Origin of the sequence: Ensifer sp. Root558 (genome assembly GCF_001427045.1) — a bacterium.
GTDB classification, from domain to species: Bacteria; Pseudomonadota; Alphaproteobacteria; order Rhizobiales; family Rhizobiaceae; genus Ensifer; species Ensifer adhaerens.
The window spans coordinates 561,230-617,644 of sequence record NZ_LMGC01000012.1 but is presented as its reverse complement, the minus strand read 5'-3'; the positions used below and the strand labels follow the sequence as shown (position 1 = coordinate 617,644).

At 62.2% G+C, this 56,415-nt stretch carries 55 protein-coding genes and 5 pseudogenes (2 of these 60 only partly in view); 12 read left to right on the top strand and 48 right to left on the bottom strand.

Annotation, left to right across the window (positions count from 1 at the left end; translation table 11 throughout):
• The 14 genes and pseudogenes from flgK to ASD63_RS35885 all read right to left on the bottom strand — a co-directional run.
• Positions 1-1,225 carry the 5' portion of a flagellar hook-associated protein FlgK gene (gene flgK, locus ASD63_RS16325; protein ID WP_034800740.1) on the bottom strand. It extends 233 nt beyond the left edge of the window, so only the first 1,225 of its 1,458 coding nucleotides appear in the window; its start codon is at positions 1,223-1,225; its stop codon lies off the left edge, out of view.
• A gap of 23 nt (positions 1,226-1,248) precedes the next feature.
• On the bottom strand, positions 1,249-2,460 hold the full coding sequence (locus ASD63_RS16320; protein ID WP_034800738.1) for a flagellar hook protein FlgE: 1,212 nt from the start codon (positions 2,458-2,460) through the stop codon (positions 1,249-1,251).
• A gap of 91 nt (positions 2,461-2,551) precedes the next feature.
• Positions 2,552-3,223, bottom strand: coding sequence for a response regulator transcription factor (locus tag ASD63_RS16315; protein ID WP_034800735.1), 672 nt, complete (start codon positions 3,221-3,223; stop codon positions 2,552-2,554).
• Positions 3,224-3,492: 269 nt separating this feature from the next.
• Entirely contained in the window at positions 3,493-4,050 is a 558-nt protein-coding gene (locus tag ASD63_RS16310; protein ID WP_034800733.1) for a lytic transglycosylase domain-containing protein, read from the bottom strand.
• Positions 4,001-5,416 carry a flagellar hook-length control protein FliK gene (locus tag ASD63_RS16305; protein ID WP_034800731.1) on the bottom strand — a complete coding sequence of 472 codons (1,416 nt, stop codon included), beginning with the start codon at positions 5,414-5,416 and terminating at the stop codon, positions 4,001-4,003. The genes ASD63_RS16310 and ASD63_RS16305 overlap by 50 nt, the downstream gene beginning before the upstream one ends.
• Entirely contained in the window at positions 5,413-6,714 is a 1,302-nt protein-coding gene (gene motC, locus ASD63_RS16300; protein WP_034800729.1) for a chemotaxis protein MotC, read from the bottom strand. The genes ASD63_RS16305 and motC overlap by 4 nt, the downstream gene beginning before the upstream one ends.
• Before the next feature lie 5 nt (positions 6,715-6,719).
• A complete protein-coding gene (locus tag ASD63_RS16295) occupies positions 6,720-7,991 on the bottom strand; it encodes a MotB family protein (protein WP_034800725.1) in 1,272 nt (423 codons plus the stop codon).
• Positions 7,988-8,641 (bottom strand): hypothetical protein, encoded by a 654-nt coding sequence (locus ASD63_RS16290; protein ID WP_034801362.1) that lies wholly within the window; start codon positions 8,639-8,641, stop codon positions 7,988-7,990. Before ASD63_RS16290 ends, ASD63_RS16295 begins: the two co-directional genes overlap by 4 nt.
• A gap of 451 nt (positions 8,642-9,092) precedes the next feature.
• Positions 9,093-10,067: a flagellin gene (locus ASD63_RS16285; RefSeq protein WP_034800723.1), complete on the bottom strand. Its 975-nt coding sequence runs from the start codon at positions 10,065-10,067 to the stop codon at positions 9,093-9,095.
• A 377-nt stretch (positions 10,068-10,444) separates the two neighbouring features.
• Positions 10,445-10,690, bottom strand: a pseudogene (locus ASD63_RS34235) (flagellin); the annotation flags it as partial.
• 371 nt (positions 10,691-11,061) lie between these two features.
• A pseudogene (locus ASD63_RS35480) lies at positions 11,062-11,454 on the bottom strand (flagellin); the annotation flags it as partial.
• 1 nt (position 11,455) lies between these two features.
• A pseudogene (locus tag ASD63_RS36170) lies at positions 11,456-11,740 on the bottom strand (flagellin); the annotation flags it as partial.
• 289 nt (positions 11,741-12,029) lie between these two features.
• Positions 12,030-12,246, bottom strand: a pseudogene (locus ASD63_RS35115) (flagellin); the annotation flags it as partial.
• A 371-nt stretch (positions 12,247-12,617) separates the two neighbouring features.
• Positions 12,618-13,120: pseudogene (locus ASD63_RS35885) on the bottom strand (flagellin); the annotation flags it as partial.
• A 369-nt stretch (positions 13,121-13,489) separates the two neighbouring features.
• Here ASD63_RS35885 and ASD63_RS16260 point away from each other — a divergent pair.
• Entirely contained in the window at positions 13,490-15,403 is a 1,914-nt protein-coding gene (locus tag ASD63_RS16260; protein WP_034796892.1) for a glycosyltransferase family 41 protein, read from the top strand.
• 212 nt (positions 15,404-15,615) lie between these two features.
• Here the strand turns inward: ASD63_RS16260 and fliP are convergent, their stop codons facing one another.
• The 14 genes from fliP to ASD63_RS16190 all read right to left on the bottom strand — a co-directional run bounded on the left by fliP (position 15,616) and on the right by ASD63_RS16190 (position 25,357).
• The gene (fliP, locus tag ASD63_RS16255) at positions 15,616-16,353 is read right to left on the bottom strand and encodes a flagellar type III secretion system pore protein FliP (RefSeq protein WP_034796894.1); all 738 of its coding nucleotides are present in this window, start codon (positions 16,351-16,353) and stop codon (positions 15,616-15,618) included.
• Between the two features lie 8 nt (positions 16,354-16,361).
• Positions 16,362-16,856 (bottom strand): flagellar basal body-associated FliL family protein, encoded by a 495-nt coding sequence (locus ASD63_RS16250; RefSeq protein ID WP_034796896.1) that lies wholly within the window; start codon positions 16,854-16,856, stop codon positions 16,362-16,364.
• A gap of 18 nt (positions 16,857-16,874) precedes the next feature.
• Positions 16,875-17,588, bottom strand: coding sequence for a flagellar basal body L-ring protein FlgH (flgH, locus tag ASD63_RS16245; RefSeq protein ID WP_034796898.1), 714 nt, complete (start codon positions 17,586-17,588; stop codon positions 16,875-16,877).
• Positions 17,585-18,124 (bottom strand): MotE family protein, encoded by a 540-nt coding sequence (locus tag ASD63_RS16240; RefSeq protein ID WP_034796899.1) that lies wholly within the window; start codon positions 18,122-18,124, stop codon positions 17,585-17,587. The genes flgH and ASD63_RS16240 overlap by 4 nt, the downstream gene beginning before the upstream one ends.
• Positions 18,121-19,236 carry a flagellar basal body P-ring protein FlgI gene (locus tag ASD63_RS16235; RefSeq protein WP_043613025.1) on the bottom strand — a complete coding sequence of 372 codons (1,116 nt, stop codon included), beginning with the start codon at positions 19,234-19,236 and terminating at the stop codon, positions 18,121-18,123. Before ASD63_RS16235 ends, ASD63_RS16240 begins: the two co-directional genes overlap by 4 nt.
• Positions 19,233-19,742, bottom strand: coding sequence for a flagellar basal body P-ring formation chaperone FlgA (gene flgA, locus ASD63_RS16230; protein WP_051659364.1), 510 nt, complete (start codon positions 19,740-19,742; stop codon positions 19,233-19,235). The genes ASD63_RS16235 and flgA overlap by 4 nt, the downstream gene beginning before the upstream one ends.
• A 17-nt stretch (positions 19,743-19,759) precedes the next feature.
• On the bottom strand, positions 19,760-20,548 hold the full coding sequence (gene flgG / locus ASD63_RS16225) for a flagellar basal-body rod protein FlgG (protein WP_034796905.1): 789 nt from the start codon (positions 20,546-20,548) through the stop codon (positions 19,760-19,762).
• 11 nt (positions 20,549-20,559) lie between these two features.
• Complete coding sequence (locus ASD63_RS16220) at positions 20,560-20,901, bottom strand: flagellar hook-basal body complex protein FliE (protein WP_034796908.1); 342 nt, start codon at positions 20,899-20,901, stop codon at positions 20,560-20,562.
• Positions 20,901-21,320 (bottom strand): flagellar basal body rod protein FlgC, encoded by a 420-nt coding sequence (gene flgC / locus ASD63_RS16215; protein WP_034796910.1) that lies wholly within the window; start codon positions 21,318-21,320, stop codon positions 20,901-20,903. Before flgC ends, ASD63_RS16220 begins: the two co-directional genes overlap by 1 nt.
• A 5-nt stretch (positions 21,321-21,325) precedes the next feature.
• Positions 21,326-21,706, bottom strand: a complete 381-nt coding sequence (gene flgB, locus ASD63_RS16210; protein ID WP_034797574.1) for a flagellar basal body rod protein FlgB — start codon at positions 21,704-21,706, stop codon at positions 21,326-21,328.
• A gap of 179 nt (positions 21,707-21,885) precedes the next feature.
• Complete coding sequence (locus tag ASD63_RS16205; RefSeq protein ID WP_034796913.1) at positions 21,886-22,440, bottom strand: hypothetical protein; 555 nt, start codon at positions 22,438-22,440, stop codon at positions 21,886-21,888.
• Positions 22,440-23,831 (bottom strand): flagellar protein export ATPase FliI, encoded by a 1,392-nt coding sequence (fliI, locus tag ASD63_RS16200; protein ID WP_034797576.1) that lies wholly within the window; start codon positions 23,829-23,831, stop codon positions 22,440-22,442. Before fliI ends, ASD63_RS16205 begins: the two co-directional genes overlap by 1 nt.
• A gap of 18 nt (positions 23,832-23,849) precedes the next feature.
• Positions 23,850-24,575 carry a flagellar basal-body rod protein FlgF gene (gene flgF / locus ASD63_RS16195; protein ID WP_034796916.1) on the bottom strand — a complete coding sequence of 242 codons (726 nt, stop codon included), beginning with the start codon at positions 24,573-24,575 and terminating at the stop codon, positions 23,850-23,852.
• A gap of 2 nt (positions 24,576-24,577) precedes the next feature.
• The gene (locus ASD63_RS16190; protein WP_034796919.1) at positions 24,578-25,357 is read right to left on the bottom strand and encodes a DUF1217 domain-containing protein; all 780 of its coding nucleotides are present in this window, start codon (positions 25,355-25,357) and stop codon (positions 24,578-24,580) included.
• Between the two features lie 182 nt (positions 25,358-25,539).
• On the opposite strand from ASD63_RS16190, the gene motA reads away from it, so the two are divergent.
• From motA to ASD63_RS16160, 6 genes are all read left to right on the top strand, one after another.
• A complete protein-coding gene (gene motA / locus ASD63_RS16185) occupies positions 25,540-26,418 on the top strand; it encodes a flagellar motor stator protein MotA (RefSeq protein ID WP_034796921.1) in 879 nt (292 codons plus the stop codon).
• Between the two features lie 4 nt (positions 26,419-26,422).
• Positions 26,423-27,358 carry a FliM/FliN family flagellar motor switch protein gene (locus ASD63_RS16180; protein ID WP_034797578.1) on the top strand — a complete coding sequence of 312 codons (936 nt, stop codon included), beginning with the start codon at positions 26,423-26,425 and terminating at the stop codon, positions 27,356-27,358.
• Between the two features lie 60 nt (positions 27,359-27,418).
• Positions 27,419-28,027, top strand: a complete 609-nt coding sequence (gene fliN / locus ASD63_RS16175; protein ID WP_060529516.1) for a flagellar motor switch protein FliN — start codon at positions 27,419-27,421, stop codon at positions 28,025-28,027.
• Positions 28,028-28,056: 29 nt separating this feature from the next.
• Positions 28,057-29,088: a flagellar motor switch protein FliG gene (gene fliG, locus ASD63_RS16170; RefSeq protein WP_034796925.1), complete on the top strand. Its 1,032-nt coding sequence runs from the start codon at positions 28,057-28,059 to the stop codon at positions 29,086-29,088.
• Between the two features lie 198 nt (positions 29,089-29,286).
• A complete protein-coding gene (gene flhB / locus ASD63_RS16165) occupies positions 29,287-30,363 on the top strand; it encodes a flagellar biosynthesis protein FlhB (RefSeq protein ID WP_034796927.1) in 1,077 nt (358 codons plus the stop codon).
• Between the two features lie 5 nt (positions 30,364-30,368).
• Complete coding sequence (locus ASD63_RS16160; protein ID WP_034796929.1) at positions 30,369-30,809, top strand: hypothetical protein; 441 nt, start codon at positions 30,369-30,371, stop codon at positions 30,807-30,809.
• Between the two features lie 106 nt (positions 30,810-30,915).
• Here the strand turns inward: ASD63_RS16160 and ASD63_RS16155 are convergent, their stop codons facing one another.
• From ASD63_RS16155 to ASD63_RS16060, 20 genes are all read right to left on the bottom strand, one after another.
• Positions 30,916-31,662: a helix-turn-helix transcriptional regulator gene (locus ASD63_RS16155; protein ID WP_051659365.1), complete on the bottom strand. Its 747-nt coding sequence runs from the start codon at positions 31,660-31,662 to the stop codon at positions 30,916-30,918.
• A gap of 12 nt (positions 31,663-31,674) precedes the next feature.
• Positions 31,675-32,415: a helix-turn-helix domain-containing protein gene (locus tag ASD63_RS16150; RefSeq protein WP_034796931.1), complete on the bottom strand. Its 741-nt coding sequence runs from the start codon at positions 32,413-32,415 to the stop codon at positions 31,675-31,677.
• A gap of 842 nt (positions 32,416-33,257) precedes the next feature.
• On the bottom strand, positions 33,258-34,934 hold the full coding sequence (fliF, locus tag ASD63_RS16145; protein ID WP_034796933.1) for a flagellar basal-body MS-ring/collar protein FliF: 1,677 nt from the start codon (positions 34,932-34,934) through the stop codon (positions 33,258-33,260).
• 359 nt (positions 34,935-35,293) lie between these two features.
• On the bottom strand, positions 35,294-35,686 hold the full coding sequence (locus tag ASD63_RS16140) for a hypothetical protein (protein ID WP_034796935.1): 393 nt from the start codon (positions 35,684-35,686) through the stop codon (positions 35,294-35,296).
• Positions 35,687-35,759: 73 nt separating this feature from the next.
• Entirely contained in the window at positions 35,760-36,314 is a 555-nt protein-coding gene (cheD, locus tag ASD63_RS16135) for a chemoreceptor glutamine deamidase CheD (RefSeq protein WP_034796938.1), read from the bottom strand.
• Complete coding sequence (locus ASD63_RS16130) at positions 36,311-36,700, bottom strand: response regulator (protein WP_025425902.1); 390 nt, start codon at positions 36,698-36,700, stop codon at positions 36,311-36,313. The genes cheD and ASD63_RS16130 overlap by 4 nt, the downstream gene beginning before the upstream one ends.
• Positions 36,700-37,758 carry a chemotaxis response regulator protein-glutamate methylesterase gene (locus ASD63_RS16125; protein WP_034796943.1) on the bottom strand — a complete coding sequence of 353 codons (1,059 nt, stop codon included), beginning with the start codon at positions 37,756-37,758 and terminating at the stop codon, positions 36,700-36,702. Before ASD63_RS16125 ends, ASD63_RS16130 begins: the two co-directional genes overlap by 1 nt.
• Positions 37,755-38,663, bottom strand: a complete 909-nt coding sequence (locus ASD63_RS16120) for a protein-glutamate O-methyltransferase (protein WP_034796945.1) — start codon at positions 38,661-38,663, stop codon at positions 37,755-37,757. Before ASD63_RS16120 ends, ASD63_RS16125 begins: the two co-directional genes overlap by 4 nt.
• Entirely contained in the window at positions 38,660-39,130 is a 471-nt protein-coding gene (locus ASD63_RS16115; protein ID WP_034796948.1) for a chemotaxis protein CheW, read from the bottom strand. Before ASD63_RS16115 ends, ASD63_RS16120 begins: the two co-directional genes overlap by 4 nt.
• Before the next feature lie 5 nt (positions 39,131-39,135).
• Entirely contained in the window at positions 39,136-41,427 is a 2,292-nt protein-coding gene (locus tag ASD63_RS16110) for a chemotaxis protein CheA (protein ID WP_034796950.1), read from the bottom strand.
• A gap of 19 nt (positions 41,428-41,446) precedes the next feature.
• Entirely contained in the window at positions 41,447-41,812 is a 366-nt protein-coding gene (locus ASD63_RS16105) for a response regulator (protein ID WP_025425897.1), read from the bottom strand.
• Between the two features lie 4 nt (positions 41,813-41,816).
• Positions 41,817-42,110, bottom strand: coding sequence for an STAS domain-containing protein (locus ASD63_RS16100; protein ID WP_034796954.1), 294 nt, complete (start codon positions 42,108-42,110; stop codon positions 41,817-41,819).
• A 41-nt stretch (positions 42,111-42,151) separates the two neighbouring features.
• Positions 42,152-43,768, bottom strand: coding sequence for a globin-coupled sensor protein (locus ASD63_RS16095; RefSeq protein WP_034796956.1), 1,617 nt, complete (start codon positions 43,766-43,768; stop codon positions 42,152-42,154).
• Between the two features lie 689 nt (positions 43,769-44,457).
• On the bottom strand, positions 44,458-45,846 hold the full coding sequence (locus tag ASD63_RS16090; RefSeq protein WP_034796958.1) for an FGGY-family carbohydrate kinase: 1,389 nt from the start codon (positions 45,844-45,846) through the stop codon (positions 44,458-44,460).
• Between the two features lie 4 nt (positions 45,847-45,850).
• Positions 45,851-46,165, bottom strand: a complete 315-nt coding sequence (rhaM, locus tag ASD63_RS16085) for an L-rhamnose mutarotase (RefSeq protein WP_034796960.1) — start codon at positions 46,163-46,165, stop codon at positions 45,851-45,853.
• A 7-nt stretch (positions 46,166-46,172) separates the two neighbouring features.
• Positions 46,173-47,177: an ABC transporter permease gene (locus ASD63_RS16080; protein WP_034796962.1), complete on the bottom strand. Its 1,005-nt coding sequence runs from the start codon at positions 47,175-47,177 to the stop codon at positions 46,173-46,175.
• Positions 47,177-48,157: an ABC transporter permease gene (locus ASD63_RS16075; protein WP_034796963.1), complete on the bottom strand. Its 981-nt coding sequence runs from the start codon at positions 48,155-48,157 to the stop codon at positions 47,177-47,179. The genes ASD63_RS16080 and ASD63_RS16075 overlap by 1 nt, the downstream gene beginning before the upstream one ends.
• Entirely contained in the window at positions 48,154-49,650 is a 1,497-nt protein-coding gene (locus ASD63_RS16070; protein ID WP_034797583.1) for a sugar ABC transporter ATP-binding protein, read from the bottom strand. The genes ASD63_RS16075 and ASD63_RS16070 overlap by 4 nt, the downstream gene beginning before the upstream one ends.
• Before the next feature lie 268 nt (positions 49,651-49,918).
• The gene (rhaS, locus tag ASD63_RS16065; RefSeq protein WP_034796964.1) at positions 49,919-50,908 is read right to left on the bottom strand and encodes a rhamnose ABC transporter substrate-binding protein; all 990 of its coding nucleotides are present in this window, start codon (positions 50,906-50,908) and stop codon (positions 49,919-49,921) included.
• 117 nt (positions 50,909-51,025) lie between these two features.
• Positions 51,026-51,838 carry a DeoR/GlpR family DNA-binding transcription regulator gene (locus ASD63_RS16060; RefSeq protein WP_034796966.1) on the bottom strand — a complete coding sequence of 271 codons (813 nt, stop codon included), beginning with the start codon at positions 51,836-51,838 and terminating at the stop codon, positions 51,026-51,028.
• 203 nt (positions 51,839-52,041) lie between these two features.
• Between ASD63_RS16060 and ASD63_RS16055 the strand changes: the two genes are divergently transcribed.
• The 5 genes from ASD63_RS16055 to ASD63_RS16035 all read left to right on the top strand — a co-directional run.
• The gene (locus ASD63_RS16055) at positions 52,042-54,141 is read left to right on the top strand and encodes a bifunctional rhamnulose-1-phosphate aldolase/short-chain dehydrogenase (protein ID WP_034796967.1); all 2,100 of its coding nucleotides are present in this window, start codon (positions 52,042-52,044) and stop codon (positions 54,139-54,141) included.
• A 14-nt stretch (positions 54,142-54,155) separates the two neighbouring features.
• On the top strand, positions 54,156-55,451 hold the full coding sequence (gene rhaI / locus ASD63_RS16050; protein WP_034796968.1) for an L-rhamnose catabolism isomerase: 1,296 nt from the start codon (positions 54,156-54,158) through the stop codon (positions 55,449-55,451).
• 156 nt (positions 55,452-55,607) lie between these two features.
• Positions 55,608-55,862, top strand: a complete 255-nt coding sequence (locus ASD63_RS16045) for a GlsB/YeaQ/YmgE family stress response membrane protein (RefSeq protein WP_034796969.1) — start codon at positions 55,608-55,610, stop codon at positions 55,860-55,862.
• A 127-nt stretch (positions 55,863-55,989) separates the two neighbouring features.
• A complete protein-coding gene (locus ASD63_RS16040; RefSeq protein WP_034796970.1) occupies positions 55,990-56,178 on the top strand; it encodes a hypothetical protein in 189 nt (62 codons plus the stop codon).
• Positions 56,179-56,267: 89 nt separating this feature from the next.
• On the top strand, positions 56,268-56,415 hold the beginning of the coding sequence (locus ASD63_RS16035; protein ID WP_034796972.1) for a YbaK/EbsC family protein. The gene runs 314 nt beyond the window's last position; the window shows 148 of its 462 coding nt (coding positions 1-148); the start codon lies at positions 56,268-56,270; the stop codon falls past the right edge of the window.

Below are 56,415 nucleotides of genomic sequence, written 5' to 3'. Positions count from 1 at the left end.
CGAAGTTCAGCAGGCTGCTGGTTCCGTCGAGACCGGTCGACGGGTCGAACGTCATGTTCTCGCCCATCTTGTTGATGAAGCCGTCGAGAAGGCCCGTGTAGCCGGGGCTCGGATTTGCCGCACCGCCAGGGTTCGACACAACGCCGTTGAAGCCGCCGTCACGCAAAAGAAGCGGGTTGGCCTTGGCCAGAGCGTTGACAGTGATCTTCGATGCCAGTCCGGGAACGACGGTGCCGGCAGCCGGCACACCCGCGCTTCCCCAGGTAAAGAGGCCCGGCTGGTAGGGAACCGGCGGCACCCCGCTGGGGTTGCCTTCCTTGAAAAGCTCGACGAGACCACGGGCGATCTCGTCCAGCTGCGACTGGAACTTCGGCCCAATGTCGTCGCGCAGCTGCACGAGGCTCGCAAGCTTGCCCTTGGCGGTCGTATCTGCGCCACTTCCGGGGGCGATCGGTACGCCGTCGACGAAGATCTTGTTGCCTGTGACGGTCGCATCATAGGTCGTTGTCGGCGCGAACGTCACCTGGCGCGGAATGTTCTCGAAAAGCACCGTGCCGTCGGTGGTGAAGATCACCGTATCGTTGTTGCCGCGCGTAACGGTGGAGATGCCGACGATCTCCGAAATCTGCTTCAGGATCTTGTCGCGCTGGTCAAGCGCATCGTTCGCATCGCCACCGGATGCAGTCGCCGACTTGACCTCGTTGTTCACCCGCTCGAAGTCCGCAAGCAGGCTGTTCAGCTTGTCGACCTCAAGGGCGATTTCCTTGTCGGCATCTTCGCGCATGTTCTGCACGGCGGCAGAGGTCTTGTTCAGGGAATCGGCAAGGTCCTGGGCGCTGGTGACCGCTGCCGCCGCAATCGTCTTGTTGCCCGGGGTCGAGGCCAGCGTCTGCAGGCTGTTGCGAAACTCCGACAGCAGCTTTGACGGCGCAGTCTCGTAGTTGTTACCGCCGAGAGCCGATTTCAGGAGTTCCAGGCCATCGCGAAGCCGCGCCTGGCCGGAGGCTTCGCCGATGCTGGCGATGCTCTGCTTGAGCAGCGCCTCGTTCTGTGCCCGGTAGATGGATACGACCTGCGCGCCGTTGCCGGTGCTGCCCAAGAGGGCAAGGCGACGCGAATAATCCGCATTGCCCGCATTCGCGATGTTCTTCGACACGATCGCGGTCTGTTGCGCCGTGTTGCTGAAGGCCTGCTGTGCGATGGATATTGCGGAGGACAGCGACATGACGCGGACCGTATCTCTTTCAATTACCGTTTCAGGTTGACAAGCACGTCAAGCAGGTCCGAGGCGGTCTGGAACACCTTGGAGTTTGCCGTGTAGTTGCGCTGCGCCTCGATCATCGAGGTCAGCTCGTTGGCGATGTCGACGTTGGAGTTTTCGAGTGCCTTGGACTGGATGTTGCCGAAAGCGCCAGAGCCGGCAAAACCGGTGACAATAACGCCTGAATCCGCCCCTTGCGAGTAGACGTTGCCGGACTGCGGCTGCAGCTTGTCCGGGCTCTGGACGGTCGCAAGGGCGATCCGGAACTTGGGGATGAGGTTGCCGTCGCCATACTTGACGTAAACGATGCCTTCCTTGTCGATCTCGAAGCCCGACATTTTGCTCGGCTTGCTGCCGTCGATGCCACCGCCGGTGCTGCTGAAGTCTCCACCGAGCTGTGTGGTCTTGGAGGTGTCGATCGTGATCGCACCAAGGTTGGCGCCGGTACCGGGCAGGTTGTTGATGGCCGTCGTCGTCAGCGTCGCGGGGACGGCGCCGATGCGCTTGCCGGCCGCGTCGAACGTCATGGTCTGGGTACCGACTGTAGTGCCCGATGTGCGATCGACGACGCTCAGGCCCCAGGCGTTCGGACCTGTCTTGGTGTAGGTGAAATCGAGGATGCGGGTGTTGCCCTGGCTGTCGTAAACAACCATCGAGGTCTTCGATTGATCGTTGACGGCCGCGCCCGACGGCAGGTTTGCTTCCATCGTACCCTTGGTCGAGCCAGCGGCGACCAGGCCCTCGTCCTTGAGCTGGACCGGTACCAGGCCGTCAAAACCGTTGACGACGACGGTCGGATCGACGCCGGCCTTGTACTCGTAGCCCATCAGCGTGAAGCCGGCGGTGTTGACGAGGTTGCCGTTCTTGTCCGGAACGAAGGAGCCGGCACGCGTCAGGAAGTTCTCACCGCCATTGCCCGAAACGATGAAGAAGCCGCCGCCGTTGATGGCAAGGTCGCTCGCCGACGTCGTATAGCTGGTGCCGCCTTGCTGGGAGATGCTGTAGCGCACCTGCGTTTCGACACCGCCGGAATTGTAGTTGCCGCCGCCCGAAGGCAGGATCATCGACGAGAACTCAGTGGAGGCGCGCTTGTAGCCGGTCGTGTTGGCGTTCGCGATGTTTTCGGCGACCGTGCCCAGACGGTTCGACTGGGCGTTCATACCGGACACACCCGTTCTCATGCTGCCATAGAGACTCATATCGGATCCTCATTTCCTTGTTACGGCGACACTAGGAAGCGGGCCTTGCGTGAACCTGTCTTGGTTCAGTGCCCGCCCATCGGCGTGGCGCTCAGTTCCAGTCGATGCAGTAGCCAAGGAAACGCTTCGAATCGATCGGGTCGAAACCGAGCTTCTTGCGCAGTTTCTTGCGCAGTTTGCTGATGTGGCTTTCGACGACGTTTTCCTCGACGTCCTCGTCGAAGATCCCGTAGATCGCGTTGAAGATCTGCGACTTGGAGACGCGACGGCCGCGGTTTGCGACCAAATACTCGAGAATGCGGCGCTCGCGGCGCGGCAGGGCGAAGACATCGCCGTTGATTTCCGGATCGCGGCCGTCGGCAAAAACGCGGATCGGACCAATGTCGGTAAAGTTGGCGATCGCCTTCAGGCGCCGGCGGATCGCAGCGACGCGGGCAAGGATTTCGCGGGGGTGGATAGGCTTGCGCACAACGTCGTCGACGCCGCAATCAAAGAGTGCAAGCGTGTTTTCGAGGGACGGCGTGTCGCTCATCGCGATGACCGGTGCCATCGAGCGATCGCGGATGGCCCGCGGCAGCGTGAAGGTGGTGTCGCCCTGCCCGATCAGGAAGGCTTCCACGGCATCGATATCCGAATCGGCAGCCGCGTTTACCCACTCTCCAAACTCCCTGGGATCGAAACCCGTCGAGGGAATACCTTCACGTCCGAAGAGGGACGTATACCCGTCCTTCACCAGCTCTCTTTCATCAACCACTACGATCATTCGCCCGCCTCCGAATCAGTATGGCTCCGCACTGATTGAGAGGTACGAATCGAGGGATTCATGAACAACTAGAGGAAGTTACTGGGTGGAATTAATAATTGATTAACCATGTTTCGCCGATTTGATCTATATCTAGTAGCACCCGCCTCAAGGCGGCACTAAAATAATGTGGAAAAGTTAACGGACTACGACAAATCGCTTGCGGTCACATTGTCCGCGCATTGTCGCCACAATGCGGCAAATGGGATGCTAATACAATTGATGGTTGCTTATTGGCAAAACTGCGTGGCGTTCGGCGTCCACTTGCCGTAGCCGGTCGCGACGAGATTCGCGATCACCCGGCAGACATATTTCTTCTGCGCCGGGTCGTTGTTCGGGCCTGCGTGATAGCGCGCAACGGCCATTGTCCAGGTCTCGTGCCTCGCATGGAGATTGGCCAGGAAGCGCGCGGCATATTCGACATTCTTGCGCGGGTCAAGCATCTCCTGCGGCGAGCTGAAATGCTCGCCATGGAAGTAATAGTTGATCTGCATGCAGCCGAGATCGATGAGCTTGGCACCCTGTGCCCGCGCGTTGCCGAACTGGGTCAGAACGTCCTGCTCGCTGCTACCGAAATAGGCCTTGCCTTCGATGTTCATCGCGTAGGGTTGAAGCGATCCCTTGCGGCCGGTTTCGGTCAGCCCGACCGAATAGAGGATCCCGGCCGGGATATCGTACTTCGCCGCTGCGCTGATGATCTCGCGCTCGCAGACGCCTGCGTCCGCGCTGGCAAAAGCGCTACATGTAGACGTGACCAGTACGAGAGCGCTCAGTGCCGGCAGCCGCATCGTCCGTCCCGCCATTGCCAACCCACCTTTCCGCCGCCGAAGACTGGCTGTCGTCCTGTCGCTGCTGTCGTCCCTGGCCGTTGCCATCGGCGCGTTCTCGGCCCTGCTGCCCGGCCTGGGCTTGGGCCTGCGCCTGCGACCCGCCGCCGGACGACGTGTCGCCGCCGGAGTTGAATACGATGTTCACCTGATCGACCGCAAAGCCCTGAGCGCGCAGCGCCTTGACCAAGTCGTTCTGGTCGTCGCGCAACTGCCGGAAGGCGTCGCCGTTCTCGACCTTCAGCTCGACCTGCAGTTCGTCATCCTTCAGGCGCAGCGTGGCCGTGACAAGGCCAAGCTCGATCGGGTGAAGCTGGATCTTCAGGGTGTTGAGCGTTTTGCCGGCCTGCGTCCACGCGCCCGGCTGACCGAGTGCAGCACTTGGCTGCAGGGAAGTGGTGGCCTCACCGGCGATGGCGTCTGCCACGGCGCTGGTGTTCGGGCTCATCGAGATGCCGAGATAACGCCGGGCCTCGAGCACGGTGACATTCTCGACCTTGGCGGAGCCTTGCGAGCGGGCAGCGTCGAACGCCGCATCACCGTCCTTCGAGAGACTCATGGAAACGGCCTGTCCCTTGCCGTCAGCCCGGGCGAAGCGGAAGAGCCGGTCGGGGTCGTTCTCGCCCGCCTGTGCCTCGGCTTTCGCGCCATGCTCGCTGCCACCGGCAACGGGCGCCGCGCCTTCAATCTGGCCATCCGCTGCCTGGCGCGCGGCCGCCGCCTGTCCCTGAGGCTGCGTCGCCTGGGCACCGCCCAGCAGCGTCAGCAGATCGTCCATCGCTGTAGCTGTCTGCTTGGCTTCAGCGCCCTCGCCGCCGGCGTTGACGTCGCCATCGACCGAGGCGCCATCTGCCGGCGCTTTGCCAATGCCTTTCGTCAAGGTGGCAATGCGCTTGGCGAGTTCTTCATCGACCTCCACTTGAGCCAGATCATCGGACACGGCAGCCGATTTGGCCGGATCGGTCTTGTCGACGGCACGTTTGCCGCCAACGCCGCGCTCGGCCGCCTGGAAATGGTCGCGCAGCGCGTGTTCGTCGAACTGGTCGTTGCGACCAAGGCTGATGCTGCGTGTCAGAGCCCTGCCCGCGGCCTTGGCAATATTGTCCTTGTCGATCAAGGCTCCCGCCTCCGCGTCGCTGCCGGCAGCGGCGTCGTTGCCGCCTTTGCCTGAACCCGGCTGGTCGTTGTTTCTTTGCCGCCCGGCATTGGCCACGGCATCTTCAAACGCGCCGGCCGATGCACCACCGGCCTGCTCCTTGCCGCCCGCTCGTCCGCTTCCCGTGCCGACAGGTGTCGGAGGCATGCGCAGGGTGTCCTCAGCCCTCATTTGTCTTCTCCCTTCAGGAGAGCGTCGATCTCTTCGATCTTCGATCGTCCTTTCGCCACGAAGCCATCGTGCTTCGGGTCCGCCACCTCGTCAGCGCCGGATGCGGCCACGGTCTCCGGCGCAACCGCCGGGGTCTGCCCGCTTCCAAAGGGGCTCATGCCGCTGCCAGTTTCCTCGCTTGCGGCCGACGCGTTCGCCTCAACCGGTCTATCGGGTTTAGACGCAAACGCTTGCGTGAGGCTTTCACCGACAGGTGGCCGGACGACGGCGTCCGCAACCGCCTTTGCAGCGTCGCGCAAGGCGCGGTCGCGCGGCGAAAGCTCCGCATCCGATATCGCCGCCAGGCTCGCCGTCGCGGCAAACACGTCATTGGAAGGCACCGAGGCCAATCCGGCATAGAAGCTGGCAAGCAGTTTCGGCTGCGGCGCGCCGTCTGCGCCGAGCGCCTCGGCGCGTTCAGACGCGAGCTTTGCGAGTTCTTGCTTGCCGGCGATCGCCGCGCGGCGGGCGACGCGAAGGAAGACTTCGCGCTGGCGCGGCGCGTCCATGAAACCCAGGATCTCCGAAATTCGCCCCTGCGCCCCGCCATCGAAATGGGCGACGGCGAGTTCGACGAAGACATCCGCGAACTGGCTGGCATAGGGGGAGGTCAGGTAGCGGCGGGCATAGGTCAGCGCATAGCGGAAGCCCTTGTCCGCGTCGCCCGCCTGCACCGCGAGGAAAACCGAGCGACGCAGGGCAGCCTCTTCGATGATCGTACCCGGGGCCGCGAGACGGGCCCAGTCGTAGTACTTCATCGCGCCCACAGGATCCTGCTGCGATGTCGCGTTGCCGAGGATGAGGTAGAGATAGGGGCCGATGCGGGCGCTGCGGTACTCAGGCGCGGCCTTGGACAGGCTCTCGACGATCAGGCCGCCCTTGCCATTCAGATATTGCGTCAGCGCCTCGGTGACGCGGGAATCGAAGTTCCCGGCCACATCGTGATCCGCAAGGTACTTCAGCGTCTCCGGATTGCCGCCGCTCATGGCATAGACCAGCGCCGCATCGACGTTGCGCGGATCACGGAAGACCGCCGCGTCGGCCGCACGCAGGCGCTTGTCGATGGCGCCCAGCATGAAGCGCTGCATTTCGATCGCCGAATGGTCGCCAAGGACGACCGAGTCCTGCACATATTGCAGCGACCGGATCATCTTGAAGGGTGCGAGCTCCTCGATATCGTTCGCCCTGGCACCTCCGGTTAAAACGGGGGTCGCCAGCACACAGCAGGCCATCAGAGCGGTTCGCAGGCGTCTCAGCATGGCGCTTAACCCGGAGCCGATTGCAAGAGGATCTCGATGCGGCGGTTACCCGGGGCGTAGGGATCGCCGGGGATCTGCAGCCGCCGGTCGGCGAAGCCGCTGATCTGGCTGACGCGATCTTCCTTCAGGCCACCGCGGACGAGCATGTAATAGGCGCTCTGGGCGCGGGCGGCGGAGAGGCGCCAGTTATCATAAGTGCCATCCTTGAAGGGACGGCCGTCGGTATGGCCGCGGATTGCAACCACACCCTGACGCTCAGCCAGCAGACGGCCGATCTTTTCCATCGCCAGTACCAGTTCCTTCTGCGGCACGGCCGAGCCGATGGCAAACATCTGCGCATCGGTCCGCTCGCTGATCGTCACCATCAGGCCACCTTCAGCGGGTGTCACGACAAGTCCCTCGGCCAGTTGACCCGCCTCGCCGGCAAGCTGCTTCTTCAACTCGGCCTGAAGTTCGGCCGCCTGCTCCTTGGCGTCGGCCTCGGCGACCTCGGTCTTCGGCTTTTCGCCAGCTGCGGCGTCCGCCGGGTCCTTGCCAGCTCCCGTATCGGTGTCCTTGCCGTCACCGGCCTGCTTGTCGGCCGCTTCATGCGGCTCCTGCGACGCGTCCGCCTCAGACTTCTTGACGGCCGGCGTCGCGCCTGCGGGCTCCGTCGACTTGTCGGCAAGGGCAGCAACGGTTTCGGCAGTGTTGCCGGCGTCCTTCACTTCGACCTGCTTGGTCCAGAAGTCCGGATCGAACGGGTCACGATAGGCTTCGCCGCCATCGGCGCCGGTGGCCGGGCCGGACTGGGCCGCACCGCCCTCGCCCTTGACGCTGATGTTGGCCTGCTGGCCGACCTCGCGCGCAATCTCGGAAAGAACGGAATAGGGGTTTTCGAAGAAGTCGGCGTCGGAGTACTTCGTCTCTTCGCCCGACGTCGCCGTCAGCTGATCGCCGGTTTTGGCCGAGCCACCGGACTTTTCCTGCTCGCCGTCAACCTTCGAACGTTGCTGCGTTTCTTCGCCCTGCGCATCCTTGGCCGGGTCCTTCAGGCCACGTTCGGCAGGCTTCTGGTCGGTCAATTGCACCGGGTTGAAATAGGAAGCGATCGCCGCCTTCGTCTCTTCGTTGGCGGCATTGATCAGCCACATCACGAGGAAGAAGGCCATCATCGCCGTCATGAAGTCGGCATAGGCGATCTTCCAGGAGCCGCCGTGGTGACCATCATGGCTGCCGCTGTGGCGCTTGACGATGATGATCTCGTGCTTGCCGTTGTGGTGGTTTTCGTCGCTCATGCGAGAACTTTCCGAACTGTATCGGCCCAAGCGGCCATGCGCGTCACGAGGATGGTGCCATCCATCTCGACGGCGAGATCGACATCGTCGGATTCGACGTGCCGCAAGGACGGCATGTCTTCTCCGAGCTGGCGCTTCAGCGCCTCGAAGAGAGACGCCGGGCCTTTGACGACGATGGTGCAGCCTTCGCCGGCCACAAGTCCCTGGCGCAGCATCTGCGCCATATCGGCAACGGCGCGCTGCATGAGGGCATCGCCCATGACGGGCGCGAGCACGCGGGCGGCCTGATCGCCGAGTGCGACGGCAAGCCCCTCGGTCATTTCGTCGATGCGCAGCGCGAGACGGATCGCGGTTTCCTCTTCGAAGCGCCGCGTCAGCGCCTCGAGTTCGGCCGCGTGCGCCGCCTGAAGTTCGGCTATCTGCTTTTCCTGTTCGAAGACGAGTTCGGCGGTCGCCTCGGCCCGCCCTTCGGCGAAGGCGCGCCGGCGTTCGGCGTCGATATCGATTTCCGGCATGGCTGGTCTCGCGCCGAGGCGCTCGCCATCGGCATAGTCGGTATCCAGATCGGGGAAATATTTCGGAGGCATCAACGACAGCTCGACTTTCGGTGCGCTGAAGTCCTTGAGATAACGGGAGAGCATTGCACTCATGGCCGGCCCCCTGCAGCGGACCTGCGGCAATGCGGCGATCCCCATCTGCTTGAGAGGTGGCGCTCCCTGGCGCGGACTTCCATTGCTCCTGGCACTGCTGACATGTCTCCCTCGGGCCCGACCGTCGGATACGGCAGACCCAGCATTCTTGACGTACATCAGCGTGATCCGGGGTCGGTTGTTCCCGGAGCGATCTGATGCAGGCGGCGGCGCAAAGGTCATTTTGGCCGGCAGTCATCCGACAGGACTGCGAGGGAAGGCTATTCGGTCAAACTTGTGCGAAAATGAATGTGTTGGACCGCGCCAGGGCAATTAGCGCGGTCCAACCGTTTCCACCGGGTGCCGTGACCGACGACGTGGCAGAACTCAAAGTGCCGTTACCCGCATGCGGGGTGATGGGCTCAGTTTGGCGGATCGGCGGCCGCTTCCGGCCGCTGTCCTCCGCTGCGCCTTACTGCTGGAACAGGCGCAGGATGTTTTCGGAATTGGTGTTGGCGATCGAGAGCGCCTGGATGCCCAGTTGCTGCTGCGTCTGCAGCGCCTTCAGCCGTGTCGATTCCTCGTTCATGTCGGCATCGACGAGACGACCGACGCCCTTGTCGATCGTATCCATCAGGTTGGCGATGAAGCCCTCCTGCAACTCGATGCGCTTGGTGATGGCGCCGAGCGTGGAGCCGGCGTCCGTCAGCTGGTTGAGGATACGTTCGACGACGCTGATCATATCGGCCATTTCGGCAGGCGTCGTCGATGCGGTCAGCTTGACTTCCGCCGTCGTACCGATCGGCGTCGTCGCCGGTGCGCCGATCAGGTGGTACAGGCGCGCGCCCGCCGTGCCGGGCGGAGAGGTGAGCTGGGAGGCGTCGTAGTTCCTGGTCAGGATGCCTCGGCTCGCGTTCTGCTTGTCGATCAGCATCGACTGCGAGGTGTCGAAGTCGAGCGTCGTGACCGACACATTGCCGTTGGCGTCACGGTTGAACGAGGCCACGACGGACTTCGTGCCGACCGGAGCTGTGGCGGCGTTGTAGAGCCAGTTTTCGCTGGAGAAGGATGCGGACTGGGCGGCCGAGATAAGCTGGTTCTTGAGCTCGGTGATTTCCTTGTCGATCTTCAGCTTGTCGACGCCCGGCTCACTCGCCGCGACGAGCTTGCTCTTGATCGCGCTGACGACCTCGATCGACGAATTCATCGCCGCATAGGCCGTGTCGATCTTGGCGGCGCCGAGGCCGAGGGCGTCCTGAACGGTGGAGAGCGCGGCATTGTCGGAGCGCATGGTGGTCGCGATCGACCAATAGGCGGCGTTGTCGGCAGCCGTCTGCACGCGGTAGCCCGAGGAGATGCGGTCCTGGACTTCCGCCATGTCGGAGTTGATCGAACGCAATGTCTGGAGAGCCGCCATGGCGGCGGTGTTGGTCATGATGCTTGTCATTGGTCACCTGTCCCGAATGAATTCCTAAGGACATTCCGGAGTGTTACCGGCAGCGATGGGACTGGCATCATGCGAATCGCCCCTGTTTTGCCCTGGAGGCGACCCTTCGCTCTTAACCAATATGTAACGATCTCATAGTTAACAAATGGTTAATGCCGTTAGGAAGTCGGTAACAAAGGTGAACAAAAATAAGGGAAGATGGACGAAGCGTTAAGATGCGTACCGTCACCCATGGAACGAATGCCGGCGGCATACGGTACGCCTGGCGGGCATGGAATACCGGAGCGCAAAACGAAAAAGCCGCACGATCCACGGGGGATGTGCGGCTTCTTTTCGAAGTGACGGGCGAGGATCGCCCGTCATGTTCGGTCGATCGATTAACGGAACAGCGACAGGATGTTCTGCGAGTTGGTGTTAGCGATCGTGAGTGCCTGGATGCCGAGCTGCTGCTGCGTCTGCAGAGCCTTCAGGCGGGTCGATTCCTCGTTCATGTCAGCGTCGACGAGACGGCCAACGCCCTTCTCGATCGAGTCCGAGAGGTTTTCGACGAAGCCCTTCTGCAGATCGATACGGCTGTTGAGCGCACCGAGGTCAGCGGCAGCGTCGGTCATCTGGGTCAGGATNGATCGAGTCCGAGAGGTTTTCGACGAAGCCCTTCTGCAGATCGATACGGCTGTTGAGCGCACCGAGGTCAGCGGCAGCGTCGGTCATCTGGGTCAGGATGGAGTCAACACCCGACAGAGCCTGCGACAGAGCGCCGCCCGTCATGTTGGTGATGTCGAGCGTCATGACGCTGAAGGTCAACGCTACGGTCGCGCCGGTCGTGTCGGTGTAGGAGATATTGCTGGAGAGCAGGCCCGTGCCGGTCGTGACGAACGCGCCGGAAGCGTTCATTTCGATCAGCGAGCTCTTGTTGGTGTCGTACTGCAGCGTCGTCAGGCTGACATTGCCCTTGGCGTCGCGGTTGAACGAACCAACGACCGACTTCGTGCCNATTGCTGGAGAGCAGGCCCGTGCCGGTCGTGACGAACGCGCCGGAAGCGTTCATTTCGATCAGCGAGCTCTTGTTGGTGTCGTACTGCAGCGTCGTCAGGCTGACATTGCCCTTGGCGTCGCGGTTGAACGAACCAACGACCGACTTCGTGCCGGCAGCGTTGTTCGGGTCGGTGAAGACCCAGTTTTCGCCGGAGAACGAGGCCGACTTGGCAATGCTCAGAAGCTGGTTCTGCAGCTCCTTGATTTCCTTCTGGATCTTGCTCTTGTCAACGCCCGGCTCGCTGGCGGTTACCAGCTTCTTCTTGATTTCGTCGACGACGTCCTTGGAGTTTTCCATGGCCGACGAAGCAACGTCGGTCTTGGCAGCGCCGAGGCCGAGGGCGTCCTGAACNCAGCTTCTTCTTGATTTCGTCGACGACGTCCTTGGAGTTTTCCATGGCCGACGAAGCAACGTCGGTCTTGGCAGCGCCGAGGCCGAGGGCGTCCTGAACGGCCGAGAGGGCCTTGTTGTCCGAACGCATGGTGGTCGCGATCGACCAGTAAGCGGCGTTGTCAGCCGCGGTGGCGACGCGCAGACCCGAGGAGATGCGCTCCTGGGTGGTTTCCATCGAGGAGTTGATCGAACGCAGGGTGGCGAGTGCGCCCATGGCGGAAGAGTTGGTCAGAATGCTCGTCATTGGCTGAGTGCCCCTTGTTGGCAAAGATGAAATGGAAAGGGACATTCCGGGATTACCGGGAAACGACGGTCAGCCTCATGCCTGCTGACGCTTTAATCTGTTCGGGTCAACCCGTCGTTTCGATGGTTACAACAAACACCATCGTGGTTAACGAACCCTAAAACCCAGAGAAACTTTTCGAAGTTTTATCAGTGCATTGGCGACAAAGAAAAACCGCGCCTCTTGCGAAGCGCGGTTTCGTATTTTGCATCGGGTGCGGACCGTGGCCCGCCCCCTTTCAACCCGTCGATTAACGGAACAGCGACAGGATGTTCTGCGAGTTCGAGTTGGCGATCGACAGTGCCTGGATGCCGAGCTGCTGCTGCGTCTGCAGAGCCTTCAGGCGGGTCGATTCCTCGTTCATGTCGGCGTCGACGAGACGGCCAACGCCCTTCTCGATCGAGTCCGAGAGGTTTTCGACGAAGCCCTTCTGCAGATCGATACGGCTGTTGAGCGCACCGAGGTCANGATCGAGTCCGAGAGGTTTTCGACGAAGCCCTTCTGCAGATCGATACGGCTGTTGAGCGCACCGAGGTCAGCGGCAGCGTCGGTCATCTGGGTCAGGACCGAGTCAACACCCGACAGAGCCTGCGACAGAGCGCCGTTCGTCATGCTGGTGATGTCGAGCGACAGAACGCTGAAGGTCAGCGATACGGTCGCACCGGTCGTGTCGGTGTAGGAGATGTTGCTGGAGAGCAGGCCCGTGCCGTTGGTGACGTTGGCACCCGAAGCGTTCACTTCGATCAGCGAGCTCTTGTTGGTGTCGTACTGCAGCGTCGTCAGGCTGACATTGCCCTTGGCGTCGCGGTTGAACGAACCAACGACCGACTTCGTGCCNGTGTCGTACTGCAGCGTCGTCAGGCTGACATTGCCCTTGGCGTCGCGGTTGAACGAACCAACGACCGACTTCGTGCCGGCAGCGTTGTTCGGGTCGGTGTAAACCCAGTTTTCGCCGGAGAACGAGGCCGACTTGGCAATGCTCACGAGCTGGTTCTGCAGCTCCTTGATTTCCTTCTGGATCTTGCTCTTGTCAACGCCCGGCTCGCTGGCGGTTACCAGCTTCTTCTTGATTTCGTCGACGACGTCCTTGGAGTTTTCCATGGCCGACGAAGCAACGTCGGTCTTGGCAGCGCCGAGGCCGAGGGCGTCCTGAACAGCCGAGAGGGCCTTGTTGTCCGAACGCATGGTGGTCGCGATCGACCAGTAAGCAGCGTTGTCAGCCGCGGTGCCGACGCGCAGACCCGACGAAATACGCTCCTGGGTGGTTTCCATCGAGGAGTTGATCGAACGCAGGGTGGCGAGTGCGCCCATGGCGGAAGAATTGGTGATGATGCTCGTCATTAGAGTGTCCCTTGATTACTTTAGACGATTTAGGGGACATACCGGACTTCCCGGTGATGGCGGATCGGCTTCATGCCACTCGGTTCCAACTATCTCGGAAGAAACCAAACCCGTCATGTGAAAGGGACTATCGCGTGCAAAGCTTGCGAATTGATTAAATGCCCAAGGCAGCTTGGGCCGAGATAACTTATACTTAACAAGACTTTAATGCTGCCACGGATGCTGAGATCACAGCCCCGCTGCCGCCAGCAAAGATGTGTCGGACGGTGGTTCGCTCCTGCCTGAGGCAAGCTCCCCCGGGTAAACTCGGCTTCGAACAAGGACTAGCAAGCCGGCGCCGGTCGCCGCGCCTCTTCGACGGAGCTCTTAGTGAACGCCCAAGCCATCTTTTCGACCGCCTCCCGGCAATACCAGAAGGGGCAGTACACGGACGCGCTCAACCAGCTGAATGTGCTGATGGAGATCAACCGCGACACCAAGACCTATGTGCTTCTGGCGAAGGTCCTCGTGAAACTCGGTTTCAAGGCTGAGGCGGCCCGTGCCTACCAGCTCGCCGGTGAAGCCGGCGGCTCGCGGGCGGAAGATTACCTCACCGACGCCATGAAACTCTACTTCGCGAACGGGCAGGAGGACGAGGCACTGAGCATCGGACTGCCGCTTCTGGAGAAGGCCAAGACAGATGCCGAGATCGCCTTCATCATCGCCTCGATCTTCCTCAAGCGCGGCGAAAAGGAAATCCTGGGGCTTTTCAAGGCGCCGCTGACCCTGAGCACCAACCGTCTGCACAATGCGCTTGCCTTCAAGCTGTTGACCGCCGAAATCAACGATCTGCAAGATCGTGACGCGCTCGCCAATCTCTTCCGCAACAACCCGAAGAACACCACGCTGCGGTCGGCCCATCTCGTCTATGCGCGTGAGGCCAACGACTATGCCGAGGTCGAGAAGCACGAACGCGACATCCAACGGGCACTGAAAGCCGGGCAGACCGAAATTCTTGCAGCTGAAGCGCCCTACTATCATGCGACCTGGTGTGGCGACGAAAGCTTCAACCGGGTTGCCGGCGCACAGCTCAACCCGTTCCCGAGCAGCCTGACGGAAGTACGCCGCGCCGCGCCGCACCGCTGGGGCGAGCGCATTCGCATCGGTTATGTTTCCGCCGACTTCTGGGACGACCATGCGACGATGAAGCTGCTGAAGGCGGTGTTGATGGCGCACGACAAGACGCGCTTCGACGTCACCCTCTTCTGCCATACCAAGAGCGCGCTTGCGGCGCGCGACCAGGACATACGCGCAAGATGGGGCAGGATCGTCGAGATCGGCGACCTCTCCGACGACGAGGCTGCGCATGTCATTCGCCAGGAAAATATCGACATTCTCGTCGACCTGAAGGGGCATACGCTCGAAAGCCGAGTCTCCATCTTCAACCGGGCTGCAGCGCCCGTGCAGGTGGGCTGGCTGGGCTTCCCTGGGACCACCGTCAACGTCGATCTCGACTACATCATCGGCGACCCTTGTGTGCTTCCGGACAGCAGCAAGGCGCATTATTATGAAAAATACTGCCGCCTGCCGGAGACCTACCAGCCCAACGATCCCTACGAGCGCGCCCGGCCCCGGGCGATGTCGCGCAAGGATGTCGGCCTTCCCGAGGATGCATTCGTATTTGCCTCCTTCAACGCAAATCGCAAGATTTCGCTTCAGACGGTCAATCTCTGGATCGACATCCTTCGCCAGACGCCCGGAAGCCTGCTGTGGGTGCTGTGCGACAGGGCGGATGCACGCACAAATCTGCTGGCCAAGTTCAAAAGCGCCGGCATCGATACCAAGCGCATCGTCATCTGCGGCAAGTTCGCCTACCAGAACCACGTCGACCGCGTTCCGCTCGCCGATCTCGGCCTCGACACCTATCCCTATAACGGCCACACGACCACATCCGAACAGCTCTGGGCAGGCCTGCCGGTGCTGTCCTTCAAGGGCACGAACTTCGCTTCACGCGTGAGCGAGAGCCTGCTGAACGCCATCGGCGTGCCGGAACTCGTGGCCACGGGGCCGGAGGACTACGTCAAGGAAGCTGTCGCGCTCTACAACAACCGTGACAAGATCGCCGACTATCGAAAGAGGCTGGACGAGAACCGGTTCCGGATGCCGCTATTCGATGCGGAGCGTTTCTGCCAGCACCTGGAAACGGGCTACGAAATGATGGCCGACCGCGCCAAGCGCGGACTGGCACCTGATCACATCGACGTTCCGGCATTGCCGCCGCGCATCGGGTCGTTCGAACGCTGAACGGCGATCATCCCTGAAAGACAAAAGGCAGCGCCGCGGCGCTGCCTTTTTTGTTGTCCCGTTTCGAGGATCGCAAAGCCCGATGGCGCGGATGATCCGGAGCGCCATGCGCCGAAGGCAAGCGCATCGCGGTTTTCGGGATGCGGCTCTTCTCTTTGAGCTTTTGATTTGTCGCCGTCGCTAGCGCGCCGCGCACTCTCCGTGCGACAGCTCTAACTGAAGGAGCGCACCAGACTGCCGACGAGGAGGTTCCAGCCGTCAATCAAGACGAAGAAGAGAATCTTGAACGGCAACGAGATCGCCGTCGGCGGCAGCATCATCATACCCATGGCCATGGTGATGGTAGCGACGATCAGATCGATCACCAGGAACGGCAGCATGATCAGGAAGCCGATTTCGAAGCCGCGGCGAATTTCCGAGATCATGAAGGCCGGCACGACCGCGCGCAGATCGACCTTGTCGTCGACGACGACCGTCTGGCCCTTTTCCTTGGCGATGTCGATGAAGAGCTGCAGGTCCTTGTCGCGCGTATTGGCGAGCATGAAGTCGCGGAAAGGCTCGGTGATCCGGGGGATCGCCTCCGCCTCTGTGATCTGGTTCTTCATCAGCGGGTCGATGCCGTCCCGCCAGGCGCGATCGAAGGTCGGCCCCATGACATAGAAGGTCATGAACAGCGCCAGCGAAACCATGATCATGTTGGATGGCGTGGTCGCCAGGCCCATGCCGGTGCGCAGGATCGCAAAGGCAATCACGAAGCGCGGAAAGCTGGTGACCATGATCAGGATGCCGGGGGCCACCGACAGCACGGTCAGAAGACCGAAGGTGCGGATGATCCACGAGGCGGCAGAGCCGTCGATAGGCGTATTCAGGATATCAGAGGGGAAGCTCTGGGCGCCGGCAATACCGGACATCGCCATCATGGCAACTATAAAGGCGACTAGCCGGACCATTTATCGAATCATTGGATGACGAAGGTTCTGAACATCACATTGGTTACGCGCCCATCGGAGCGCAGGTCAACCCGCTCCTGGATGTCATCCCGGAGATATTGAAAGCCGCGTGGTCCCTGGATTTGTTGCAGGGAAACGGTTTTCAGGTAGGCGGCGATATCCTGGTGGATCTGCTCGGCGAGTTTGGGGTCAGGCAGGCCGTCGAACTGCAGCGCCACTTCCAGGCGGATCCAGTTTTCAGAGGGATAGGCAAGGTTGGTGGTGATCGGGTCGAGCTGGACGACGCCGTTCGCTTCGGTCGCTACCTTCGGCAGGCCTTCTTCGCCGGTCGCATTGGCGGCCGGCTCCTTGGTCGCTTCCACCTGCTCCTTCGGAGGCGGTGGTGCGAGCAGGCCGCCCACCAGCCAGCCGCCGCCGCCGGCAAGCAGCGTCAGCACGGCGATGGCCGCGATGGTCAGCACCTTCGACGGCGGCTTCGGAGCGTTGGAATCGAGTTCTTCCATCTTGCCGTTCCCTGCCGATCAGATCGGCGAAAATAGATCCATGAACTGCTGGCCGTAGGGCGGCTGCTGCACTTCGGTCAGGCGACCACGGCCGCCATAGGAGATGCGCGCCTCGGCGATGCGGTCGTAGGAGATGACGTTGTCGGCATCGACGTCCCGCGGCCGGACGATACCGGCGACGTTCAGGATGCGCAGCTCGTGGTTGACCCGCACTTCTTGCGAACCGCTGATCAACAGGTTGCCGTTTTCGAGAACGCCGGTGACAACGGCGGCAACGAGCACCCGCAGCTTTTCCGAACGCTCCGTCGTGCCGTCACCTTCGGTCTTGGTATTCGAGCCGTATTTCAGGTCGCCGGACCAGCCGAAATCGCTCGTCTGAGACTTGCCGCTGGCGCCGACGTTGAAGCCACTCGAGTTCTTGCGGCTACGGTCCGTCTTGTTGTCGAAGGTTGCGCCTTCGTTGATCTTGATGTCGACCGTCAGGATATCGCCGACATTGATCGCGCGCGCGTCCTTGAAGAGCGCTGCCTGCTGGTCGTTCCACAACGAATAGCCATTCACCATCTGGCGCGGCTGCTTCGGATACATGGCGAGCTGCGGCGTCTGCGAATATTGCAGACCGCTGCCGATCGGGCTCATCGACGGCGCGCGGCCGATTTCGTTGAGCGCTTGGTTCTGACATCCCGCAAGGAGGGCGGCCCCGGTCAGTATAGCCGTTAGACGCGTTTTCATGATGGTTCCTTCGAGGTGTTCGGGTCGCTGGCGCTCGAGATGATGTTGGTAAGGATCGCCGCCTTCTCATCGCTCATTTCGCTCAGGATCAGCGATGACTGGCGCGGTGGCAGCTGCATGACGATGGCGGCGGCAATCTCGGGCCTCACCATCTCAAGCTTGCCGGCGGCTGCGTCCGGCTTCATCGTCTTGTAGATGCCGACGAGGTTGAGTTCCGCCTGTTTCAGGAAATCGTTGCGGCGGTTCAGCCAGTCTTCGTATTCCTCGCGGCGCTTTTCGAGCGTGGCGATGCGCTCGTCGATGCTTGCCTGCAGCGTTTCGAGATCCTTGCGCTGCAGCACATAACGCTGGTCGCGCGCGGCGTCGGCGATGTTGGTGCAGAACTGCTGGATCTCGTTCTGGGTCGCGTCGCTTGCGGGCGGCGCCGTGACGTCCTGGGCAAAGGCGCCCGGCATCGAAAGCATGGACGCGACAGCCGCCGCGGCGAGCAGCAGCCTGCGGGTCCGGCCGAGAGAATGATTGTCGTTTGCGATCATTGCAGCACGAGCTCCGCCTGGAGGGCACCGGCCGTCTTGATGCTCTGCAGGATGGCGATGATGCCGTCCGGCTTGACGCCGATGTTGTTGAGTCCGGCGACGAGCGAGCGAAGGCTCGAACCGTTGAGGATCGCCACCGTGCCGCCGTCGGACTGCGCGTTGATCGTCGTGTTCGGTTCCATCGCCGTCTGCCCGCGCGAGAAGGGCAGCGGCTGCACCACTGTCGGCGTCTCGCTGACTTCCACGGTCAATGTTCCGTAGCTGACCGCCACCTCGTTGACCCGGACATCCTGGCCGATGACGATCGTGCCGGTGCGTTCGTTGATGACGACGCGCGCAGGCACGTCGGTCTCGATGACGATGTTTTCGATGTCGGCCATCAGCCGCGCGAGGTCCGCCATCTTCGGCTTTTCGACGAGAACGGCCTGGCTGTCGCGCGCTTCCGCAATGCGGCCGCCATATTGCTGGGCCGCGTATTTGTTGATCGCTGCGGCCATGCCGACGGCGGTCGAGAAATCAGGATTGCGCAGCTGCAGCACGAGGTTGAAGCCGTCCTTGAACTTCGACGGCAGCTCACGCTCGATGATGGCGCCGTTCGGCACGCGACCGGACGTCGTGACACCCTGGTTGAGGGTTGCGGCGTCGCCCTGCGCGTTGAAGCCGGTGACGACGACGGAGCCTTGCGCGACCGCATAGATCTGGCCGTCTGCACCCGAAAGCGAGGTCATGACCAGCGTGCCGCCGCGCAGCGACGTGCTGTCGCCGAGCGAGCCGACGGTCACGTCGACGCGGCTGCCGGGGCTGGCGAAAGGCGGCAGGTTCGCCGTCACCAGTACGGCCGCGACGTTGCGCGTCCGGGACTCGCCGCCCTGGGTGGAGATGCCGAGATTTTGCAGCATCGCGCGGATCGACTGGTCGGTGAACGGCGACGAGCGCAGGCTGTCGCCCGTGCCCTGCAGGCCGACGACGAGGCCGTATCCGATAAGCTGGTTGTCACGGCCCGCCTGAAGCGAGGCGACGTCCTTGATCCTGGATGCGCCGAAGGCGGGCGTCAGCGCCATGGAGAACGCGACAGCCAGCGACAGGAACCATTTGCATGCAAGCATTTTCATTTCGCCACCACATGGACAGTGCCGTCGGCCATCACCGTTCCGGAAACGATGACGCCGGTATCGATGTTGCGCGCCCGGATCAGTTCGCCGACGGCGGCGTCCTGGAGCGGCGATCCGGCAGCGCTGATGGTCAGGCCGCCATTGCTAAAGACGAGGCGCACGGTCGAACCGCGCTCGACGGCATATTGCTCGCGAAGCGCGCTCGCCAAGATCACCCGGCCGGGAAGAAGCGTGCGCTTGGTGACCTTGCCGTCGATCTCGCCCAGGGTTCTGATGTAGCCGTCGGCGAGATCAGGGTTGGTGACGTCGACGACTTCGACGCGGCTCGCATCGACGGTTTCGCCCGGATAGATGGTCTGCGTGGGGATCACCGCCGTCAACCGTTCCGCATAACCTGCCGAAGGCAACAGGAAAGCGGCGGCGAAGAGCGCGCCAGCCACCAGCCGCCGCGCGCTGGCGCGGCCGGCCTTCGAAGCCTTGATGTCTGCGGATCGGCGAAACGTCATGTTTGCCCCCTCTTTCGTTACCTGAGGTTCTTGCTCACCGTGGCCGCCATTTCATCGGCGGCCTGAATGATCTTGGAGTTCATCTCGTAGGCGCGCTGCGCCGAGATCAGGTCGGTGATTTCCTTGACCGGATCGACGTTGGACGCTTCGAGATACTTCTGCTTGATCTGCGCGAAGCCCGGATCGGCAGGCGTGCCGACGATCGCGTCGCCGGAGGCCGGCGTCTGCTTGAAGAGGTTTTCGCCCTGCGGCTCGAGGCCCGCCTCGTTGACGAAGTTGGCGATCGTCAGCTGGCCGATTTCCTGCATGGCGGGGTCGTTGCCGATGCGCACCATCACCTGGCCGGAGCTCGTGAAGACGATGTCGGTCGCGTCCTGCGGAACGGTGATGCCCGGAACAACGGTGTAGCCGTCGATCGTCACGAGCTGGCCTTGCGCATTCTTGTTGAAGGCGCCGGCACGGGTATAGACTGTCTCGCCATCGGGCGTCTCGACCTGGAACCAGCCACGACCGATCAGCGCCAGGTCGTACTCGTTGCCGGTCGAAACCATGCTGCCCTGGATGTGAAGGTTACGTACGGCCGCCGTCTGCACGCCGAGACCGATGATCGCGCCTTCCGGAACGATCGCCTGGTTGGAGCGGTTCGGCACGCCCTGGGCGCGTTCGGTTTGATAAAGCAGATCGGAGAACTCGGCGCGCGCGCGCTTGTAACCCGTCGTGTTGATGTTCGCGATGTTGTTCGCGATGACTTCGAGGTTCAGCTGCTGGGCGTTCATGCCGGTGGCGGCAATGGAAAGGGCCTTCATGTCTCGTTCCTTCAGATCTGCATGCGCGCGATTTCGAGGTAGGCGGTGACCACCTTGTCGCGGATCGCGATCGCGGTCTGCAGCGACTGTTCGGCGCTCATCACCGCATCGACGACCTCACGGGTGTTTGCCTGGCCGCGAATGCCGTCGAGTGACATGCCTTCGGCCTTCTTCATGGCGCCGATGGCGTCGCTTGCCATGTCGCCGAGAACCGAAGCGAAGCTCTGCCCCTGCGGCACGCCCTGGGTGGCGGCCGGCATGCCGAAGATCGACGACGAGGATGACGTGGAGTGGGTGCCGTCGGTCTCTTTGGTGACCGAGAAGGCGCCGAGGGATTTAACTGCATCGATCATTATTGCGAGGCTCTCAACAGGTCGATTGTCTGGGAAATCAGGTCGCGGGACTGCTTGATGGTCTGGAGGTTCGCCTCATAGGCGCGGTTGGCTTCGCGCATATCGGCCATCTCCACCAGGATGTTGACGTTCGGCAGCTTGACCATGCCCTTTTCGTTGGCGGCCGGATTGCCCGGATCGAACTCGATGTTGAAATCCGAATCGTCCGTGCCCTGCCGCTCAATCTCGACCAGCGAGGCGCCGCTTGCGCGGTCCACTTCGGCTGCAAAGCTGATGGTCTTGCGGCGATAGGGATCCGCGCCCGGCGTATCGCCGGTGGAGCGGGCGTTGGCGATGTTTTCGGAGACGATGCGCAGGCGAGTCGATTCCGCCTGCAGGCCGGAGGCCGATACCTTGAGGGCCGAGGTCAATGGATCCATGGTTCTTACTTCCGTACCGCCATTAGCATCATTCGGTGAAAGGCCTTCACAAGGCCGGCGGAGAGCTCGTAGTCGCGCTTGATTTCGCCGGTCTTCATCATTTCCTGCTCGATCGCGACGCTGTTGCCGGATTGCTGGATCTGCACACCGTCGACCATGCCGACTTCAGCCACCTGAGAGGCTGCGAGGCCGTCCGTGAAGTGCATCTTGTTGGTCGCCGCCATCTGGATGCCGGCGTCCTGCAGCACGCTTTCGAACGGCTTGACGTCCTTGGCCTTGTAGTGCGGCGTGTTCGCATTGGCGATGTTGCCGGCCACCACGTTCTGGCGAACGGTCAGCCACTGGGCCTGCCGGGACGCGAGTTCGAAAAGCTGAATCGGTTGCATCAAAAGCTCCATGCTTGGTGATGCGAACCTAGGCCGGTAATCTTGCGTGGGACTTTCGTCGGAAAGCGATGCCCAAGGGATCGGGGCCTCTGCTGTCGGAGATCGCCTGCAAAAGACGGAAAGCCGCGTCATCCGTCAGAGATGGCGCGGCGGTCACGGGCAAGGAATGCGGGTCTACGTCAGTTGGCCTGGTACATTTCGCCGGACGAGGTGATCATGACCCAGTGGCCATCCCGCTGCTCGAGCGTGGCAAGACGCGTGTTGTCGGGCAGAACCGAGCCGATGCGCACGATATACATGCCGCTGGCATCCTCGATCAGCGCCCGGCCGTTGGCGACATGCATCAGCTTGAAGCCGGACTTGCCGGGAAAGGGCTGCGACAGTCCCTCTTCGGCAGCCGTACCTTCCGGTCCCGGACCAGCGCCGATGCCCGGCACGGTCGCCGTCGTCAACTGGTCGATGGCGGCCACGGTGTCGCCGTCCGCGTCGGGCATGGCGAGCGGAGAAACCGAGACGACGTTGCGCGCGGTGCGTTCCGGCAGATCACGGGTAGAGCCCTGCCACAAAGGCGGCATGGTGAACTTGTCCTGGTGGAAGAAGGCATACCAGGGAAAGAAGGTCGCGAAAGCGGCAAGCGCCACGCCGGTCGCGGCCAGGAACTTGTCGGTCATCGGCATGCGGCTGCGCTTGCGCTGATGTACCATCTCGTCCGCATCATAATCGGTCATGGTCATCACCTCGCTCTCGCACCCGGCTGATTGCCCATCGCCGCCGCCTTCAGCGCGTTGGCGAGATCGGAAAAGGCATCCTGTGCCGGGCGCTCACCGGCGGTCTGCGTCAGTACCTCGTAGATGACCGGCACCTGCTTGATCGCCATGTCGAGATCCGGATCGCCACCCGGGCGATAGCCGCCGATCAGGCGAAGGTCGCGGGTCTCTTCGAAGCGGTGGATCAGCGCCTTCAGGCGCGAGACCAGCTTCTCCTGGTCGGGGGTCCAGGCCTTGCGCGCCAGGCGCGAGATAGAGGCGAGCGGATTGATCGGCGGATACCGCCCCTCCTCCGCAAGACTGCGCTCGAGCACGATGTGCCCATCGAGGATACCGCGCGTCGAGTCGGCGACGGGATCGTTGTGGTTGTCGCCGTCGACGAGGATGGAGATGATCGCCGTGATCGTGCCGGCGCCTTCGGTGCCGGGGCCGGCGCGCTCCAGAAGGCGCGGCAGTTCGGTGAAGACCGAGGCCGGATAGCCGCGCGCGATCGGCGGCTCGCCGGACGCGGTTGCGACCTCGCGGATCGCGTGGGCGAAGCGGGTGACGCTGTCGACGATCAGAAGAACATTGTCGCCGTTGTCACGATAATGCTCGGCGATGGTGACGGCGGTCAGCGGCGCCATCTTGCGCAGCATCGGGCTTTCGTCGCTGGTCGCGACGACCGCGACGGACTTCGCCAGATTATCGCCCAGCGTATCCTCGATGAATTCGCGCACTTCACGGCCACGTTCGCCGACCAGCGCGATCACCACCTTGTCGAAGGCATCGGCGCGCGCCAGCATGGAGAGCAGCGTCGACTTACCGACGCCCGAACCGGCAAAGATGCCGAGACGCTGGCCAAGGCAGAGCGGCGAAAAAATGTCGATCGCGCGCACGCCGGTCAGGAAGCCCTTCTCGACTCGCTTGCGCGTCATCGACGGCGGCGCGGTGTTGGTGATCGAGCGGCGCACGTCGCCCTGCTGGAGAGGTCCGAGACCATCGATCGGCTCGCCGAGCGCATTGATCGCGCGGCCGCACCATTGGTCGGTCGGCGCGACACGGAAGGCGCCCTTGCGAATGACCGTGTCGTGGATGCCGATCGGATCGCCGGGCTCGATCGGGCAGACGACCACCCGCTCCGGCTCGACCCGAACGACCTCGCCGAGATGGGTTCCGGTGACGCTCTTGTGGGCGACGAAATCGCCGAGCCGGACATGCCGCGACAGGCCAGTCACCGTATAGTGGCCAGGCGAGATCGTCTGGACGTGACCGCCGGGCGCGATCGAGAATTCGGGTTTGGCATAGCGTTCGACCAGGCCGGCAAGTGCCGCCAGAGATGTCGATCCCGTGCTCGTTTTCTGGCCTTCGCTTTGCATGCCGATGTCCGTCACAGATTAGCGGCTGCCGCCAAGCGTCTTGACCGCTTCTTCGAGCGATCCTTCGCTGTCGCGCAGCAGGGCGGTGATGTTGTCGAAGGCGCGGGTGACCATGATCAGCTGCGACATTTCCTGAATGGCATTGACGTTGGACTCCTCGAGGAAGCCCTGCATGACGCCTACATCGAAACGGTCGACGACCGGCTCGACCTGTGCCGCCGGCTGAACGGCGCTGTTGTCGAGACGGATGAAACCCTTGCTGAAATCGGCCTCGTAAAGGCCGAGCGAGGCGACCGCGACACCGTTCTGGTGAAGCGCACCATCGGCGCCGACGGTGATGTCGCCGCCGTTGCCGTTGAGCTGGATCGGCGCGCCGCCGGCGTCGAGAACCGGATAGCCGCGAATGGTGACGAGTTCGCCGGTATCCGTCAGCGTGAACCGCCCGTCGCGCGTCAGCGCCGGGCCGGCGGGCGTCTCGATCTGGAACCAGGCATCGCCCTTGACGGCGAAGTCGAGCGCCGAGCCGGTGCGCGTCAGCGAACCGTTGCTGGTGTTCAGGAACTCCTCGCCCTTGTTGACGTAGGCAACCTTGGTCGGCTTCGTGTCGCCGAGCATCTCGTTGAACTTCACCTCGGTGCCGCGGAAGCCGACGGTGTTGGCGTTCGCGATGTTGTCGGCAAGCGTATTGAGGCGCTTTTCAAGCGCCATCTGCGACGAAATCGCGACGTAAAGACCGGTTTGCACGCTCAGTTTCCCCCGAGTTTCAGGCTGTTGATGGACAGGAGAAGATCGGAAGAAATGCCGTAGCCGCTCGATGAGCCGAAGACCGCGAGCGGATCATAACCGTCCGTTGAATTTTTGGTTTCCCAGAGCGCGGTGAACCGGTCGAGAAACTCGGCTACCTTGGTCGGGTCCTGGAAGTCCTTGAAATCGAGCGCCTGTTCATAGGTTTCGGCCTGGCGATCGACATTGGTCGCTGCGAATTCGTCGGGCAGCTGCAGGGCCGTGCGCACCACCTGGGCAATCGCCTCATCGGCGATGATGGCGTAGCCGCTGTTGATCGTCGGCGCCATGCGCGAAAAATAAAGGGCAAGCCTGACGCCGGCATTCTCTTCGCCTGCGTCCTGTTCCAAGGTCTGGCGCGTGTATTTTTCTGCGACGCCCTTCTGCGCACGGTCGAAGGATGTGGCGGCCGCGCCGTGGGCGGCAAAATTCAGCGATTCGACGAGCTGCTTGTAACGGTTGTCGGTCAGCTTGTTGGCAAAGGCATCTTCGTTGTCGACGCCTTCGGTCAGCACCTTGCGCATGAAGGCCTTGGCATAGGCCATGTCTTCCAGGCCATGCGCCTTCATCGCGTAATTGTAGAGGCGGGTATCGGCAAAGAAGTCGTCGATCGTTTTGACGTCGCCGATCTTCGACAGATAGTACGCGGTCTCGCGCGCCACATCCGGCTGCTCGGCAACGCGGGCCAGCGACTTCGTCAAGTCGGCCGTAATCAGCTTGTAGCTCGTATAGGTCGTGGTCACGATCGCTCCGCCCCTGCCGGAATGAGACAGGCAGCCCCTGAGCCTGCCCTGACAAATCCTGACCGGACAGCCTTGCGCGAACCTGTTCCGCCAGGTGGCCTTGTCGCCAGGACCGGCCAGCCTCACGCAAGGATGAAACCGTATCCCGTTAGCGGAAAATAAGATCGCGGCAGGTATCGAAAATGAATATCATCATCGGGCTTCTTGTGACGTTCGGCTGTATCCTCGGCGGCTATCTGGCGATGGGCGGCCACATGGAAGTCCTCAACCAGCCCTTCGAACTGTTGATCATCGGTGGCGCCGGCGTCGGCGGTTTCATCATGGCCAACTCCATGAAGGTGGTGAAGGATACCGGCAAGGCGCTCGGCGAAGCCTTTCGCCACAAGGTGCCGAAAGAGCGCGAATATCTCGACACACTCGGCGTTCTCTATTCGCTGATGCGCGACCTGCGCACCAAGTCGCGCAACGAGATCGAAAGCCACATCGACAACCCCGAGGAATCTTCGATCTTCCAGTCGGCCCCGACGGTTCTGAAGAACAAGGAACTGACCGCTTTCATCTGCGATTACGTGCGCCTGATCATCATCGGCAACGCCCGTTCGCACGAGATCGAAGCGCTGATGGACGAGGAAATCCAGACCATCACCCACGACAAGATGAAGTGCTATCACGCGCTGAACACGATGGGCGACGCCTTCCCGGCGATCGGTATCGTCGCAGCCGTTCTCGGCGTCATCAAGGCGATGGGTGCTATCAGCGAGGCGCCGGAAGTTCTGGGCGCCAAGATCGCGGCCGCCCTCGTCGGCACCCTGCTCGGCGTGTTTCTCTCCTATTCGATCGTCGCGCCGCTGGTCGCCAACGTCAAATCGGTGCGTGAAAAGCAGAACCGCCTCTACATCATCGTCAAGCAGACGCTGCTTGCCTACATGAACGGTTCGGTTCCGCAGGTTGCTCTCGAATATGGCCGCAAGACCATCTCGGCCTACGAGCGTCCGTCGATCGACGCAGTCGAGCAGGAAATGATGAACCCCGGTGGCGGCGGCGAAAGCAAGGCGGCTTGATCTGATGACCTCCAACGTTCACGCATTCGACCGTAAACTTCTGGCGCGCATGACCGGCGCGCTCGGCGACGACCGGGTGATCGGCCGACTGGCCCTCGAACTCGGCCAGGTCTTCGGCGAATTCCTGCCGGATATCTGCCGAGCGGAGACGGGTCTCGACATCACCATCGGCTATGCCGGCCATCGGACCGGCATGCGCCGCGAATTGATCGCGTCGATGGGCACCGGCGTGCTCATCAGCGAGGTTTCGCTGCGTAACTGGTGCACGGACTTTCAGATCGGCTGCGACAGCCCGATCATCATCGCTCTGGTGGAGGCGCTGCTCGGCGCCGAGCCCGCCGGCATCGAAGAGCCGCAGCCGCGCGCGCTCTCCCAGATCGAGATCGACGTGGCCGTGCCGCTGTTCGAGAAGATCGCCGACGTGCTCAGGACCGCCGTCAATGCCCCCGGCGGTTTCGAGCCGATCGTCGAACGCCCGCTCAACAGCGTGGCGCGCGCCAAGCCCGATCCGATGATCGAGGACGTTCACGCCGGCGCCATCGACATGACGATCGGCTTCGGCCCCGTGCTTTCCACCTTCTCGATCATCGTTCCGCAAAGCGTGCTTCTGAAGACAACGATCGTCTTCCCCAAGGGAAGCGGACAGCAGCGCAAGGCGAAGGCCGAGTGGACGGAGCAGCTGGAAGAACAGGTTCGCCGTTCGGCGGTGACGATCGAGGCGCGCATCCGGCTCGAAAGCCTGACGCTCGACACGATCAGCCGCCTGCAACCGGGCGACGTCATTCCCTTCCTCGACGCCCAGGACGTTCGCGTCGACGTCAACGCCAATGGCCGCGACCTCTATGTCTGCGAATTCGGGCGCGCCGGATCGAAATACACGGTTCGGGTCAAGGATACGCACGGATCCGAACAGGACATCCTTCGCCACATCATGAGTTAAATCGGCCTGCCGCGCGCTCGCAGCATGCCTGAGGCAAGCTTCAACTGGAATAGTTCTCACATGGCACCCAAAAAAACACCCATCAACGAACAGGCCGAAGTCGCTGTCGGAGACATGGAACTCGACCAGGCGATCAATGACCTGCGCGGTGTCCTGAAGCAGGATTCCGACACGCCTGATGCTTTCGGCTCCGAATTCGGCGCCGAAACGCTTGGCACGACCGATTTCGGCAGTGATTTTGGCGCACCGGCCGCTGGCGGCCTCGACGCATTCGGCGGCGATTTCGGCTCCAGCGACTTCGGCGCCGACCTCGGCGGCGCGGCCGCGACGAGCGACTTCGGCGGCACGGATTTTGCCGCGACGTCCTTCGACAGCGCTGATGTGGCCGTCGATACACCGCCCGGCAGCGGCATGAACGCCAATCTCGACCTGATCATGGACATTCCGATCGACGTCCAGATCGTGCTCGGCTCGAGCCGGATGCAGGTTTCGGGCCTCATGAACCTCAGCGAAGGCGCAACGATCGCGCTGGATCGCCGCATCGGCGAGCCGGTGGAGATCATGGTCAACGGTCGCGTGATCGGCCGTGGCGAAATTACCGTTCTCGAAGGCGACGATACCCGCTTCGGCGTCAAACTCATCGAGATCAAGGGCAATAAGAAGTCGTAGGGCCCAATGATTGGGCGAAGGATGAATCCATGATGGATTTCGAAAGTTTCGAGGCTCAGGCGCTATCAAGGCCGCTCAGCCAGACGGACAAGGCGGCGGCCGTTCTGCTTGCCATGGGCAAGGGCGTCGCCAGCAAGCTGTTGAAGTTCTTCACCCAGAGCGAGCTGCAGTCGATCATCGCCTCGGCGCAGTCGCTGCGCGCCATTCCGCCGCATGAGCTCGAAGCGCTCGTCAACGAGTTCGAAGACCTCTTCACCGAGGGTGCCGGCCTCATGGACAACGCCAAGGCGATCGAGAGCATTCTCGAAGAAGGCCTGACGCCGGACGAAGTCGATGGCCTGCTCGGCCGACGCGCCACCTTCCAGTCCTACGAAGCCAACATCTGGGATCGCCTCCAGGAGTGCGACCCGGTTGCCGTTTCCGTCCAGCTTGCCAAGGAACATGCGCAGACAATCGCTTACGTGCTGTCGATGATGCCTTCCAGCTTCGGCGCCAAGGTGCTGCTGCAGCTGTCGGAAGAACAGCGCCCGGACATCCTGAAGCGCGCCGTCAACATGAAGGACGTCAACCCGAAGGCCGCTGCGATCATCGAAAACCGCGTCATGGAAATGATCGGCGAGATGGAAGCGGAACGCAATTCGGCGGGCCCGGCCAAGATCGCCGAGGTGATGAACGAACTCGACAAGCCGCAGGTCGATACGCTGCTCGCCTCGCTCGAATCGCTCAGCACCGCCTCCGCCAACAAGGTACGCCCGAAGATCTTCCTCTTCGACGACGTGCTCTACATGCCACAGCGCAGCCGCGTTCAGCTCTTCAACGACGTGTCGACCGACATCATCACGATGGCGCTGCGCGGCTCGACGTCGGAACTGCGCGAATCGGTACTCGCCTCGATCGGCGCGCGCCAGCGCCGCATGATCGAGTCCGATCTCGCCATGGGCGATGCCGGCATCAATCCGCGCGATATCGCCATCGCACGCCGCTCGATCACGCAGGAAGCCATCAGGTTGGCTGCGAACGGACAGCTCGAGCTCAAGGAAAAGGACGTGCAGGCGGCCTGAGGCCTGCCTCCGTCTGACGAGCCGCACAAAGCGGCCGGGCTACCGCTCCCCAAAGGGTAATTTCTGTTGAGCCCCGGCGAATGCCGGGGCTCAACTCTTGCCTGGTTCCCGCGCTCGGTCCACTACAGGAGGCGCAATGCAGGGCGTATGTCCGCCGGACGCGCGTCGCTGTAGAGGAACCGGGAGCCGTCCTGTCTCATGTCGGACGATCAGGATAAAGACAGCAAAACAGAAGCCCCGTCAGAGAAGAAGATCTCCGACGCCGCCGAAAAGGGTAACGTGCCCTTTTCTCGTGAAGCCACGATGTTCGCATCGACGCTCGCGATCTACATTTTCTTCGTCTTCTTCCTGACCGACGGCGTCGCCACCCTCACCGAAGCGCTCAAGGATATCTTCGAGCAACCGGAGGCCTGGCGGCTGGAAAACGCCACCGACGTCGTGGCACTGATCACCCATCTTATCTGGAAATCGACAGCCCTGGTTGTCCCGGCTTTCGTCCTGCTCATCGTCTTCGGCGTCGGCGCCTCCATCTTCCAGAACCTGCCCGTGCCGGTTCTCGACCGCATCCAGCCAAAGCTCAATCGGGTTTCGCCGATGGCCGGGCTCAAGCGGATCTTCGGCATCCAGGGCCTGGTCGAATTCGGCAAGTCGCTGTTCAAGATCATCATCGTGTCAGTCGTCGTCGTTCTGGTGCTCTGGAACGACTATTTCGCCACGCTCGACCTGATGTTTTCTGATCCGGTCACGATGTTCTCGACGATGGCGAGCGACCTCAACGAGATAATGATCGTCATTCTGCTGTCGACCGCTGTGCTGGCGATCGCCGACCTCTTCTGGTCGCGGCACCATTGGTACACCGAACTGATGATGACCAAGCAGGAAGTGAAGGAGGAAATGAAACAGGCGCAGGGCGACCCGATCGTCAAATCGCGCCTGCGCTCGATGCAACGCGACCGGGCGCGCAAGCGCATGATCTCGTCTGTGCCGCGCGCCACGCTCGTCATCGCCAACCCGACCCACTATGCCGTCGCCTTGCGTTATGTCCGCGAGGAGAGCGACGCCCCCGTGGTCGTAGCAATGGGCCAGGACCTGGTTGCCCTCAAAATCCGTGAGATTGCGGAGAAAAACGGTGTTCCGGTCTTCGAAGATCCGCCGCTTGCACGCTCCATGTTTGCACAAGTCTCGGTCGATAGTGTGATTCCACCGGTGTTTTACAAGGCTGTTGCCGAACTCATTCACCGGGTGCATGCGTCGCAACCAAAACGGATGACATAACTCCGATGAAAAAGTGCGAATTCTCCGAGAAGCGGGAACAGATCGTAGCTGAAGCAATTCGCCCCGTGGCGACCGAACTGCGTCTCATCGACGCCGCCGATTTCATCGCGCTATTGCGGTTCGAGTCCTATGCCAGCCTCGCTGACCTCGTCGAATCGGCAGCGGAGCTCTATTTTCTGCCCGGCACGGTCAATTTCGGCCTCGGCGGCAACTACAATCTGGATTGGGACAGCGAGCCGGAAATCGTGCTCGACCTCGAACTGAAACCCCGCGGCGTGACCATCTATGTCCGCCTGTCGCTCGGCAACGAGACGGCCGGGATCGAGATCAGCCACATCAATTTCCAGAACCCCTCGTCCGACCCGCACGAGAACACGGCCTTCCTGGCTCGGAGCCTGGCAGAGGCGAAATTCATCAAGTCCTATGAGTTGCCGCTGGCGAGCTGAAAGCACCGCTCCGACGGGTCTCGTGCGGACGTGCGATTGACGCTGGCAGGTTAAATTCCGTCGGCGCCGCTGCTCAAAAGGCCGGAGCGACCCGTCTAGTTCAGATTCAGCTGATGTAGCCGAGGCGGATTGCCTTGGCGATCGCCTGGATGCGGTTGACCGAATCGAGCTTCGTCGTCGCCGCGCCCAGATAGGCGTTGACCGTGTGGACCGAAAGTCCCATGCGCTCGGCGATCTCTTCGCTGATGTGACCGTCGCCCGCCATCTGCAGGCAGGCGATCTCGCGGTCGCTCAAGGTTTCCGCCGGTGCGACACGCTTCTCGTCGGCCGCCAGCAGATCGGTCATGATCATGCAGCTGCGGCCGTGCAGATCGACCACCTGCTCGGTGGAGGCGTCCACATAGCTGCCTGCGAAGACGACATAGCCGTTGCCCTGGGCGCCGAGCCTGACGGGAAAGGCGATGCCGGAATAGGGAAGCTTGCGGCCCTTCAGGCGATGCGCGAAAGGCGCCAGCTCGGAAAGCTCTGCCGCCTGGTGCTCGCCGGCGCCGTCCCAAAGGACCGGCAGCAGCGACTGGTCGAGATGAGCGACGAGTTCTTCGCCATAGGCATTGACGAGATCATGGGCGTTCGCTTCGGCAGCAACGCCCCAGTTGTCGAGGACACAGGTGAGCTTTCGGGCGCAGCCGGTTCCCTTGCCGTTGAGCCGCAGGACTGCAAAGTGCTTGGCGTTGATCTGACGCTGCATGGCTTGCAGGCGCGTGACCAAGGTGGCCGCTCGCGCGGCGCGGTTGCCGTTCCTCGCGAGCTTCTGCTCGTCCTCGATCCGCCCGCCGCCAAGAAAATGCGTCATCGCGCCCGTCCCTTACACAAGATTGTTGCGCACCGCGTAGGCAATCGCTTCCGACCGCGTCCTGGTCGCAGTCTTGCGCATGACGCTGGTGATGTAGTTGTTGATGGTGTTGCGCGAAATGCCGAGGATCACCGCGATCTCTTCGCTCGTCTTGCCTTCGGCAATCCAGAACAGGCACTCGAGTTCGCGCTCCGTAAGCTCGAAATCGCGGTCATGGCGGACTTCGGCGCGCGTGGTGAAGCTTGCCAGATAGCCCGCCAGCAACGTCACGTCACGCAGGCTCTCCTGCGACAGGATCACGTCTTCCGGGACCAGAAGCATCAGGGAGAAACGCAGGCGCCCGACATTGAAGGTGATCGCGCAATATTCGCGGCTGATGCCGCGCGGAAGCTCGGTATTGTCTGGCAGCGCATGAAAACACGGCTGCAACACCGCGAGGCACTTTTCCAGTTCGGTGGTCTTGGCATGAAGCGCGGTGATCACGCCGGAAAGCCGCCGGACGACGTCGAAAGGCCAGTCCGAGCAGACCACATGGTCGAGACCGCTGTCCTGTGACAGATCATAGCGCGCCAACAGATAATGGCTTGCGCCGACATATTCCGTCAGCGCCGAAAGGCCGCTTCCGAGAGCACCGCGCCCGGCGACTTCGCCCAGTCGTCGCAAAAGCTGCTCGCGCGAAAACCCGCCGCCGCGTGCGCGTGTCGGTGCCGTCGGCAAAGGCCAGACAGCAATGTCTGCTTGCGAAATGTCCATGAGTTCAGCCCCTGTGCCGGATCCACATCCCGGAACTGCATTTGCGCTGCCGCCGCCAACAGCCGGCCGAAGCCGAATATCACCACCAGTCGCAGATCAGGACACGAATCAACTGCTAAAAATGTACATCGACGCGAGAAAAAAAACATCGCCCTCTTCTGGCTATTTACTTCGTGCCGCTGGCATGTCGCGATTCGCGATCAGTCACCCCTGCCAACGCCCCTGCGCCACCGCCGGAACCGGCGCGGCATCGCAACACATTGAAAAACCGAGGCTTTTCTCTTGAAAATCCGCGGTTTCCGCGCCTCAGGCGGGATTCGATGCAGCGTTGCAAGTGGAAAATAGCGGAATTTCATCCCAAAAAAGGACGGTTCTTCGCGCACAGAGAATTTCGAACTGGCGCGATATTATACTTTGTTTACATAGCTGTTGCTCAAATGCACCAGCCTATTTTCAGACAACGCTCATTTTACCGATATATAAATTGTGAAAGCCATAGAATTAATTTCGGCTATAACAAAGATATATTTCGATTGAACTCTGTATTGCTCGAATCCGTCATAGTAGATGACACAGCACAATGCACGTCATGCTGGCGCGCGGAATCTATAAATTAAGATATCGTTAAAATATTACCATCCGGGATTCCACCGGGACTCACGCGAGCTCCCTTCGAAACTTGAAGCAATTTTGAAGCCAGATGAAAACCGGCGGCCGGACTCCCGCAATATTTGCTCCGAACATCGAAATCCATCGCGAGCGCGATCACAGGCAGCGGGGACAAGAAAAATCCCGCCACGAGGGCGGGATTTGCAAGAAATTCCAAAGCTGTTTTCTGAGTGTCAGGCCGCCTTGTCGAGAGCCCACTTGCGCAGGATCTTCGCCGCGCGCTCTTCGCTGATCTCGACCATGCGGGCCAGGCGCCGCTCCGGCCCTTCCTTGACGCGGCGGTTGAAGCCGCCGCTGTCGTCGCCCATGCTGAGCAGGTCGTCGGTGCTGTCGAAGCCGAAGTCCGAGCCGAAGCCGTCCATGAGCGCGCCACCGGCACCGGCATTGGCCGGAGAGAAGTCGGGCAGTTCGAGGCCGGCTGCTTCGCCCTGGATCTGACCGGCACCGCCACCGAGACCGAGCTGGCGTGCCAGCGGTCGCATGCCCATCCAGACCACCAGGAAGGCGACGACGATGAAGGCCAGCGCGTTGATGATGCCGCCGAGATTGCGAGTGAGCGTCTCCATCACACCCGGACCGGCAACCGCCTGGTCGAGCAGCTGCGTCTCGACGAAGTCCATGGCGGTCAGGGTCACGACGTCGCCGCGGTTGGTATCGAGTCCGGCAGCCGAAGCGACGATCTTCTGCATGTCAGCGAGATAGGCGTCGATCTTGGCCTGATCGGCCGGTTCGCCGACCATCGCTGCCAGGCGGCCGCGGTTGACGACGACGGCAACGGAGAGCCGCTCGACCGTATAGCTGTTCTTGACGGTGGCGATCGTCTTGCTGTTGATCTCGTAGTTGGTCTGCTCTTCCTTCTTCTCGGCCTGGTCGCTCGACTGCGGGCCGGCACCGCCTTTCGGGGCGGCCTGAGGAATGTTCTGCTGCACCGTCGCTGCATTGTCCGGCTGCTGCTGGCTGGACTTCTGCTCTTCCTTGGTCACGCGCGTAGAGCGTTCGACCCGCGATTCCGGATCGAACACCGTTTCCTGGATCTGCTGCGTGTCGGTGTTCAGACGTGCCGTGACGCTCGAACGGAAGTTGTCCATGCCGAGGAACGGAGCGAGCGCGTTGTCGATCTTCTTCTCAAGCTCGGTCTGGACGTTCTGGACGACGCCGAGCGACTGGTTGAGGGCGCTGTTGGCCGGATCGTCGCCCGATGCGAGAAGCTGGCCGGTCGAATCGAGCACGGTCACGTCATCGACGTCGAGCCCCGGTACGGACGAGGCGACGAGATGACGGATCGAAGCGGCGGCGCTGCGGCCGACCGTGGCGCTGGCGCGAATCATGACCGAGGCGGTGGGGTTCTGGTCTGCCTTGCGGAAGCTGCCGCGCTCCGGCATCACGATGTGGACGCGGGCGGCGGCGATACCGGAAATCTGCTGGATGGTGCGGCCGATTTCGCCTTCGAGGGCACGCACGCGGGTCACTTCCTGCATGAAGGAGGTGAGGCCGAGCGAGCCGACATTGTCGAAGAGTTCATAACCGGCATTGGCGCTGCTCGGCAGGCCACGCTCGGCGAGCAGCAGGCGCGCCTTGCTGGTCATGCCAACGGGAACCTGCAGACTGGCGCCGTCAGCCCCGACATTGAAGTCGATGTTGGCCTCGGCCAGCGCGATGCTGATCTGAGTGACATCGCTGCGTTCGAGCCCGACATAGAGCGTCTCGAACGAGGGTCTGTTGACGTAAATTCCGGCCCCGAGCACCATGCCGACCGCGACAATGCCAGCCGCCGCCAACGCGATCAGCTTGCCTTGCCCGAGACTGCTCAGGTTCTTCGTGAACGTCGAGAGTTGATCCAACAGACTCATTCTGTTTCCGCACCCAGTATCGCAAGGTCAACGGGCCGATCATCGGCCGAGCGCCCTGCGCAGTTCCAACATTCGGGTTTTCTGGGTATCGACATGCCGAGTATCGACTTCCAATGCGCGCGAATCCACCAGTCCCGATCCGGACCGTAGGAAACGAAACTTGCGCGAACTTGGCTTGATGCGCCCGACCGAAGCGGCGGAGGCGCCGCCGCAAAACTTATCCACTGGGGCGAAACGGACCGTCGGACGAAGCCAAACCTGCGCACAAAGTCGCGGCCGCGTCAGAATTCGGCGCAGCAAGTCATTGATTTTAAATGGATGTTTCTTGAACCCGCGTCCTGCGACGCTCTCTGGGAGCGTCAGAAGGCTTCGAAATCACCGGCCGCCTTCGTCAGCGGTTGGGAGTGGCCGTGGCGCAACATGCCGTTGCCAAGTGCCTTTTTCATATCGGCAAGCTTTACCAGATTGACGGCCGTGGTGACGTCGACCATCCAGGCGTCCGGGATCGATGCGGTAATCGTGTCGATGAATTCGGCCAGCCCGCGGGTCTTCTGCACGGCAAGGTCGATGCCCTGCAGCACCATCATCTTGTCGGGATTGGCAAGCGCATCGGCGCCGTGGTCACCGGCCAGTTGCGGCTCGATCCGCTCGATCAGATAGGCGACGTCATGCAATTCGGTGACGATGCGCATCAGCACTTCGGGGAGCGCTTCTTCCACGTGCGGCATGTGGCCCAGGTAGTCGGTCTGCATGTGTATGTCTCACGTGGCTCGGGGCTGCGGTAGAAGTCGTATTTCAGGCCTGCGAGGCGTCTGCCTCGCAGCATCAGAAGAATTCGATGGAGCTTTCGGCCGGCTTCGGCGCGACGATCGGCCGTTCCTCCAGTTGCACCGTGCGCTGCGTCTCGACGCCGGTCAGGGCGTATTGCCGGGCGCGGCCAGACGACGGCCAGTATTCGAGCTTGCGGCCGTGCTCGCCGCCCGTGCTCTCGCCGACGATGCGGATGCCCTCGTCGAGCAGGAACTGGCGCGCGAAGGCGGCGTTCTGTTCGCCGACATTGGAAAACCGCGCGATGGTCTTGGCGCCGCCGAAGATCTTGGCTTCGAGACGATCTCGCCGGGCGCCCTGTTTCAGGAGACCGTTGATGAGCAATTCCATGAGGTGGACCCCGTAGCGGGTCGCGTCGCCGCCGGACATGGGCGACGTCGCGGAACCTGGCAGCAGGAAGTGATTCATGCCGCCGACGCCGGCCACGGGATCGCGCATGCAGGCTGCCACACAGGAACCGAGAATGGTCGACAGCACGATGTTCGGATCGTTGAAGACCTTGTACTCACCCTGGATGACATGCACGCGCTTGCCGGCGGCTTCCATGTTCATTTGAGCGCCCCGAATACGGCTTCGATCGCAGCCTTCATCTTTTCGATGGTGAAGGGCTTGGCCAGAACGTTGTTGGCACCGAGGGCCGCTGCCTTCTGAACCAGGGCACGGTCGCCCTGGGCCGTCAGGATGATGAAGGCCGCCTTCTTGGTCGCCGGGTTGGAGCGGACCGCCTGCAGCAGGCCGAGTCCGTCCATCTTCGGCATGTTGAAGTCGGAGATCACGAGGTGGTGCGGGTTCTGAGCCATGATCTTCATGCCCTGCTCCCCGTCACCGGCGGCGGTGATCTGCTTGAAGCCGAGCTGCTGCAGGGCGTCACCCAGGAGCAGGCGGCTCGTCACCTGATCGTCGACGATCAGAACTTTGATTTTTTCGGCGATGGACATTATTCGCTTCCTTCCTTGCGGAGCGCCGCTGCTTTCAGGACCTCCTCCCCGATGGATCCGAGGGGGAGCTGGGTTTCAACGGCGCCCAATTCATAGGCGACTCTCGGCATGCCGTAGACGACACATGTCTTTTCGTTCTGGCCGAAGGTCTTTGCTCCGGCATGCCGCATTTTCAGGAGACCGGAGGCGCCGTCGCGCCCCATGCCGGTCAGAATGACACCGATCGCATTGCGTCCGGCAAGCTCGGCGACCGAATCGAACAGCACGTCGACCGAAGGCCGATGCCCGTTGACCGGGTCGCGGTCCACCAGGCGGCAGCAGGGTGCCGTCGGGTTGGCGACCTGCAGATGGCGCTCGCCACCGGGCGCCAGGTAGACCTTGCCGATTTCGAGCCGCGCGCCGTCCGTCGCTTCCTGCACCGCCGGCGCGCAGAGACGGTTCAGCCGCTCCGCGAAGCTCTTGGTGAAGGTGTGCGGCATGTGCTGCGTGATGACCGTCGGCGGGCAATTGGCCGGGAACTTCTGGAGCACCGTGATCAGGGCTTCAACGCCGCCTGTCGAGGCGCCGATGGCGATGATCTTGCGGCCGGCCCGGTACTCGGACGCCGTATTCGCATTGGCCGGAGCCGGCGCCGCGACCTTATTGCCGGTGATGATGAACTTGCGCTGCGAGCGGGCGGCCGCCTTTACCTTGTCGACGAGGCCGGCAAAGGGATGGGGATCGCCCGGATGCGGCTTGCCGACACAATCGAAGGCGCCGATCTCGAGTGCTGCGATCGTGGCTTCAGCGCCCTTGTGGGTAAGCGTCGAGACCATGATGACCGGCATCGGCCGCAACCGCATGATCTTGTCGAGGAATTCTAGGCCGTTCATGTTCGGCATTTCGATGTCGAGGGTGACGACATCGGGATCGAGTTGCTTGATCGCCTGGCGCGCTTCCATGGCGTCGGCCGCCTGGCCGACGACGGTCACGTCTGGATCCGCGTTGAGCACGGCTGTAATCAGGCCACGCATCGTGGCGGAGTCGTCAACGACGAGAACGCGAGCGGGAGTGGTCATGCCCGTCCTCCATGAAATTTGCCGGTGTGGCGGTAGGTGGTGATGCCGATGTTGTCGAAGTGCGCCTTCGCGTCACCGGACACCCGTTCGGAATGGCCGATATAAAGGTGACCGTCGGTGTTCAGCATGCCGGCGAAGCGCGACCAGATCTTCATCTGCGTCGGCTCGTCGAAATAGATGACGACGTTGCGGCAGAAGATAACGTCGAACGGCCCCTTGAACGGCCATTGCGCCATCAGGTTCAGTTCGTTGAAGGTGATCAGCCGCTTGACCCGATCGTCGACCTGCCACTTGAAGCGGCCGCCGCTGTTGACCTCGGAGAAATATTGCTTGCGCATGGCCGGATTGACGGTTTCGAGCGCGGTTGCGTCGTAGGCACCGGCGCGGGCGAGCGCCAGGATCTTCGGGTCGATGTCGGTTGCCAGGATCCGGAAGTCGTAGTCGGCCGCATTCGGCAGCAGCGACAGAACCGTCAGCGCAATCGAATAGGGCTCCTGGCCGTCCGAGCAGGCGGCCGACCAGATGCGCACCCGGCCGCCGGCCTTAGCGCGCGCGATGAGCTCCGGCAGCACGTCGGTCTTCAGGTGCTCGAAGTGATGGTTCTCGCGGAAGAACCGCGTGAAGTTGGTGGTCAGATGCGAAAGCATGTCGCGCCGCGCGGCCGCACCGGCGGGCGAAGCGACCAGCTGGCAATATTCGCGGAAGCCCCTGAGCCCGAGATTGCGGATATGCTTCGACAGCCGCGAATAAACAAGCGACGCCTTGGTCTCGTTGAGATAGATGCCGGCATCCGCATAGATCATCGCAGCGATCTCGGTAAGATCGCGGCGGGTCAACGGATACTCGCCGCTCGCCAGGCACTCGTCCGGCGACAGTTTCTGTTCAGCGATGGGCTGACTTCTCATGCGGCTTCCCTTTCTTCCTGCGGGAAGATCGCTTCGAGTTCAATGAGACAGATCATCCGGCCTTCGATCGCAAGCACACCGCGCGCGAAGCTCTTTTCGAACTCCGACGAGATGACATCCGGCGTCGGCTGGATCTTGTCGTCTGTAATCGTCAGGATGTCGGAGACGGCGTCGACCAGAAGGCCGACGACCTGGCTCTTGACCTGCGCGACGATGATGACGTGACGCACGGTCGGGTCGGCCGGAGTCATGCCGAGCCGGGCCGAGAGATCGACGATCGGCAGCACCGCACCGCGAAGGTTGATGACACCGAGCACATAGGATGGCGCATGCGGCATGGATGTCGCAGGCGTCCAGCCACGGATCTCGCGCACCTGCATGATGTTTACGCAGAATTCCTGATCACCGACGCGGAAAGCGATCAGCTCCCGTCCGTCCGTGGTCAGATTTTTTGCGGCATAGGTCATTGTCATTATCCGACTGCAGCCAGTGACATTTCAGGTTTCAGCGAATGCCCGCGCGAGGCGGCGACGATCGCGTCGACATCGAGGATGAGCGCCACGCGGCCGTCGCCGAGAATGGTCGCCGCGGCGATGCCCGGCACGTGGGTGTAGTTGGCCTCGAGGCTCTTGATCACCACTTGGCGCTGGCCCTGGATCGCATCGACCATCAGGGCGCGCTGGCCGCCACCTTCCGATTCGACGAGCAGGGCGACGCCTTCGACCGGGTTCGCCTGGATGGCACGGAAATTCAGGATCCGGCCGACGTCGACGAGCGGGCAGAAGGAGTTGCGGATCGAGATCAGCCGCTGGTTGGAACCGAAGGAATGGATCGCTGCGGCTTCCGGCTGCAGCGTTTCGACGATTGCCGTCAGCGGCACTACCAGTGTCTGGTTGGCGACGGTGACCACCATGCCGTCGAGCACGGCGAGCGTCAGCGGCAGGCTCATGGTGAAGACCGAGCCGTGGCCCGGCTTCGAGGAGATGTTGATGCGGCCGCCGAGCGCCTGGATCGAGCGCTTGACCACGTCCATGCCGACGCCGCGGCCGGAGATGTCAGAGATCTTGTCGGCCGTCGAGAAGCCGGCGTGGAAGATCAGGTTGTCGATCTCTTCGTCCGAGAGGTTGGCGTCAGCGGCAATCAGGTCGTTGTCGATCGCCTTCTGGCGCACCTTCTCACGGTTGATGCCGGCACCGTCGTCGGCAAGCTCGATGACGATGCGGCCGGAACGGTGCTTTGCCGTCAGGCGCACAGTGCCTTCGGCGCTCTTGCCGGCGGCAAGGCGCTTCTCCGGCGTTTCGAGGCCGTGGTCGACCGCGTTGCGGATCATGTGGGTCAGCGGCTCGGCGAGCTTGTCGATGACCGTCTTGTCGACTTCGGTGTTCTCGCCTTCGGTGATCAGGCGGACCGACTTGCCGGTCATGTCGGCGATTTCGCGAACGATACGCGACATGCGCTGGAAGACAGGCTTCACCGGCTGGGCGCGGATCGCCATCACCGAATCCTGGATCTCGCGGGTGAGCTGCTGCAGCTCTTCGAGGCCCATGTTGATCGAGGACGTGCCGTTGGTGTCGTTCTCGACGACGCTCTGCGAGAGCATCGCCTGATTGATCACGAGTTCGCCGACAAGGTTGATCAGGCGGTCGACGCGATCGAGATCGACGCGAATGGTCGGCGTTGCAGCCGATGCAGCGGCCTGCTGGGCGGCAGCGCTCTGGGCGGCGGCGCTGGCCGCGGGAGCTGCCTTCTCAGCCGGTGCGCGGGCGGCGGACTGCGCCATCTGCAGCACGTTGCTGGCCGTGCCGGCGGCTGAAACCGCGGCGTCGCGATCCTGCTGCTGGGAGGCAAGCTGTTCTTCTTCCTCGACGACACCGACCGATACCGCCGGTTCGTCGTCAAGGATCGACAGGTCGAAGGGAACGGGCTGCATCGGCAGCTCTTCGCCCGACTGCGTCGCCTCGTCTTCGACCAGCGAAATCTCCAGGTCGCAATCCCACTCGGCGAATTCGAAAACCGTACGGATCGCGTCCTCGCCCTTGTCGGTCTTGAGCGAGATCTTCCAGAAGAAATAGGCGCTCTCCGGGCTCAGCCGATCGAGCGTCGGCAGTGCGCCCATGTCGCAATGGATGCTCATCTCGCCAAGGCGCGAGAGGTCGCGCAGAAGCAGCGTTGCCTCGTTGCCCTTGGCGTAGAGATCGGACTTCGGCTTGAAGACGATCTCATATGTGGGCATTTCCATCAGCGGCGGCTCTTCAGCCGCGTCGAAGTCATCGAAGGAGAAGGCGACCGGCTGGAAGCCTTCGTCGTTGACGGGCGGCGGAGCCACGGCAGCGACGGGCTTGGCAACCGGTTCGGCCGGCGCTGCCGACGCCTGTGGAACTTCGCCGTTTGCGAGCGCCTCGAGTTCCTTGATCAGCTGGCGGCTGCGCGCCTCGTCGACGCTGCCGCCATCGCGCGCAGCGTTGGTGAGGTCGGCGAGTACGTCGGCCGACTTCAGCATCACCTTCAGAACTTCCGGTCCGGGATCGAGCCTATTGGAACGAACGCAATCAAGGGTCGTCTCGAACACGTGCGCGAAGGAGACGAGGTCGTCCAGCCCGAAGGCGCCGGCGCCACCCTTGATGGAGTGCACCGCACGGAAAACGGCATTGACCGTTTCCGGGTCGCGGTCGCCATCATTGAGCTTCAGCAGACCCGATTCCAGTTCGGCGAGTTGTTCCTCGCATTCCTGGAAGAAGATCTCTTTGATTTCGTTCATATCCATTGGAGGCTATCCCCGGACTTCAGGCCGTTACGCGCTCGATTGCATCGATGAGTTTGGTCGGGTCGAACGGCTTGACGATCCAGCCGGTTGCACCCGCCTGACGCGCGCGGTTCTTCTTCTCCGCGTCGCTTTCGGTGGTCAGTACCAGGATCGGAATGGCGCGGTAGCGATCGTTCTTGCGCACGCCTTCGATGAAGCCGAAGCCGTCGAGACGCGGCATGTTGATGTCGGTGACGATCACGTCCGGATTGGCTTCTTCCAGGACCTCAAGACCCTCGACGCCGTCCTCGGCCTGAATCGTTTCGAAACCGGCATTGTTCAGCGTGACCAGCAGCATGTTTCGGATCGTCCGGGAGTCGTCGACCGTCAGAACTCGCTTCTTCATTTTCTCAAATCTCCTTTGCCATCAGGTGGTCGATCTCGACCCCGATGAGCTGTGTCGTTTTCTCGAAAGCGTCCGACACCTTGCTGAAGGTGAAAGACAAATGTTCCTCTTCCCAGGTCTTGGCGCCGGCCATCAGCACCTGGACACAAAGCGTCCCGACCCGCTCGACCGCGGAAGCGTCGATCACGATATCGCTGCCCTTGAGCGCGAGCAGCTTCTCGTGCAGTGCCGTTGCCTCATTCAGGTCCAGAACCGGAGCGAGGCTAAGCGTCTTCTGGGCGGTCTTCTTGCTGGCCATTTCTGTCTTCCTCGACTGCTAACTCTCTACTGCCCTTGATATCAGCGCTGCCAACCGGCGAGCTGCCGCTGCAGCCCGTCGTCAAACAACGGTGCGGCCGGCTCTTCGGCAACGACGGCGGATGTGTGACGGAAGGGCTCGCGGCCGGCGCGCGCCGATGCGGCCGGATGGCGACGCTCCAGGCGGAACTGGCGGATGGTCTCGCCGAGCTCGACGATGACCGTATGAAGATCGTCCGACGAACGGACGGTTTCGCCGGCCAGCGCGGCACTTGCCTCGACACCCCTGGAGATCGTGCCGATCTCGGTCGCGACGCCGCGGAGGTCGCCGACCTGCTGCTCCGCCTCGCGGGCGATGCCGGAGACGGCGGAATTGATCGACGTGACCTGCTCGACGATGCTGCTGATCGCGTCCTGGGTGCGGCCGACAATCTCGACGCCGGTCTCGACCTGCGCCTTGGTGCCGGAAACGAGCTGCTTGATTTCGCGCGCCGCTTCGCCGGAGCGCTGTGCCAGCGCACGCACTTCCTGGGCGACGACGGCAAAACCGCGACCGCTGTCGCCGGCGCGCGCCGCTTCGATGCCGGCGTTGAGCGCCAAAAGATTGGTCTGGAAGGCGATCTCGTCGATGACGCCGATGATCTGGCCGATCTTTTCGGCCGACGCCTCGATGTCGGCCATGGCGGAAATCGCCTGGCCGGCTATCTCGCCGCTGCGCTCGACGGCAATGCGGGTCTCGTTGGCCTTCGTTTCCGTGGCGCTGATCCGGCCCGAACCGGTCGCCATGCGTCCGGCCATGTCGGAGAGCACGGCAAGCTGCCCGGAAAGCGCGTCGGCTTCAGCGCTCGCCTTGTCCGTGAAGGCTGTCGCGCCGTCGCGCATGCGGTCGACCAGTACCCCGGCAGCCTGGCTGCGCTGATCGGAGGCCTGAAGACTTTGTTGGATCTGTTCGAGTGCCGCGTTCAGGCTCGCCACGATCGGCTGATAGGCTTCGACCGCCGTTTCCGGCAACCGCGCGCCGAGATCACCCTGGCTCACGCCTTCGGCAAAGTCGCCGAAGAGCGCCTTGACCTCCAGCTCGTCGGCGCTGCGCTGCTCGGCGAGCTGCCGCTGGTGCTGTTGGCGGAGGGCGTTGAAGCGGAGCGAAACGCCGATCTCGCTGTCGACGAAGGTCGTGCGCACCAGAGCGGCGACGAGGTCGCAAAGTTCGCGGCGGCGCGCCTTGCCAATCGGCAGGAAGGATCGCGGCCAGGCGTCTTCGATCAGTCCGACGATGAGATGTTCGAGCACGACGGCATGGCTTGCCATCTGCCAGCGCGGGTCGAGGCCCATGCGGCTTGCGGTGTCTGCGAGCACCTTGATGCGCTCGGCATAAAGCCCGTCAAAGCGTGCGTCGGTCAGCACGTTCCAGTGCGACGACTGAAGATCCTGAAGGCGGTCGATCTGGCGGTCGCTGTCGAAATGGCGGGCGGCGTCGGGATAGGTCTGGAGGCGCTGGAAGAGGTCGCGAAGCGCCTGATCAATCCGGGGAGAAAGCTTTTGCCTGTGATCGCGGACGCGGTTGCAGCTCTCGTCGTCGAGCCCGGCAAAGCGCAGGCGCTCCAGCAGGCTGCCTGCCTGGCCCTTTTTTGCCTGTTCTGACGATGCTTCCTGCCTCAACGCTGATCCCCGGTGCTGCACGTTCGGAACTTGCCTGGGGAGCATCAGGGAGAGCCACGGTCCACCGGACGTGCACGCCACATCGATGAGATCAGCCTCCGCCGAAAAGCGTCTGCTGTCGTTCATCCCGCAAGTAAATTCGGTGAAGAATGGATACCGGACCGGAACCGGTACGGCGGGGCGGCATCATGCCTTGAGGAGACTTGTGAATTATCCCATTCCGACGTGTGGGACCATGTTTATGGTTAATTCCTTGCTTGAAGGTTAACGGTCCCTCGCCTCTAATCGGAATCACTAAAATTCACAGGGTGTTTTCACGCGCCATTTTTGCGCTGCAACAAAACTGTAATAAACACGCCTGAAACCAACAGGTTCTCAATCACAAGAGTTTAGAATTGTACTTCGACTTGCGCTCGCGTATCGAAGCGAAAGTGAAGTGGGCGCTGCATGCGCGAAGAAACCTTCGCATCACGCAAAGCGACATCATGACGATGCGCTTACAGGAAACGAACAATGATTGTTCTTGGCATTGGCGCCGCACTCACAGCAATCCTGACAATGATGGCAGTATCGATCGTGCTCAACATCGAGCACAACCGGTCGGCAAAGCGCAGCTCTGTGTTTTGATCGGGCTTTAGCCCGTCTCTTACTGACACAACCAGGCATCTCTGCGGCCGGGGACGGATGTTCTACGGCCGCTTTTCTTTGCACACATGGTCCTGCGTCGCCTTTTGCCATGCCTGCGCATAGGCGGCGAGGCTCTCCGCGATCTCGCCCGCAAGCGGCTCGACCCCGGTCCTGACCGCGGATCCCTTAACCAGACACGCAGCACCGAGGCTCGTACCCGTGATATTGTGGGGATCGGCAAAGACCGGCCGGCCCGTCGCTGCGGCGAGCATGCGCAGATAGGTCCTGTTGGAAGCAAAGGGCCCTTCGACGACGATATCGCCGCGCGCGCCGATCAGGTCGAGACAGGTGGCTGTCATCAGCGCCAGATGGAACGAGACGACGACAAAGCGTTCGGCGGGGCCAAGCTCCCGTTCGTCCGTCGTCCAGATCGCTTTTGCGGCCGGAAAGGGACCGGATCCCTCGGGAATGGACGGCAGCAGCATGTGGCCGGCCCCGGCCACGGCCTCTTCCGTTTGCGGCGACACAGGGCGCGCCCCCTCCCCCAACAGAAGCTGGAAGGCGCGGCCGCCCATGAAGCGGGCGGAGGGTACGGGATCGCCAAGCGCGTTGACGTTGATCAGCGTGTCGCGGTGTTCATCGAGCATCTTCGCCTCGGCACCGACCGCAAGCATCACCACCCAGGTGCCGGTTGAGACCACCGAGAAGGGCGAGGTACGTGTCAGGAGATGCGGCAGCAGCGAGGCGTTGGAATCGTGAATGCCGCAATAGACGGGGGTCCCTGATGCAATGCCCGTTGCCGAACAAAGCTCTGGCAGTAGCGTTCCGGCGATATCGCTCGCCTTCAACACCGGTGCGAAGAGGGGCGTCCAGCCCTGGCTTTCGACAAGAGACGAGAATGTCCCTGCCCGTGGGGTCCAGAGATCCGTGTGGCAGCCGAGCGAGGTCAGCTCGTTACAGAGCGTACCTGTCAGTCGATAGGTCCAATATTGCGCATAGGTGAGGACCGAGGCGACCCTGGCGAAGTCGTCGGGAAAGGTCTTCTGCTGCCAATAGAGCTGGGCGCCGACATTGAGGCCCATCGGCAGGCGCGCGGAGCCGGTCTCGGAAAAGGGCGGCCTGACATTATCATACTCGGCGGCGAGGCTGTCGGGACCGGCGTGCTCATAGTCTAAAACCGGAAGCGCCAGGTTGCCTGATGCGTCGAGCACGACGGCGGTCGCGCCGTGGGTGGTGATCGAGATCGCCTCAAAGGCGTGTTCGGCATGGAGTGACGCGAGGCTTTCGAGCAGGAAGGCCCAGAGACGCTCGACATCGAAATGCGGATAAGGACCATCAGTCAGCACCGCATTCGCCGTCTTGCGGACGGCGATCTCCTCGAAACGGTCGAGATCAACGGCTGCGACCTTGGCATTGGTCTTGCCGATATCGATAACGCCAACAACCCGCATCTTTTCAGTCCAAATGGAAAACGGTCGTCAGCGGCACCGCCACCGGTTCGTTATCGCCATGGGTTTCCATGATATCGGCCATATAGGCCCACCATTTCTGCATGATGGGATGGGACGGCAGGTCGGCCATGCGGTGATCGTCGGTCCGCCAGAGCACACCGAAAAGCAGACTGGTCTCCTCGTCCAGATGGATGGAGTAGTCGGAGACGCCGGCCTCCTTCAGCAGGGTGGCCAGTTCCGGCCAGATGGCATCGTGCCGCGCCCTGTATTCGGCGGCCATGCCTGGGTTCAGGCGCATACGGAACGCGTATTTTTCCATCGGATCCTCAATGTGCGAGACGCTGACGGGCGCGCCGCCAGAGAATGGGGAGCGCGATCACCGAGATCAGCAGCAGGCCGATGAAGATCGACATGACGATGCCCGGCACGTTGAGCAGGCCGAAACCGAAGGTCACCATACCCATGATCAGGGCGGCCAGCACGACGCCCGGGATGGTGCCGGAGCCACCGAGAATGTTGACGCCGCCGAGTACCACCATCGTTACCACCTCCAGCTCCCAGCCGAGCGCGATCGACGGGCGCGTCGAGCCGAGGCGCGAGGTCAGGCAGATCGAGGCAAGCCCGGCCATCAACCCGGTCAGGAGGAAGAGGATGAATTTGATGCGCGCAACGCGGATGCCGGAGAAGAGCGCCGCCGTCTGATTGTTGCCGATGGCATAGACCGCGCGGCCGAAATTTGTCTTGTGCAAGACGACGCCGTAGACGACCGCGAGGGAAACGAAGAGCGTGAACTCGAAGGAGAACACCCACCAGACATAGCCTTGGCCGAACCACGAGAAGCTGTCGGGATAACCGGTGAAAGCCTGGTCGCCGAGGATGATGAAGGAAAGACCGCGGAAGAGGCTCATGGTGCCGATGGTCACCACGATCGAGGGCAACCCGAGACCGGTGATCAAGAGGCCGTTGATCGCACCGCAAAGAAGCCCGACAGAGAGACCGATCACCACCAGCGCCGGCGTGTCGAAGCCAAGTTGCACGGCATAGCCCATCGCCGTCGAGGCGAGCGCGATGATCGAGGCCACCGACAGATCGATCTCGCCGGAAATGATCACCAGCGCCATGGCGAAGGCAATCATCGCCTTTTCGGTGAAGTTGAAGGTCGCGTCCGAGAGGTTCCACGGGTCGAGGAAGTAGGGCGAGGCCAGCGAGTTGCCGAGAAAGATGAGGCAGGCGACGACAAGCAGCAGGCTTTCCCAGCTCTTCAGCAGGCGCGCGCTGCGGCCTTCCAGCCGATCGGGGATATGTCGTGGGGTAAGGTGCGTCTCGGCCATCAGACAGCCTCCGCCTTTCTCAAGATGACGCGGCCCTTGCGCCGCTCGGCGCGGGCGTTGACGGCAACAGCGACAATGATGACCATGCCCGAAATCGCCAATTGGGCGAAGGGCGAGATATTGATGACCGGCAAGGCGTTCTTGATCACGCCAAGGAACAGCGCACCGAGCACCGCGCCTGCTACCGTGCCGATGCCGCCGGCGATCGATATGCCGCCGATCACACAGGCTGCGATGATGTCGAGTTCGAAGCCGGCGGCGATGTCGACATAGGCGACGGCATAACGCGACACCCAAAGATAGCCCGAGAGCCCGGCAAGCGCGCCGGATATGCAATAGGCCGAGAAGCGGGTGCGGCCGACATCGATGCCGGTATAGACCGCCGCGTGCGGATTGCCGCCGACCGCATAAAAGGCGCGTCCGAGCGCCGTGCGGCTCATCAGCAGGAAAACGAGCGCGATCATCACCAGCGAGAGCCAGGAGAGAACCGGGAAACCAAAGAGCTCGTCGCGCGGCAATGCCTTGAAGGCGTCGCTCATCTGGTGGGCATTGATCCACTTGCCGCCGCTCAAGAGAAAGATCAGGCCGCGATAGATGGTGAGCGTGCCGAGGGTTACGACGATCGGCGGAATGTCAAGCTTCCAGACGAGCGCGCCGTTGATCATGCCGAGCAAAGTGCCGAGCGCAACTGCCGCAAGGATGATCAGCGGGATCGGCAGGCCCGGAAAGGCGGCGTTCAGCATCGCCGCCACCATGCCCGAGAGCGCGAGGTTGGCGGCCATCGAAAGATCGATGCAGCGCGTCAGGATCACCGCCATCTGGCCAAGCGCCAGAATGATCAGGATCGACGTGTCGTTGTAGACGCGCCCGAGGTTCGCGGGCGCGACGAAGGGCGGGAAACGCCAGGTGATCAGCGCCAGCAGCACGGCGATCGCGCCGACCAGCAGCAGTTCGCGATTCCTGAGGATGTTTGCCATCACGCGGCCTCCTGAATGCCGGCTGCGGCACGCACCAGCTTTTCCGCCGTCAGTTCGGCGCGCTCGAAGCGCCCGGCGATCCGCCCCTCGCGCATCACGATGACGCGGTCGGACATGCCCATGATCTCCGGGATTTCCGAGGAGACCATGATGACGCTCAGGCCCTGTGCCGCCAACTCGCTCATGAAGGCGTGCACGGCGGCCTTGGAGCCGATGTCGATGCCTTTGGTCGGCTCGTCGAGAATGATCACCTTCGGCTTCGTCGCCAGCCACTTGGCGATCACGACCTTCTGCTGGTTGCCGCCCGAAAGCGTGCCGACATCCTGATCGAGCGAGGCGGCGCGCAGGTCGAGGCGCGTGGTGTATTCGCGGGCAAGCGCGAACTCGTTGGCAAGCTTCAGGAAGCCCGAGCGCGAGGTGCGCGACAACGACGGCAGCGTGACGTTCTGAAAGATCGGCAGGCCGATGATCGCACCCTGGCGGCCGCGCTCTTCGGGCACATAGACGATGCCAGCCCGGATCGCTTCGGACGGGCTGCGGATCACCAGCACCTCGCCATCGAGCCGGACGGCACCGGCCGATGGCCGGGTGACGCCGATCAGCGACTGCATGAACTCGGAACGGCCGGCGCCGACCAGGCCGTAGAAGCCAAGGATCTCGCCTCGGCGAAGCTCGAAGTTGATGTCCTCGAACTCGGTCGGGTGGCGGTAGCCGGAGACCGTGAGCACCGGTTCGCCGATCGCCACATCCTTCTTCGGGTAAACCGAACCGACAGCGCGGCCAACCATAAGGCGCACCAGTTCGTCCTGGCTGACATCGGCGATCAGCCCTTCGTCGACCATCGTTCCGTCGCGAAACACCGTGTAGCGGTCGGCGATGCGGAAGATTTCATCGAACTTGTGGCTGATGAACAGGATCGCCTTGCCGTCTGCCTTCAGCCGTTCGACGAGGGCATAGAGTTCGTGGATTTCCTTGTGCGACAAGGCGGCCGTGGGCTCGTCCATGATCACCACCTGCGCATCGATCGACAGCGCTCGGGCGATCGCGACCAGATGTTTCTTGGCGATACCGAGATCGCGCAGGCGGATGGTCGGATCGAGATCGGCACCGGCGCGCGAAAGCAAGGCACGCGCATCGGCATTGAGCTTCTTCCAGTCGATCAGCCCGAAGCGATTGCGCGGGGCGTGGCCGAGGAAAATGTTCTCGGCGACCGAGAGCTCATCGAAGAGCACGGTTTCCTGATGGATCGCGGTGACGCCGGCGCGTGCGGCCGCCAGCGCCGTCGGGAAATGAGCCTCCTGATCACCGACGGAGATCGTGCCCTCGTCCGGTTGGTAGATGCCGGTCAGGATCTTCACCAGCGTCGATTTCCCGGCGCCGTTTTCGCCGATCAGCGCGGTCACCGACCCCGGATAGAGCGCCAGCGAAACATCGGAGAGCGCCTTCACCCCGGGAAAGGACTTCGAGATCCCTTCGAGCGCAATGGCGGGCTTCATCCGCGATGTGAGCGTATCCTGCAGCAAGAGACAGTCCACCATTCAGTCGTTTCGATTAACGCGAAGTCGTTCGGGCCTCGTATGCCCTCGTATCCGCCCGCGCGGCTTGCCTCTCACCCTAACCTTCTCCCCGCATGCGGTGAGAAGGCACGGGCATGCCGCTCTCTTCCCTCCTCGTCGGGAAGGGGGGGCAAACCGTTGCCGCTTGTCCCTTCTCCCTGCAAGCGGGGAGAAGGGACCGGCAGGCGGATGAGGGGCTTTCGCCGGATCAGAAGATCTTGGCGAATTCCTCGACATTCTTGGCATCGTAGACGAACGGGTCGGCCATCGCGCCTTCGTTGTTGTCGTCGAGCTTGACGGCACCCATGCGGCCCATCTTCAGTTCAGCACCCGGCTTGGCTTCGGCACCGTTGATCAGGTCGTAGGCGACCATCGTTGCGGAGTAGCCGAGGTCGATCGGGTTCCAGATCGCGAAAGACTTGGAGGCGCCCGACTTCACGTGGCCGGCCATTTCCGAGGGAAGGCCGAGACCGGTGACGTTGATCTGGCCGATCTTGCCGGCGTCGGTGACGGCCTGGGCGGCGGCAACGATACCGACCGAGGTCGGCGCGATGATCGCCTTCAGGTTCGGATAGGACTGAATAAGGCCCTGCGTTTCGCGATAGGACTTGTCGGCGAGGTCGTCACCATAAACGGTCGCGACGACATTGATGCCCTTGTAGTTGCCCTGGACCTTCTTCATCTCGGCGATCCAGGTGTTCTGGTTGGTCGAGGTCGCCGTTGCTGAAAGCACCGCGACATCGCCGCCCTCAGGCAGGTTGTCGGCGGCGAGCTTGATGATCATGTTGCCGATCAGCGGGCTCGACGACGGGTTCAGGTGCATCAGGCGGCCATCCTTGGCGACGCCTGAGTCCCAGGAGATGACCTTGATGCCGCGATCCATCGCCTTCTTCAGCGCCGGAACGAGGGCGTCGGTGTCGTTGGTGGAAACGGCGATGGCGTCAACCTTCTGGGCGATCAACGAGTTGATCACCTCGATCTGGCCTTCGGCGGTCGTCGTCGTCGGGCCGGTATAGATCACCTCGACGTCGCCGAGCTCCTTGGCGGCTTCCTGCGCGCCCTTGTTGGCGGCTTCGAAGAAGCCGATGCCGAGCGCCTTGACCACGAGCGCGATCTTCTTGTTTTCCGCATGCGCGGCATTGGCCATCAGCGCCAGCGAAACGGCGGCCGTGACCATCAGTGACTTCAGGATCTTCATGCTCATTTCCTCCCAATGACCGGCACGCGACAAGCGTCGCCGGCGCGATTTCCTCCATTGGCGATGCCCCGGCCCCTCCGGCCGTGAGCGTCACCTTCCCCTCTCCTCGCCCACCCCTCAGGCGGACGAGGACATGTTCTCCGCATCTGTGCCGGCTCTCGAGCTGGCAACGACCAGCCGCACACCGGCATTTTCAAGCATCGCGGCATGCCTGTCCTCGATGCCTGAATCCGTAATGACAGTGGCGATCCGCTTCAGCCCGCAAAGGATGAGGCTCGACCGCTTGTGAAACTTCGAGGAGTCCACCAGCACGACGAGTTCGTCGGCCTGGTCGATCAGTTTCTGCTCCGCCTGGATCAACAGCGGATCCGCCTCCATCAGGCCGAGCGGGCCTAAGCCCTGTGCCCCCATGAACATGCGGCGCGCATAGAAATTGCGCGTCACGTCATTGTCGAAGGGGCTGAGGATGATGTTCTGCTCGCGGTAGATCGTGCCGCCCGACAGCATCACCGTGTTCTTCGAATGCTTCAAAAGATGCTCGGCGATCGGGAAGGAATTGGTGAAAACCTGCATTCGCCGATTGCTGAGGAAATGCACCATCTGAAAGGTCGTGGTGCCGCCATTGATGATGATCGGCTCGCCATCCTCGCAGAGCGCCACCGCCTCCTTGGCGATCGCCTGTTTTTCGCGGGCGTGCAGGCCCTCGTTGACCTTGAACGGACGACCGGCAAGGCCGACGAATTGCGGCGGATTGATCGCCTCGGCGCCGCCGCGCACCCGTCGCAGCTTCTTCTGCACGTGGAGGGCTGCAATATCGCGCCGGATCGTCGCCTCGGAACTGTCGGTCAGATCGACCAGCTCCTGGACGGTGACGACGGGTTTTTCCTGAACCGCCGACTGAATGATCCGGTGTCTTTCTTTCTCGTGCATGCGTTCCTCCGATGGCGTTCATGCTTCCATCACGATCGACCATTGTCAATCACAAACAATCATATTTTTTCATTGTGCAGCGCAATATGCGCGAACTTGATCGTTTTTGATTGACTTTAACGCTCAAGTCCTGTGATCTGATGCCAACCACATCTCTGCGCGGTCGCCAAGCCGCGCGATATCAGACCGGGAGGAAATTCGAGATGCTCGACAAGCAGCAGGGTGCGCGACTTGCAAACCTTTGGGACGAGGCAAAGGCTGCCGGCATGAGCGAATCCGAGCGCCTGCTCTATCGCTCCAACCTGCTCGGCTCCGACAAGCGCATCACCAACTACGGCGGCGGTAACACCTCGGCCAAGGTGATGGAGAAGGATCCGCTTGGGGGCGGCACGGTCGAGGTGCTCTGGGTCAAGGGTTCGGGCGGCGACGTCGGAACGATCAAGCTCGACGGTTTTGCCACTCTCTATATGGACAAGCTCAACGCGCTGAAGTCGATTTATCGCGGTGTCGCGTTCGAAGACGAGATGGTCGGCTACCTGCCGCACTGCACTTTCAACCTCAATCCACGCGCCGCCTCGATCGACACGCCGCTGCATGCCTACGTGCCGAAGAAGCATGTCGACCACATGCATCCCGACGCAATCATCGCGATTGCCGCGGCCAAGAACAGCCGCGAGCTGACGGCAAAGATCTTCGGCGACGACATCGGCTGGCTGCCGTGGAAGCGCCCGGGCTACGAGCTCGGCCTGTGGCTGGAAAAGTTCTGCCTGGAAAACCCGCGCGCACGCGGTGTGGTGCTTGAAAGCCATGGCCTCTTCACCTGGGGCGACACGGCGAAAGAAGCCTACGAGACGACGGTCGAGATCATCAACAAGGCGATCGCCTGGTTCGAGGCCGAGAACACCAAGCCTGCTTTTGGCGGCGCGGCGAAGCCGGCGCTCGACGCGGCCGCCCGCGCCGACGTCGCCCGCAAGCTGATGCCGGTCATCCGCGGGCTGATCAGCGCCGACGAGAAGAAGGTCGGCCATTTCGACGACAGCCAGGCCGTGCTCGATTTCGTCACGTCGAAGGATCTGAAGCCGCTGGCCGCTCTTGGCACCAGCTGCCCCGACCATTTCCTGCGCACCAAGATCCGGCCGCTGGTGGTCGATTTCGATCCGGCCAGTCCCGATGTCGACAAGACGCTGGCAGCGCTGCCCGAAGCGATCGCCGCCTATCGCGCCGACTATGCGGCCTACTACGAGCGCTGCAAGCACGAAGACAGCCCCGCCATGCGCGACCCGAACGCGGTCGTCTATCTCGTGCCCGGCGTCGGTATGATCACCTTTGCCAAGGACAAGGCGACCGCCCGCATCTCCGGCGAGTTCTACGTCAACGCCATCAACGTCATGCGCGGCGCCTCCGGCGTTTCCACCTATGTCGGCCTGCCGGAACAGGAAGCCTTCGACATCGAATACTGGCTGCTGGAGGAAGCAAAGCTGCAGCGCATGCCGAAGCCGAAGAGCCTCGCCGGCCGCATCGCGCTCGTTACCGGCGGCGCCGGCGGTATCGGCAAGGCGACGGCCAACCGGCTGATGCAGGAAGGCGCCTGCGTCGTGCTCGCCGATATCGATGAGACCGCGCTTGCGGCGGCCGAAGGCGAACTGTCCAAGCGCTACGGCAAGGATTTCGTCCGCTCCGTCAGCATGAACGTCACCAGCGAAGCTGCGGTCGAGGGCGGTTTTGCCGACGCTCTGCTCGCCTTCGGCGGCCTCGATATCCTGGTCTCCAATGCCGGCCTCGCCTCGTCAGCCGCCATCGAAGACACGACGCTGGCGCTCTGGACCAAGAACATCGACATCCTGACGACCGGCTACTTCCTCGTCTCGCGTGAAGCCTTCCGCATCTTCCGCCAGCAGAAGGCCGGCGGCAACGTCGTCTTCGTCGCCTCCAAGAACGGTCTTGCCGCCTCCCCCGGCGCATCTGCCTATTGCACCGCCAAGGCGGCCGAAATCCACCTCGCCCGCTGCCTGGCGCTCGAAGGGGCTGGCGCGCAGATCCGCGTCAACGTCGTGAACCCCGACGCGGTGTTGCGCGGCTCGAAGATCTGGACTGGCGAGTGGAAGGAACAGCGCGCCGCCGCCTACAAGATGGATGTGGACGACCTCGAGGCGCATTATCGCGAGCGCTCGATGCTGAAGCTCAGCGTCTTCCCCGAGGATATCGCCGAGGCGATCTATTTCCTCGCCTCCGACATGTCGGCGAAATCGACCGGCAACATCATCAATGTCGACGCGGGCAACGCCCAGTCCTTCACCCGCTGATCGAGGAGAGTTTCATGACGACCACCATGATCAGCCAGGCGACCGTCGAGGCCGAGAACGAAAGCCGGCTCACTGCACTTCGCCGGGATTATGAGAGCCTCGGCGAAAGGCTCAGCCGGCGCGGCATCGCGATCGACGAGATCAAACGGAAGGTCACCGCCTACGGTGTTGCCGTCCCTTCCTGGGGTGTCGGCACCGGCGGCACGCGCTTTGCCCGCTTCCCCGGCAAGGGCGAACCGCGCAACATCTTCGACAAGCTCGAGGATTGCGCGGTCATCCAGCAGCTGACCCGGGCGACGCCGACCGTCTCGCTGCATATCCCCTGGGACAAGGTGAGCGACATTTCCGAACTAAAGGAGAAGGGCACGTCGCTCGGCCTCGGTTTCGATGCGATGAACTCCAACACCTTCTCCGACGCGCCGGGCCAGGAACATTCCTACAAGTTCGGCTCGCTGTCGCATGCCGACGCCGCCACGCGCGCCCAAGCGGTGGAGCACAATCTCGAATGCATCGAGATCGGCCGGCAGCTTGGGTCCAAGGCGCTGACGGTCTGGGTCGGCGACGGCTCCAACTTCCCCGGCCAGAGCAACTTCACCCGCGCTTTCGAGCGTTATCTCGACGCGATGAAATCGGTCTACGCGGCGCTGCCGGATGACTGGCGCGTCTACACCGAACACAAGATGTTCGAGCCGGCCTTCTATTCGACCGTCGTCCAGGACTGGGGCAGCAACTACCTGATCGCCCAGGAGCTCGGCCCCAAGGCCTTCTGCCTTGTCGACCTTGGCCACCATGCGCCGAACGTCAACATCGAGATGATCGTCGCCCGCCTCATCCAGTTCGGCAAGCTCGGCGGCTTCCACTTCAACGATTCGAAGTATGGTGACGACGATCTCGACACCGGTTCGATCGATCCCTACCGGCTGTTCCTCGTCTTCAACGAACTCGTCGATGCGGAGACCCGCAAGGCCAAGGGGTTCGAGCCGGCGCACATGCTCGACCAGAGCCACAACGTCACCGACCCGATCGAAAGCCTGATGACGAGTGCCACCGAGGTCTGCCGCGCCTATGCCCAGGCGCTGATTGTCGACCGCCAGGCGCTCGCGGGCTACCAGGACGACAACGACGCGCTGATGGCGAGCGAGACGCTGAAGGTAGCCTTCCGCACCGACGTCGAGCCTATTCTCGCAATGGCGCGGCTCGAAAGCGGCGGCGCAATCGCACCTGTCGCGGCCTATCGCAAGAGCGGTTACCGCGCGAAAGTCGCGGCTGAGCGCCCGGCCGTTGCCGGCGGCGGGGGCGGTATCGTCTGACCCTGAAACGAGCGGCGCCGGGCTGCCATTTGAGGCCCGGCGCCGCATCCCACGCTCGACGGCTCAAAAAATCGCTGCGCGATGAAATTGCCCCCTATCTGATTTCAATTCCTGATCTATCTTTCCCTTGGAGATTCAACGGAAAGGGACCCGTTCATGGGCATTGAAAGCATTCTCGTCTTCCTGATCGTCGGCGCGGTCGCCGGCTGGCTCGCCGGCCTCATTGTCAAGGGCGGCGGTTTCGGCCTCATCGGCAATATGGTCGTCGGCATCATCGGCGCCTTCATCGCCGGCTTCCTCTTTCCGGCGATCGGTATCAGCCTCGGCACCGGCATCCTTTCAGCGATCCTGCACGCGACGATCGGTGCCGTCATCCTTCTGGTGCTGATCCGCATTGTCAAACAGGCCTGACCCATCGTCGGCCGCAGTACCCTTCGCGCCCGGGATATCCCCGGCCGTTCCATCTGGACGCGCAAAGGGGGCTGTAGCACTGTGATCTGCTGGACGGGACATCGCACATAGCCAGACGGAGGCGAGCATGAACGCTCTTTACACCGACAAGATCGAAACGGCGCTCAAGTCGTTCATTGCGGATCACCCGGGAATGCAGACACGGGATCAGGCGATCATCGCGATCCTCGAAAACTGGTTCACCAATCACGGCTACCTGCCACCGCAGCAGGAAGGTCTGCGCCCGGAAGACCTTGACGCTTCCAACGACGATTGAGAGATTTGCGCGCCCGGCACGAAGGACCATAGCGCTTCTTGCGCCGCGGCGGCCGCCCCTTGCCTTTTCAATAGCGTGAACTGTTCGCCATGAGCCTGACCTCCGTCAAAGACTTCTTCTCCCAGCACGCCCCAGATATCGACGTCATCGAGCTACAACAAAGCACCGCCACGGTTGCTCTTGCGGCCGAGGGCCACGGCGTCGAGCCCGCCCAGATCGCCAAGACGCTGGCGCTTC

Bases quoted from the DNA above. Each gene is read 5' to 3' on its own strand.
- ASD63_RS16040 (WP_034796970.1), top strand. From the start codon at position 55,990: ATGAACGCTCTTTACACCGACAAGATCGAAACGGCGCTCAAGTCGTTC.
- rhaM (WP_034796960.1), bottom strand. From the start codon at position 46,165: ATGGAAAAATACGCGTTCCGTATGCGCCTGAACCCAGGCATGGCCGCC.
- ASD63_RS16120 (WP_034796945.1), bottom strand. From the start codon at position 38,663: ATGAGAAGTCAGCCCATCGCTGAACAGAAACTGTCGCCGGACGAGTGC.
- ASD63_RS16320 (WP_034800738.1), bottom strand. From the start codon at position 2,460: ATGAGTCTCTATGGCAGCATGAGAACGGGTGTGTCCGGTATGAACGCC.
- ASD63_RS16070 (WP_034797583.1), bottom strand. From the start codon at position 49,650: ATGAAGCCCGCCATTGCGCTCGAAGGGATCTCGAAGTCCTTTCCCGGG.
- ASD63_RS16110 (WP_034796950.1), bottom strand. From the start codon at position 41,427: ATGGATATGAACGAAATCAAAGAGATCTTCTTCCAGGAATGCGAGGAA.
- ASD63_RS16090 (WP_034796958.1), bottom strand. From the start codon at position 45,846: ATGCGGGTTGTTGGCGTTATCGATATCGGCAAGACCAATGCCAAGGTC.
- rhaI (WP_034796968.1), top strand. From the start codon at position 54,156: ATGACGACCACCATGATCAGCCAGGCGACCGTCGAGGCCGAGAACGAA.
- ASD63_RS16220 (WP_034796908.1), bottom strand. From the start codon at position 20,901: ATGATCGATGCAGTTAAATCCCTCGGCGCCTTCTCGGTCACCAAAGAG.
- rhaS (WP_034796964.1), bottom strand. From the start codon at position 50,908: ATGAAGATCCTGAAGTCACTGATGGTCACGGCCGCCGTTTCGCTGGCG.
- flgG (WP_034796905.1), bottom strand. From the start codon at position 20,548: ATGAAGGCCCTTTCCATTGCCGCCACCGGCATGAACGCCCAGCAGCTG.
- fliN (WP_060529516.1), top strand. From the start codon at position 27,419: ATGGCACCCAAAAAAACACCCATCAACGAACAGGCCGAAGTCGCTGTC.
- ASD63_RS16045 (WP_034796969.1), top strand. From the start codon at position 55,608: ATGGGCATTGAAAGCATTCTCGTCTTCCTGATCGTCGGCGCGGTCGCC.
- ASD63_RS16140 (WP_034796935.1), bottom strand. From the start codon at position 35,686: ATGCAGACCGACTACCTGGGCCACATGCCGCACGTGGAAGAAGCGCTC.
- fliF (WP_034796933.1), bottom strand. From the start codon at position 34,934: ATGAGTCTGTTGGATCAACTCTCGACGTTCACGAAGAACCTGAGCAGT.
- ASD63_RS16160 (WP_034796929.1), top strand. From the start codon at position 30,369: ATGAAAAAGTGCGAATTCTCCGAGAAGCGGGAACAGATCGTAGCTGAA.
- ASD63_RS16055 (WP_034796967.1), top strand. From the start codon at position 52,042: ATGCTCGACAAGCAGCAGGGTGCGCGACTTGCAAACCTTTGGGACGAG.
- ASD63_RS16205 (WP_034796913.1), bottom strand. From the start codon at position 22,440: ATGACCATGACCGATTATGATGCGGACGAGATGGTACATCAGCGCAAG.
- ASD63_RS16285 (WP_034800723.1), bottom strand. From the start codon at position 10,067: ATGACAAGCATCATGACCAACACCGCCGCCATGGCGGCTCTCCAGACA.
- ASD63_RS16310 (WP_034800733.1), bottom strand. From the start codon at position 4,050: ATGCGGCTGCCGGCACTGAGCGCTCTCGTACTGGTCACGTCTACATGT.
- ASD63_RS16080 (WP_034796962.1), bottom strand. From the start codon at position 47,177: ATGGCCGAGACGCACCTTACCCCACGACATATCCCCGATCGGCTGGAA.
- flgC (WP_034796910.1), bottom strand. From the start codon at position 21,320: ATGGATCCATTGACCTCGGCCCTCAAGGTATCGGCCTCCGGCCTGCAG.
- fliG (WP_034796925.1), top strand. From the start codon at position 28,057: ATGATGGATTTCGAAAGTTTCGAGGCTCAGGCGCTATCAAGGCCGCTC.
- ASD63_RS16130 (WP_025425902.1), bottom strand. From the start codon at position 36,700: ATGTCCATCGCCGAAAAAATCAAAGTTCTGATCGTCGACGATCAGGTG.
- flhB (WP_034796927.1), top strand. From the start codon at position 29,287: ATGTCGGACGATCAGGATAAAGACAGCAAAACAGAAGCCCCGTCAGAG.
- motA (WP_034796921.1), top strand. From the start codon at position 25,540: ATGAATATCATCATCGGGCTTCTTGTGACGTTCGGCTGTATCCTCGGC.
- ASD63_RS16240 (WP_034796899.1), bottom strand. From the start codon at position 18,124: ATGATCGCAAACGACAATCATTCTCTCGGCCGGACCCGCAGGCTGCTG.
- ASD63_RS16115 (WP_034796948.1), bottom strand. From the start codon at position 39,130: ATGACCTATGCCGCAAAAAATCTGACCACGGACGGACGGGAGCTGATC.
- ASD63_RS16290 (WP_034801362.1), bottom strand. From the start codon at position 8,641: ATGAGTGCAATGCTCTCCCGTTATCTCAAGGACTTCAGCGCACCGAAA.
- ASD63_RS16150 (WP_034796931.1), bottom strand. From the start codon at position 32,415: ATGGACATTTCGCAAGCAGACATTGCTGTCTGGCCTTTGCCGACGGCA.
- cheD (WP_034796938.1), bottom strand. From the start codon at position 36,314: ATGAACATGGAAGCCGCCGGCAAGCGCGTGCATGTCATCCAGGGTGAG.
- fliI (WP_034797576.1), bottom strand. From the start codon at position 23,831: ATGCAAAGCGAAGGCCAGAAAACGAGCACGGGATCGACATCTCTGGCG.
- motC (WP_034800729.1), bottom strand. From the start codon at position 6,714: ATGCTGAGACGCCTGCGAACCGCTCTGATGGCCTGCTGTGTGCTGGCG.
- ASD63_RS16305 (WP_034800731.1), bottom strand. From the start codon at position 5,416: ATGAGGGCTGAGGACACCCTGCGCATGCCTCCGACACCTGTCGGCACG.
- ASD63_RS16100 (WP_034796954.1), bottom strand. From the start codon at position 42,110: ATGGCCAGCAAGAAGACCGCCCAGAAGACGCTTAGCCTCGCTCCGGTT.
- fliP (WP_034796894.1), bottom strand. From the start codon at position 16,353: ATGGTCCGGCTAGTCGCCTTTATAGTTGCCATGATGGCGATGTCCGGT.
- ASD63_RS16235 (WP_043613025.1), bottom strand. From the start codon at position 19,236: ATGAAAATGCTTGCATGCAAATGGTTCCTGTCGCTGGCTGTCGCGTTC.
- ASD63_RS16060 (WP_034796966.1), bottom strand. From the start codon at position 51,838: ATGCACGAGAAAGAAAGACACCGGATCATTCAGTCGGCGGTTCAGGAA.
- flgB (WP_034797574.1), bottom strand. From the start codon at position 21,706: ATGCAACCGATTCAGCTTTTCGAACTCGCGTCCCGGCAGGCCCAGTGG.
- ASD63_RS16250 (WP_034796896.1), bottom strand. From the start codon at position 16,856: ATGGAAGAACTCGATTCCAACGCTCCGAAGCCGCCGTCGAAGGTGCTG.
- ASD63_RS16295 (WP_034800725.1), bottom strand. From the start codon at position 7,991: ATGAGCGACGAAAACCACCACAACGGCAAGCACGAGATCATCATCGTC.
- ASD63_RS16155 (WP_051659365.1), bottom strand. From the start codon at position 31,662: ATGACGCATTTTCTTGGCGGCGGGCGGATCGAGGACGAGCAGAAGCTC.
- ASD63_RS16180 (WP_034797578.1), top strand. From the start codon at position 26,423: ATGACCTCCAACGTTCACGCATTCGACCGTAAACTTCTGGCGCGCATG.
- ASD63_RS16105 (WP_025425897.1), bottom strand. From the start codon at position 41,812: ATGAAGAAGCGAGTTCTGACGGTCGACGACTCCCGGACGATCCGAAAC.
- flgH (WP_034796898.1), bottom strand. From the start codon at position 17,588: ATGAAAACGCGTCTAACGGCTATACTGACCGGGGCCGCCCTCCTTGCG.
- ASD63_RS16315 (WP_034800735.1), bottom strand. From the start codon at position 3,223: ATGATCGTAGTGGTTGATGAAAGAGAGCTGGTGAAGGACGGGTATACG.
- flgA (WP_051659364.1), bottom strand. From the start codon at position 19,742: ATGACGTTTCGCCGATCCGCAGACATCAAGGCTTCGAAGGCCGGCCGC.
- ASD63_RS16125 (WP_034796943.1), bottom strand. From the start codon at position 37,758: ATGACCACTCCCGCTCGCGTTCTCGTCGTTGACGACTCCGCCACGATG.